The sequence below is a fragment of the Allobosea thiooxidans genome, from assembly GCF_900168195.1.
Classification (GTDB): Bacteria; Pseudomonadota; Alphaproteobacteria; order Rhizobiales; family Beijerinckiaceae; genus Allobosea; species Allobosea thiooxidans.
Map to the genome: position 1 here is coordinate 65172 of NZ_FUYX01000002.1, position 55207 is coordinate 120378.

Annotated in this window: 55 protein-coding genes (2 of these 55 only partly in view); 31 read left to right on the top strand and 24 right to left on the bottom strand. The window is 67.6% G+C overall.

Annotated features, from left to right (window positions below; all coding sequences use genetic code 11):
• The 4 genes in view from B5Y19_RS03400 to B5Y19_RS03415 are tightly spaced (at most 24 nt apart) and all read left to right on the top strand, a layout consistent with a single transcriptional unit that may run on beyond the window.
• Positions 1–932, top strand: the 3' portion of a protein-coding gene (locus tag B5Y19_RS03400) for an ABC transporter substrate-binding protein (protein WP_055730971.1). 619 nt of this gene lie to the left of the window's left edge; only the last 932 of its 1551 coding nucleotides appear in the window; its start codon lies off the left edge, out of view; it ends in the stop codon at positions 930–932.
• Between the two features lie 24 nt (positions 933–956).
• Positions 957–1889 (top strand): ABC transporter permease, encoded by a 933-nt coding sequence (locus B5Y19_RS03405; RefSeq protein ID WP_079591108.1) that lies wholly within the window; start codon positions 957–959, stop codon positions 1887–1889.
• Between the two features lie 12 nt (positions 1890–1901).
• A complete protein-coding gene (locus B5Y19_RS03410; RefSeq protein WP_055730970.1) occupies positions 1902–2810 on the top strand; it encodes an ABC transporter permease in 909 nt (302 codons plus the stop codon).
• Complete coding sequence (locus tag B5Y19_RS03415; protein WP_079591109.1) at positions 2810–4561, top strand: dipeptide ABC transporter ATP-binding protein; 1752 nt, start codon at positions 2810–2812, stop codon at positions 4559–4561. Before B5Y19_RS03410 ends, B5Y19_RS03415 begins: the two co-directional genes overlap by 1 nt.
• Here B5Y19_RS03415 and B5Y19_RS03420 read toward each other — a convergent pair.
• On the bottom strand, positions 4487–6193 hold the full coding sequence (locus B5Y19_RS03420) for an SMP-30/gluconolactonase/LRE family protein (protein ID WP_055730969.1): 1707 nt from the start codon (positions 6191–6193) through the stop codon (positions 4487–4489). The two genes, B5Y19_RS03415 and B5Y19_RS03420, sit on opposite strands and share 75 nt — an antisense overlap.
• Positions 6194–6278: 85 nt before the next feature.
• Between B5Y19_RS03420 and B5Y19_RS03425 the strand changes: the two genes are divergently transcribed.
• The 9 genes from B5Y19_RS03425 to B5Y19_RS03465 all read left to right on the top strand — a co-directional run bounded on the left by B5Y19_RS03425 (position 6279) and on the right by B5Y19_RS03465 (position 16807).
• On the top strand, positions 6279–7538 hold the full coding sequence (locus B5Y19_RS03425; protein WP_055730968.1) for an ABC transporter substrate-binding protein: 1260 nt from the start codon (positions 6279–6281) through the stop codon (positions 7536–7538).
• A gap of 32 nt (positions 7539–7570) precedes the next feature.
• Positions 7571–8464, top strand: a complete 894-nt coding sequence (locus B5Y19_RS03430) for a carbohydrate ABC transporter permease (protein ID WP_176168556.1) — start codon at positions 7571–7573, stop codon at positions 8462–8464.
• Positions 8461–9300, top strand: a complete 840-nt coding sequence (locus B5Y19_RS03435; RefSeq protein ID WP_055730966.1) for a carbohydrate ABC transporter permease — start codon at positions 8461–8463, stop codon at positions 9298–9300. The genes B5Y19_RS03430 and B5Y19_RS03435 overlap by 4 nt, the downstream gene beginning before the upstream one ends.
• A gap of 18 nt (positions 9301–9318) precedes the next feature.
• Positions 9319–10059, top strand: a complete 741-nt coding sequence (locus B5Y19_RS03440; RefSeq protein WP_055730965.1) for an SDR family NAD(P)-dependent oxidoreductase — start codon at positions 9319–9321, stop codon at positions 10057–10059.
• An 8-nt stretch (positions 10060–10067) separates the two neighbouring features.
• Entirely contained in the window at positions 10068–11240 is a 1173-nt protein-coding gene (locus B5Y19_RS03445) for a mandelate racemase/muconate lactonizing enzyme family protein (protein WP_055730964.1), read from the top strand.
• Between the two features lie 10 nt (positions 11241–11250).
• Positions 11251–11976: an SDR family NAD(P)-dependent oxidoreductase gene (locus tag B5Y19_RS03450; RefSeq protein WP_210190114.1), complete on the top strand. Its 726-nt coding sequence runs from the start codon at positions 11251–11253 to the stop codon at positions 11974–11976.
• 323 nt (positions 11977–12299) lie between these two features.
• Positions 12300–13481, top strand: a complete 1182-nt coding sequence (locus B5Y19_RS03455; RefSeq protein WP_055730962.1) for an MFS transporter — start codon at positions 12300–12302, stop codon at positions 13479–13481.
• A 329-nt stretch (positions 13482–13810) separates the two neighbouring features.
• Positions 13811–14758 (top strand): TAXI family TRAP transporter solute-binding subunit, encoded by a 948-nt coding sequence (locus B5Y19_RS03460; RefSeq protein WP_079591113.1) that lies wholly within the window; start codon positions 13811–13813, stop codon positions 14756–14758.
• 144 nt (positions 14759–14902) lie between these two features.
• Positions 14903–16807, top strand: a complete 1905-nt coding sequence (locus tag B5Y19_RS03465) for a TRAP transporter permease (RefSeq protein ID WP_244555467.1) — start codon at positions 14903–14905, stop codon at positions 16805–16807.
• 150 nt (positions 16808–16957) lie between these two features.
• On the opposite strand, the gene B5Y19_RS03470 is transcribed toward B5Y19_RS03465, so the two are convergent.
• The 7 genes from B5Y19_RS03470 to B5Y19_RS03500 form a co-directional block, all read right to left on the bottom strand.
• Positions 16958–17647, bottom strand: coding sequence for a GntR family transcriptional regulator (locus B5Y19_RS03470; RefSeq protein ID WP_244555468.1), 690 nt, complete (start codon positions 17645–17647; stop codon positions 16958–16960).
• Positions 17648–17723: 76 nt separating this feature from the next.
• Positions 17724–18470, bottom strand: a complete 747-nt coding sequence (locus B5Y19_RS03475; protein ID WP_055730959.1) for an aspartate/glutamate racemase family protein — start codon at positions 18468–18470, stop codon at positions 17724–17726.
• 24 nt (positions 18471–18494) lie between these two features.
• Positions 18495–19769, bottom strand: coding sequence for an NAD(P)/FAD-dependent oxidoreductase (locus B5Y19_RS03480; RefSeq protein ID WP_055730958.1), 1275 nt, complete (start codon positions 19767–19769; stop codon positions 18495–18497).
• Complete coding sequence (locus B5Y19_RS03485) at positions 19766–21433, bottom strand: thiamine pyrophosphate-binding protein (protein ID WP_079591114.1); 1668 nt, start codon at positions 21431–21433, stop codon at positions 19766–19768. Before B5Y19_RS03485 ends, B5Y19_RS03480 begins: the two co-directional genes overlap by 4 nt.
• The gene (locus tag B5Y19_RS03490) at positions 21430–22653 is read right to left on the bottom strand and encodes a pyridoxal phosphate-dependent aminotransferase (RefSeq protein WP_055730956.1); all 1224 of its coding nucleotides are present in this window, start codon (positions 22651–22653) and stop codon (positions 21430–21432) included. The genes B5Y19_RS03485 and B5Y19_RS03490 overlap by 4 nt, the downstream gene beginning before the upstream one ends.
• Before the next feature lie 29 nt (positions 22654–22682).
• Positions 22683–23033 carry a RidA family protein gene (locus tag B5Y19_RS03495; protein ID WP_055730955.1) on the bottom strand — a complete coding sequence of 117 codons (351 nt, stop codon included), beginning with the start codon at positions 23031–23033 and terminating at the stop codon, positions 22683–22685.
• A gap of 23 nt (positions 23034–23056) precedes the next feature.
• Positions 23057–23974, bottom strand: coding sequence for an NAD(P)-dependent oxidoreductase (locus tag B5Y19_RS03500; protein ID WP_055730954.1), 918 nt, complete (start codon positions 23972–23974; stop codon positions 23057–23059).
• 216 nt (positions 23975–24190) lie between these two features.
• Here B5Y19_RS03500 and B5Y19_RS03505 point away from each other — a divergent pair, with 216 nt between their 5' ends.
• The 3 genes from B5Y19_RS03505 to B5Y19_RS03515 are packed head-to-tail and all read left to right on the top strand — an operon-like array spanning position 24191 to position 26476.
• Positions 24191–25030, top strand: a complete 840-nt coding sequence (locus B5Y19_RS03505) for a transporter substrate-binding domain-containing protein (protein WP_055730953.1) — start codon at positions 24191–24193, stop codon at positions 25028–25030.
• Between the two features lie 13 nt (positions 25031–25043).
• Complete coding sequence (locus B5Y19_RS03510) at positions 25044–25706, top strand: amino acid ABC transporter permease (protein ID WP_055730952.1); 663 nt, start codon at positions 25044–25046, stop codon at positions 25704–25706.
• Positions 25703–26476: an amino acid ABC transporter ATP-binding protein gene (locus B5Y19_RS03515; protein ID WP_079591115.1), complete on the top strand. Its 774-nt coding sequence runs from the start codon at positions 25703–25705 to the stop codon at positions 26474–26476. The genes B5Y19_RS03510 and B5Y19_RS03515 overlap by 4 nt, the downstream gene beginning before the upstream one ends.
• 70 nt (positions 26477–26546) lie before the next feature.
• On the opposite strand, the gene B5Y19_RS25995 is transcribed toward B5Y19_RS03515, so the two are convergent.
• Positions 26547–26711 carry a hypothetical protein gene (locus tag B5Y19_RS25995; protein WP_156367158.1) on the bottom strand — a complete coding sequence of 55 codons (165 nt, stop codon included), beginning with the start codon at positions 26709–26711 and terminating at the stop codon, positions 26547–26549.
• Between the two features lie 130 nt (positions 26712–26841).
• On the opposite strand from B5Y19_RS25995, the gene phhA reads away from it, so the two are divergent.
• Positions 26842–27717 carry a phenylalanine 4-monooxygenase gene (phhA, locus tag B5Y19_RS03520; protein ID WP_055730950.1) on the top strand — a complete coding sequence of 292 codons (876 nt, stop codon included), beginning with the start codon at positions 26842–26844 and terminating at the stop codon, positions 27715–27717.
• A gap of 35 nt (positions 27718–27752) precedes the next feature.
• On the opposite strand, the gene B5Y19_RS03525 is transcribed toward phhA, so the two are convergent.
• The 8 genes from B5Y19_RS03525 to B5Y19_RS03560 form a co-directional block, all read right to left on the bottom strand.
• On the bottom strand, positions 27753–28646 hold the full coding sequence (locus B5Y19_RS03525) for a ribokinase (RefSeq protein WP_055730949.1): 894 nt from the start codon (positions 28644–28646) through the stop codon (positions 27753–27755).
• An 18-nt stretch (positions 28647–28664) separates the two neighbouring features.
• Positions 28665–29111, bottom strand: coding sequence for a ribose 5-phosphate isomerase B (gene rpiB, locus B5Y19_RS03530; RefSeq protein ID WP_055730948.1), 447 nt, complete (start codon positions 29109–29111; stop codon positions 28665–28667).
• A gap of 66 nt (positions 29112–29177) precedes the next feature.
• A complete protein-coding gene (locus B5Y19_RS03535) occupies positions 29178–29966 on the bottom strand; it encodes a transporter substrate-binding domain-containing protein (protein ID WP_079591116.1) in 789 nt (262 codons plus the stop codon).
• Between the two features lie 27 nt (positions 29967–29993).
• On the bottom strand, positions 29994–30743 hold the full coding sequence (locus B5Y19_RS03540; protein WP_055730947.1) for an amino acid ABC transporter ATP-binding protein: 750 nt from the start codon (positions 30741–30743) through the stop codon (positions 29994–29996).
• Between the two features lie 15 nt (positions 30744–30758).
• The gene (locus B5Y19_RS03545) at positions 30759–31427 is read right to left on the bottom strand and encodes an amino acid ABC transporter permease (RefSeq protein ID WP_055730946.1); all 669 of its coding nucleotides are present in this window, start codon (positions 31425–31427) and stop codon (positions 30759–30761) included.
• 9 nt (positions 31428–31436) lie between these two features.
• Positions 31437–32120, bottom strand: coding sequence for an amino acid ABC transporter permease (locus B5Y19_RS03550; RefSeq protein ID WP_055730945.1), 684 nt, complete (start codon positions 32118–32120; stop codon positions 31437–31439).
• An 8-nt stretch (positions 32121–32128) separates the two neighbouring features.
• On the bottom strand, positions 32129–33022 hold the full coding sequence (locus B5Y19_RS03555; RefSeq protein WP_055730944.1) for an NAD(P)-dependent oxidoreductase: 894 nt from the start codon (positions 33020–33022) through the stop codon (positions 32129–32131).
• A 37-nt stretch (positions 33023–33059) separates the two neighbouring features.
• A complete protein-coding gene (locus B5Y19_RS03560; RefSeq protein WP_055730943.1) occupies positions 33060–33809 on the bottom strand; it encodes a FadR/GntR family transcriptional regulator in 750 nt (249 codons plus the stop codon).
• Between the two features lie 220 nt (positions 33810–34029).
• On the opposite strand from B5Y19_RS03560, the gene B5Y19_RS03565 reads away from it, so the two are divergent.
• The 4 genes from B5Y19_RS03565 (at position 34030) to B5Y19_RS03580 (ending at position 37268) form a co-directional block, all read left to right on the top strand.
• Positions 34030–35502, top strand: coding sequence for a protein adenylyltransferase SelO (locus tag B5Y19_RS03565; RefSeq protein WP_055730942.1), 1473 nt, complete (start codon positions 34030–34032; stop codon positions 35500–35502).
• A 63-nt stretch (positions 35503–35565) separates the two neighbouring features.
• The gene (locus tag B5Y19_RS03570; protein ID WP_244555469.1) at positions 35566–36039 is read left to right on the top strand and encodes a GNAT family N-acetyltransferase; all 474 of its coding nucleotides are present in this window, start codon (positions 35566–35568) and stop codon (positions 36037–36039) included.
• An 86-nt stretch (positions 36040–36125) separates the two neighbouring features.
• Positions 36126–36719, top strand: coding sequence for a hypothetical protein (locus B5Y19_RS03575; protein ID WP_139384252.1), 594 nt, complete (start codon positions 36126–36128; stop codon positions 36717–36719).
• A 102-nt stretch (positions 36720–36821) separates the two neighbouring features.
• Positions 36822–37268, top strand: coding sequence for a VOC family protein (locus B5Y19_RS03580; protein WP_055730940.1), 447 nt, complete (start codon positions 36822–36824; stop codon positions 37266–37268).
• A 28-nt stretch (positions 37269–37296) separates the two neighbouring features.
• Here B5Y19_RS03580 and B5Y19_RS03585 read toward each other — a convergent pair whose 3' ends face one another.
• Positions 37297–38190: a LysR substrate-binding domain-containing protein gene (locus tag B5Y19_RS03585; RefSeq protein WP_055730939.1), complete on the bottom strand. Its 894-nt coding sequence runs from the start codon at positions 38188–38190 to the stop codon at positions 37297–37299.
• Between the two features lie 109 nt (positions 38191–38299).
• On the opposite strand from B5Y19_RS03585, the gene psrA reads away from it, so the two are divergent.
• The 4 genes from psrA (at position 38300) to phnE (ending at position 42013) form a co-directional block, all read left to right on the top strand.
• Complete coding sequence (gene psrA / locus B5Y19_RS03590; protein WP_055730938.1) at positions 38300–39391, top strand: iron-containing alcohol dehydrogenase PsrA; 1092 nt, start codon at positions 38300–38302, stop codon at positions 39389–39391.
• Between the two features lie 77 nt (positions 39392–39468).
• Entirely contained in the window at positions 39469–40347 is an 879-nt protein-coding gene (phnD, locus tag B5Y19_RS03595) for a phosphonate ABC transporter substrate-binding protein (protein ID WP_055730937.1), read from the top strand.
• A gap of 28 nt (positions 40348–40375) precedes the next feature.
• Complete coding sequence (gene phnC, locus B5Y19_RS03600; RefSeq protein WP_055730936.1) at positions 40376–41191, top strand: phosphonate ABC transporter ATP-binding protein; 816 nt, start codon at positions 40376–40378, stop codon at positions 41189–41191.
• 18 nt (positions 41192–41209) lie between these two features.
• Positions 41210–42013 carry a phosphonate ABC transporter, permease protein PhnE gene (gene phnE, locus B5Y19_RS03605; RefSeq protein ID WP_055730935.1) on the top strand — a complete coding sequence of 268 codons (804 nt, stop codon included), beginning with the start codon at positions 41210–41212 and terminating at the stop codon, positions 42011–42013.
• Positions 42014–42086: 73 nt separating this feature from the next.
• On the opposite strand, the gene B5Y19_RS03610 is transcribed toward phnE, so the two are convergent.
• The gene (locus tag B5Y19_RS03610; RefSeq protein WP_055731018.1) at positions 42087–42989 is read right to left on the bottom strand and encodes a dihydrodipicolinate synthase family protein; all 903 of its coding nucleotides are present in this window, start codon (positions 42987–42989) and stop codon (positions 42087–42089) included.
• 103 nt (positions 42990–43092) lie between these two features.
• Between B5Y19_RS03610 and B5Y19_RS03615 the strand changes: the two genes are divergently transcribed.
• From B5Y19_RS03615 to B5Y19_RS03630, 4 genes are all read left to right on the top strand, one after another.
• Complete coding sequence (locus B5Y19_RS03615) at positions 43093–43839, top strand: FadR/GntR family transcriptional regulator (protein ID WP_055730934.1); 747 nt, start codon at positions 43093–43095, stop codon at positions 43837–43839.
• Positions 43836–44804 carry a tripartite tricarboxylate transporter substrate binding protein gene (locus B5Y19_RS03620; protein WP_055730933.1) on the top strand — a complete coding sequence of 323 codons (969 nt, stop codon included), beginning with the start codon at positions 43836–43838 and terminating at the stop codon, positions 44802–44804. The genes B5Y19_RS03615 and B5Y19_RS03620 overlap by 4 nt, the downstream gene beginning before the upstream one ends.
• A 75-nt stretch (positions 44805–44879) precedes the next feature.
• Positions 44880–45377, top strand: a complete 498-nt coding sequence (locus B5Y19_RS03625; protein WP_079591118.1) for a tripartite tricarboxylate transporter TctB family protein — start codon at positions 44880–44882, stop codon at positions 45375–45377.
• Positions 45359–46864, top strand: a complete 1506-nt coding sequence (locus B5Y19_RS03630; protein WP_079591119.1) for a tripartite tricarboxylate transporter permease — start codon at positions 45359–45361, stop codon at positions 46862–46864. Before B5Y19_RS03625 ends, B5Y19_RS03630 begins: the two co-directional genes overlap by 19 nt.
• Before the next feature lie 91 nt (positions 46865–46955).
• On the opposite strand, the gene B5Y19_RS03635 is transcribed toward B5Y19_RS03630, so the two are convergent.
• The 5 genes from B5Y19_RS03635 to B5Y19_RS03655 form a co-directional block, all read right to left on the bottom strand.
• Positions 46956–47525 (bottom strand): peroxidase-related enzyme, encoded by a 570-nt coding sequence (locus tag B5Y19_RS03635; protein WP_055731017.1) that lies wholly within the window; start codon positions 47523–47525, stop codon positions 46956–46958.
• Positions 47526–47603: 78 nt separating this feature from the next.
• A complete protein-coding gene (locus tag B5Y19_RS03640; RefSeq protein WP_055730930.1) occupies positions 47604–49916 on the bottom strand; it encodes a molybdopterin-dependent oxidoreductase in 2313 nt (770 codons plus the stop codon).
• Positions 49913–51154 (bottom strand): CaiB/BaiF CoA transferase family protein, encoded by a 1242-nt coding sequence (locus B5Y19_RS03645; RefSeq protein ID WP_079591120.1) that lies wholly within the window; start codon positions 51152–51154, stop codon positions 49913–49915. The genes B5Y19_RS03640 and B5Y19_RS03645 overlap by 4 nt, the downstream gene beginning before the upstream one ends.
• A 37-nt stretch (positions 51155–51191) precedes the next feature.
• Positions 51192–51941: a CoA transferase gene (locus tag B5Y19_RS03650; RefSeq protein ID WP_055730929.1), complete on the bottom strand. Its 750-nt coding sequence runs from the start codon at positions 51939–51941 to the stop codon at positions 51192–51194.
• Entirely contained in the window at positions 51938–52753 is an 816-nt protein-coding gene (locus B5Y19_RS03655; protein WP_055730928.1) for a CoA transferase subunit A, read from the bottom strand. Before B5Y19_RS03655 ends, B5Y19_RS03650 begins: the two co-directional genes overlap by 4 nt.
• A 256-nt stretch (positions 52754–53009) precedes the next feature.
• On the opposite strand from B5Y19_RS03655, the gene B5Y19_RS03660 reads away from it, so the two are divergent.
• Together B5Y19_RS03660 and B5Y19_RS03665 are read left to right on the top strand one after the other, a co-directional pair.
• Positions 53010–54152 (top strand): ABC transporter ATP-binding protein, encoded by a 1143-nt coding sequence (locus B5Y19_RS03660; RefSeq protein ID WP_079591121.1) that lies wholly within the window; start codon positions 53010–53012, stop codon positions 54150–54152.
• Positions 54149–55207, top strand: the 5' portion of a protein-coding gene (locus tag B5Y19_RS03665; protein ID WP_079591122.1) for an ABC transporter permease subunit. The gene runs 732 nt beyond the window's last position; only the first 1059 of its 1791 coding nucleotides appear in the window; its start codon is at positions 54149–54151; its stop codon lies off the right edge, out of view. The genes B5Y19_RS03660 and B5Y19_RS03665 overlap by 4 nt, the downstream gene beginning before the upstream one ends.

The window sequence follows — 55207 nt, forward strand, 5'->3', positions numbered from 1 at the left end:
CGCCGGCCTTCGCCGACTATTGGAAGAGCGGTGCGCCCAAGCTCGAAGCGGTCGAGTTCGACTTGCGCGACGGCATCGACAAGAGCCTCGCCTTGCGCGCCGGCGACGTCCACATCATCAGCGCCGAACGTGAAGCCGCCGAAGGCTTGGAGAAGGCAGGCACCGCGACCATCTCGGGCCTGAAGGATACGAGCTGGTACTTCGTCGCCTTCAACAACCGCAAGCCGCGCAAGCCCTTCGACGACGAGCGCGTCCGCCGCGCCCTCGCGCTCGCCGTGGACAAGGCCGCCTTCATGCGCTTCGTCGGCGGCGAGAAGGGCATCGTCACCAACCAGGTCGTGGCGCCGGGCCATCTCTATTTCGACCAGGCCGGCCATGACGCCGACGTCTTCCGCAAGCCGAACCTCGAGCAGGCGAAGAAACTGCTCGCCGAGGCGGGCGTGAAGCCCGCGGAGCATACGATCGAGTTCGTTTCCTGGCAGGAAGCCTATGCGCAGGTCGCCGTCCAGATGGTGCGCAAGCTCGGTTTCAAGGTGAACCATGTCGCGCTCGACGATATCGGCGCGCAGAAGCGCCTCGGCCAGTACGACTGGGACATGAACGCCATGGCCTCGGGCCCGCGCTCCGACATCTTCCTGCGCTATGTCCGGCTGATGAGCGACGGCCCCAACCCCGTCCTCTGGGGCGGTATCCAGGACCCGGAGCTCGACAAGCTGATCGACGAGGCGGTGAAGGAACCCGACGCTACCGAACGCAAGGCGACCTATCTCAAGGCTTCGCAACGCATCATCGAGAAGGGCTACTTCTACGTGCTCGGCCACGCGCCGAGCCTGATCGCCATCGGCAAGGGCGTGAAGGGCTATGACCCCGGCTTCACCTGGGCCTGCCATTGGGCGAGCGGCGGTGTCGCCTACGCCACGATCGACGCCTGATCGGGCAAGGGGAGGGCCGCAGCCATGGCGATCCGGGTCTCAGCGGAGGAGGCCGGCCTCGGGCGGGAGCGGTCCGGCGGGCGCCGGCCGGCCGGCCTCGTCCTCGCCTGCGCGATCGTGCTGCTCGCGGTCGCGGCCGGCCTGGCGGCGCCGTGGCTGACGCCGAACTCGCCGCTCGATCAGGATCTGCTCGCGATCAATCAGGGACCGAGCACGGATTTCCCGCTTGGCACCGACCATCTCGGCCGCGATGTCTTCGCGCGGCTGCTCTACGGTGCGCGCTCGACGCTGGGCATCTCCGTCGCCGGCACCGCGATCGCCTTCGCCATCGGCGCCGGGCTCGCCCTGCTCGCCCTCGCCTTCGGGCGCTGGCCGGCAATGCTGCTGTTCGCGGCGATCGATCTGGTGCGCGCGCTTCCCGGCACCTTGCTCGCCTTGCTGCTGATCGTCGGTCTTGGCAGCGGCCCGGGCCCCCTGATCGTGGCGCTCGGCGTCTCCTTCACGCCGCTCGTCGCCTATGTGACGCGCGCGACCTATCTGCGCGAGACGGCGCGGGACTATGTCCAGGCGGCCACGAGCTTCTGCGGCGGTCGGCTGCACATCCTGCGGCGCCATATCCTGCCCAACATCGCCGGCGCGCTGGTGACCCAGGCCGCGATCATCCTGCCGCGCTGCATCGTCACGGAATCGGTACTGAGCTTTCTCGGCGTCGGCTCCTCGCCGGACGCGCCGACCTGGGGGCGGATGATCGCGGATTCGAGCCGCTTCGTCGAACGTGCACCGCACGCCATCCTTGTGCCGCTCGTGGCGTTGGTGCTGCTGACGCTGAGCCTCTCGGCGATCGGCAATCATCTGCGGCGCCGTCTCGATCCCGTCCGCGACGGGGCTGGTGATCCCGCCGGGATGGACGAGGCGGAGCCGGCCGAGCCTGCCCGATCGCCGCTTGCGACCGCCTAGGAGGGGAGCGTCATGACGCGCATCGTCGCCGTTCTGGCTAGCCTGCTGCGCGGCCTGCTGCAGGCCGCCCTCATCGTGATGCTGACCTTTTTCCTCTGCCGCGTGATGCCGGGGGACGTCGTCGACGTGCTCGGCCTCGAAGGCGGCCTCACCGCCGAGCAGCAGGCCGCGATGCGGCATAGCCTTGGGCTCGACCGGCCCTTGCCGCTGCAATTCGCGGACTGGGTCGGCCATGCGCTGACCGGCGATTTCGGGCGTTCGATCCGCTTCGACCGCCCGGTCGGCGAGATGCTCGGGGCGGCTCTGCCGGTGACGGCCAAGCTCGCCGCGCTCAGCTTCTGCCTCGGCGTGGCGCTCGCCCTCCTGCTCGCGATCGCCGCCACAGCGCGGCCTTCGCGCTGGCTCGATGCCGCGATCGATCTCGTCAACACCTGGTCGATCGCCGTCCCGACCTTCTGCGCGGGCGTCGCGGCGATCCTGGTCTTCTCGATCTGGCTGGGGTGGCTCCCGGTCATCGGCGGGCTGCTGGTCCCCGTGTTGGTGGTCGGGCTCGACAATGCCGGCCAGATCGTCAAGCCGCTGGGCGAGGAACTGCGCGAGGCGGTGCTGCTGCCGCATGTGCGCACCGCCCGCGCCAAGGGCCTATCGCCCTGGCGCACCGCCTTCGCCCACGTCCTCCCGGCGGCGATGCCGGTCGTGCTCGCCCTGTCGGGCCTGGTTCTGGGTGGGCTCGTCGCCGGCTCGCTCACCATGGAGGTGCTGTTCGCGCTGCCTGGCCTCGGCAGTCTGACGCTCAACGCCATCCATGGCCGCGACTATCCGATCATCCTCGCCGCCGTAACGCTGATCGCCGTCGCGCTCGTCGCCATCAACACGATCGTCGACATGCTCCACCGCCTGATCGACCCGAGGGTCTCCTGATGCGACCGATCCTCGAAATCGCCGATCTCGACATCGCCATCGCCGGTCGGCGCGTGGTGCGTGATCTCTCTCTCTCGATCGCGCCCGGCGAAACCATGGCGCTGATCGGGGAATCGGGCTCCGGCAAATCCATGACGGCTGCCGCGGTCATGGGGCTGCTGCCGCGCGGCGCGCGCATCGCCGAGCACTCGCGCCTGCGCTTCGACGGCGTGCCGCTGAGTCCCGAGGACGAGGTGGCTATGCGCCCGCTGCGCGGCCGCGCCATGAGCATGGTCTTCCAGGACCCGATGAGCTGCCTCAACCCGTTCATGGTGGTCGCCGGACAGATTGACGAGGCCCTGCAGCGTCTCGGGGCCGGCAATGGCGGGCAGCGGCGCGCACGCATGCTCGAGCTGCTCGGCCTGGTCGAGCTGCCGGATCCCGCAGTCCTCGCCCGCCGCTATCCGCATGAATTGTCCGGCGGCCAGCAGCAGCGCGTCATGCTGGCCATGGCGCTCGCCGCCGAGCCGCGCCTGCTGATCGCCGACGAGCCGACGAGCGCGCTCGACGCCACGGTTCAGGCCGAGATCCTCGGGCTCTTGAAGAGCCTCCAGCGCAAGCTTGGCAATGCGCTGCTGTTCATCACCCATGATCTCGCTGCGGCCGCCCAGCTCGCGCATCGCATCGTCGTGATGCGGGCCGGCCGGGTGGTCGAATACGGCCCTGCCGCGGTCGTCCTGGGCGATCCGCGCGAGGAGTACACGCGCAAGCTCGTCTCGACGCGCCGCATGCTCGCCGCACCGCCGCCGGGCCGGCCGGAGGCGCGCGCGGTCGACCCCGCGCTGCGCATCGAGGGGCTCGTCCACGACTATCCCGCCAGGCGCCTCTTCGGCCGCCCGTTCCGGTCGCTGCACGGGGTCTCGCTCACGATCGCGCCGGGCGAGACACTGGGCATCCTCGGCGAATCCGGCTCGGGCAAGTCGACCCTGGCGCGCCTGGCCATCGGCCTGGCTCGTTCCGGCGCCGGCGAGATCGCGCTGTTCGGAACGTCGATCGCGCAGAGGGCCCGGCTCGACCGCGCCCTGCGCCGCCGCTGCCAGATCATCTTCCAGAACCCTTATGGTGCGCTCAATCCCAGGCTCACCATCGAGGCCGCCATGCGCGAGCCGCTGGAACTGCTCGGCCTCTCAGGCCGCGACGACCGGGTCCGGATCGAGGCTGCGCTGGTCGATGTCGGGCTCGGCGGCGAGCATCTCGCCCGCTATCCGCACCAATTGTCCGGGGGGCAGCGCCAGCGCGTCTGCATCGCCCGGGCGCTCCTGTCCGACCCGGAGCTCCTGATCTGCGACGAGATCGTCTCGGCGCTCGACGCGACGGTGCAGATGCAGGTCATCGCCATGCTGAAGGCGCTTCAGGCAAAGCGGGGCTTTGCGATGATGTTCGTCGGCCACGACATTGAGATCGTGCGTTGGGTCTCGGACCGCATTGCCGTGATGCATCGCGGCCGCATCGTCGAACAGGGGCCGGCCGCCGCGATCGTCACTGCGCCGCAGGCTCCCTATACGCAGATGCTGATGGCGGCGACGCTCGGTTCGGTGGCCTGGCCGGTTCCGGCTGGCACCAGCAAGGGGTGCGATTTCGAATGCCCCATTCCCGGCATCGAGCCAATGTCTGGAGGTGGCGCAAACGCTCGGTCCTTACGGCCCATCAAAGACGAAGACGTTCTCAGCCATGCCACGGCCGCAGCCGTCGATGGCGAAGACGCCGCCTGAAAGCGGCGCCTCCGCCAGTTGCTGGGCCGAGAGACGGATGCGTGCCGATGTCACATAGAGTGTTTCGCGGTTCGGGCCGCCGAAGGTGCAACTCGTTGGGCGCGGCACCGGCAGGCTGATCGTCTGGTCGATCCGCCCGTCCGGGTCGAAGCGGATCAGCTGCCAGCCGTCCCATTGCGCGCTCCAGACATGACCTTCGCTGTCGACGGCCAGCCCGTCGGGAACACCCATGTGGTCGAGGGTCTGGGCGAAGACGCGCCGGTTCGCGATCGTCCCGCTCTCGGCGTCGAAATCGTAGACGAAGATCGTCCGGGCCAGCGAGTCGGTGAAATACATGCGCCGGTCATCGGGGCTCCAGCCCAATCCGTTGGAAATGCCGATACCGCGCTCGAGGCAATGCACCGAGCCGTCGCGATCGAGCCGGTAGAGGCTGCCGGCCCCCGGAGCGACGCCCATATCCATGGTGCCGGCCCAGAAACGCCCGCGCGAGTCGCATTTGCCGTCGTTGAAGCGGTTGTTCGGCTTATCGACTTCGGGGTCTACCAGCTGCGTGGTCTGGCGCGTCTCGGGATGGAACAGGGCGAAGCCGGATTGGGTGGCGAGCACCAGGCCGCCGGTCGAGCAGGGCGCGAAGGCTCCGACGAGCTCTCCAAGCTCGACGACGTGGTCCGTCCCTTCTGCCGGGTCGGAGCGATGCAGGGCAGGCGCGAGGATGTCCACCCAGTCGAGCCGCTCCTGCGCCTCGTTCCAGACCGGTCCCTCGCCGAGGAAAGCCTGGGTTTGGATCACGCAGCGGGCTCTCGTCGTCGTCATGGCAGAGCGTCTCGTTTCCGGTTGTGAGAAGGCCGCCTGGCCGGTGATGCGCGCCGCCGCCTTCAGGAGGTCGGCGCCGATCTCGTGGAGGCGATCGGCCGTCAGGCGAAAGGCGGGCGCGACGACCGCCAGCGCCCCGATCGCGCGCCCGCCATGATCGAGGATCGGCGCGGCGACGGAGCGCTGCCCCATGGCGAATTCCTCGTCCTCGATGGCATAGCGGCGCGCCTTGGCGATATCGAGCTGGGCGTCGAGCAGGGGCAGTTCGGTCAGGCTGCGCGCAGTGTGCGGGACGAGCTTGAGCCGGGCCAACATGGCAGGTCGCAGCGCGCGTTCGGCGAAGGCGAGGATCGCCTTGCCGGCGGCGGTGCAGTAGCCGGGCAGGATGCTCCCTTCCGCAAGGGCGATGCCCCCGACCGCGCGCGTCTCCAGCACTTTCGAGCAGACGATGTCGGGGCCGTGCGGCAGAGCGACGAAGACCGTCTCGCCGGTCTGGACCTGCAGGCGGACGAGTTCGGGCTCGATCAGGGTCGGCAGGTCGAGGTCGGCCTGGGCGAAGCGCGCGAACTCGATCAGCTTCCAGCCGAAGCGATAGCGGTCGTCGCGCCGTTCGAAGCGGATCAGTCCGCGCTCCAGCAGGGCGGCAAGGATGCGGTGCACGGTCGCCTTCGGCAGGGCGGATGCACGCACGAGCTCGCTGAAGCTGGCGCTGCCGCCCGCCTCCGACAAGGCTTCCAGCAGCCCGATGCCCTTCTGCAGCGCCGCTGTGCCGCGCGCCGGGTCGCCGTCCCGCGATGCCTCTCCGGCCGTCTCGATCATCGCTTCTTGACCTCCGCAAGCCCCGACCCTACGATGTTCTACATTATAAAACAAGTTCTACGATGTAGAACTAAGGGAGGGCGAGATGACGATGTTCGATCGACGCGCCGTTCTGGCGGGGATGGCCGCCACGGCTGCGATGCCGGCAGGCGGGAGTGCGCAAGCCCGCACCAAGATCACCTACTGGGCCTGGACCGAGCATGTTGCCGCCGCCAATGCGGTGAAGGGCGAGTTCGAGAAGCAGAACCCCGGCATCACAGTCGAGGTTGCCAACCTCAACCCCTTCGATCTGCAGGACAAGTTCCTGGTCGCGCTCGCGGCGGGCGCCGGTGGCCCCGATGTCGCGCTGATCCTGCAGCGCCGCTTCGACGGCTACCTGCCGACGGGCGGCCTGCTCGACACCACGGCTGCGATGGCACCGCTCAAGGACAGCTTCCCGGCCAGCGTCTACGCCTCGCTCGGTACCGGCGGAAAGACCTTCGCCGTTCCGTACGACCAAAATCCAGCCCTCTACTTCTACCGGGCGGACATCTTCGAAGCGAACGGCATCAAGGCGCCGCTCGAAACCTGGGAGGACGTGGTCGCTGCCGGCCGAGTCCTGGCGGCGAAGGGCATCTTCATCGGCCACGTCTCGAGCCCGAGCGGGGTGCCGGGCGTCGCCAATTTCGTGCAGTACCTGCAGTCGCGCAATGCGCAGATCTTTGCGGCGGATGGCAAGGTGATCCGCGACAACAAGCTCGCGCGCGAGACGCTGCAGTTCTATTTCGACCTCGCCCGCAAGGAGAAGGTCGCCTTCGAGTCGCGCAACAATGCGCCCGAGTTCTTCCAGGCGATCAAGGACAGCAGGATTGCCGGCTACGCCGTGCCCGCCTGGGCGGTCTTCCGCCTGCAGAAGGAGGCGCCGGAGCACGCTGGCAAGTGGCGCGTCATGCCCTGGCCGAAATGGAGCAAGGATCAGCCGGCGACGACCGGGGCCTGGGGCGGCAACGTGCTCGCCATTCCGAAATCCTCCCGCAACAAGGAGGCGGCGCTGAAATGGGCGATGTTCATCGGGGCCAATGAGCTGACGCAGGTGAAGATCTGGCAGGAGGGCCATCTCGTTCCGGCCTTCGCGCCGGCGCTGCGCTCGCCCGAACTGCTCAAGGGCGAGGCCTATCTCGGCGGCCAGTCGATCTACGAGGCCGGCCTCAAGGACCGCACGCTCAACGGCTTCAACTATTTCGACTGGGCCAAGGCCGAGGTGATCATCGGCAACGAGCTCGACCTGATGTTCGGCGGCAAGAAGTCGCCTGCCGACGCCTGGGCCGAGGTCGAGAAGCAGCTCGCCGGCCAGCTCGGCCGCTGACCGGTGAGCCGCCGATGAGCACGACGACGGCCATGAAAACGGGAAGGGCAGCGTTCGGGCCGCGGCTGCGCCGCGGGCTGGTCCCCTATCTCTTCCTCGCGCCCTTCTTCCTGACCTTCATCGCCTTCTGGCTCGGGCCGATCATCGCCTCGCTGGTCTATTCCTTCACCGACTGGCGGGGCTTCGCCTCGCCGCGCTTCATCGGGCTCGGCAACTACACCAAGCTGTTCGCCGACCCGCGCTTCTGGGTGGCGCTGAAGAACACGCTGTTCTACGGGCTCGCCTATGTCACGATCCTGAATGTCTCGGCCCTGGCGCTGGCGCTCTGCCTCGACAGCGCGTGGCTGCGCTTCAAGAACGCGGTCAAGGTCGGCTTCTTCCTGCCGGTGACGATCAGCCTCGTCGTCGCGGCGGTGATCTTCGAGATGATCTTCGCCAAGGGCGTCGGCCTCCTGAACATCGTGCAGAAGGGCCTCGGTCTCGGCGAGATCGACTGGCTCGGCGACCCGCGTTTCGCGATCTGGGCGATCATCATCCTGCGGGTCTGGCGGGCGCTCGGCTACTACGCCGTGATCTATTTCGCTGGGCTCCAGGGCATTCCGAACGACGTCAAGGAAGCGGCGCGCCTCGACGGCTGCAGCCCCTGGCAGGTGACGCGCTACGTCACCTTGCCGCTGCTCAAGCCGGTCATCCTCTTCGGCGTGATCATGTCGACGATCTGGGCCCTGGAGCTCTTCGACGAACCCTGGGTGCTGACCAAGGGGGGGCCCGCCGACAGCACGTTGACCATCGTGATCTATCTCTACCAGGCCGGCTTCCAATACGTCGAACTCGGCTATGCGGCGGCGGTCTCCTATGTGCTGACCCTGATGATCGTGGCGATCGCGATCGTCCAGAAGCTCCTCTCCGGGCGGGAGGTCGCATGAGCGAACCATCTCGGGACGACGCGCCCACACCGGGCCTTGCCGCCTATCTCGGCACACTGCTCGTGCTGGCCTTGCTCGCGCTCGTGCTGACGCCGGTGCTGTGGGCGGTGCTCTCCGCCTTCAAGTCTCGCGCCGATATCTTCGCCGGCGATGTCTGGCCGCGGCGCTGGTCGCTGGAGAATTTCGACGATCTTCTGGCGAAGACGCTCTATCTGCGCTGGATGCTGAACAGCCTGGTGGTGGCGCTCGCCAGTACGGCGCTCGGGCTGCTGTTCTGCTCGCTCGGGGGCTATGCCTTCGCCAAGTTCGACTTCCCGGGCAAGACGGTCATGTTCTGGATCGTGATCGCTTCGGTCTCGATCCCGGCCTTCACCACCGTTATCCCGCTTTTCGGCTGGCTCGCCCGGCTCGGACTGCTCGACACTTATATTGTCCTGATCCTGCCCTTCGCCGCCAATGCCTTCGGCATCTTCCTGATGCGGCAATATGCGGTCGCGATCCCCACCGAGCTGCTCGATGCCGGGAGGATCGACGGCGCCGGCGAGTTCCGCCTGTACTGGAGCGTCGTGCTGCCCCTGCTGCGCCCGGCGCTCGGCACCGTCGGCGTGCTGATCTTCATCGCCTCCTGGAACAGCTACATCTGGCCGCTGGTGATGATGCGCACCGACGAGATGCTGACCTTGCCGGTCGGCGTCGCGACGCTGAAGGGCGACCAGCTGCCCGAATACGGGATGCTGATGGCGGCGTCGGTGCTGTCGAGCGTGCCGATCATCATCGCCTTCCTGATCATGCAGCGCCAGTTCATCGCGGGCCTGACCCAGGGCGCGGTCAAGTAGTCATCGGAGCACAGGTTCATGGACCTCGAACTGAATGGGAAGGTCGTGATGGTGACGGGCGCGGCGCGCGGCATCGGGCTGACCAGCGCGCGCCGCTTCGCCGCCGAGGGCGCGCTGGTCATGCTCGCCGACCGCGACGCCGGCACGCTGACCGAGGCGGCCGCTACCGTGCCGGGCTCGCGGACGGTCGCGGCCGATCTCACCGCGGACGGCGCCGCCGATCGGGTGCTGGACGCGACACTTTCCGCCTTCGGTCGCCTCGACGTGCTCGTCAACAATGCCGGCATCAGCGAACCGGCACCGATCGCCACGACCACCCCGGAATCCTGGCGCCGGGTGCTCGCGGTCAATCTCGACGCCGTCTACCTGCTGTCGCGGGCGGCGATGCCGGCTCTCGCGCAGAGCAAGGGTGCGATCGTCTCGCTCGCCTCCTTCGCCGGCAAGCGCGGCACGCTGTTCGGCGACAACACCTCCTATTCGACCTCCAAGGCCGGCGTCATCGGCTTTACCCGCGCGCTCGCCATCGAGGCGGCCAAGGTCGGCGTGCGCGTCAATGCCGTTGCGCCCGGCCCGGTCGCGACCGAACTGATCAAGGCACTGACGCCCGAACAGCTCAAGCGCGTCACCGATTTTGTGCCGCTCGGCCGCATGGCCGAGACCGACGAAATTGCCGATCTCCTGCTTTTCCTGTCGTCGTCGCGTTCGAGCTACATCACCGGCGAGGTGGTGAACGTGAACGGCGGGCTCTACATGGATTGAAGGCCGCCATGGCACTCCCCGACGACCCGCTCACCATCATCGCGACCCGGCACTGGCTGGTCTACATCCCCTTCGACAGTCCGATCGTCTGGGGCTCCGGCAAGCGTGCCGGCTCGACCCGTCTGGTCGTCGAGGTGACGACCGCCTCCGGCATCAAGGGCTATGGCGAGACGATCGCGCTGCTCGATTTCGTCCCGGTCGTTCTGGAGAAGGTCGTGCTGCCGCTCGCGCTTGGCCGCAGTGTCGCCGATGTCGAGCGGCTCCACCGGCACGTACTCGGCGCCGGCTATTACCATCATGAGCGGGCCGCGGTGATGGCGCTCGCCGCGGTCGAGATGGCGATGTGGGATGCGCTCGGCAAAAATGCCCGCCTGCCGCTGCATGCCCTGCTCGGCGGCGCCTATCGCCGCGAGATCGAGCTCGCGGCCTATCTGTTCGTCGCCGATCCCAAACCCTGTGCCGAGACGGCCCTCCGCTTCCGCGACGAGGGTTACACCACCTTCAAGGTCAAGATCGGCCATGACGAGAAGAGCGACATCGCCTTGATGGAAGCCGTGCGCCGGGTCGTCGGCGACGCGCCGCTGCGGGCCGACGTGAATGGTGCCTGGTCGCCAGGCACAGCACGGCGCCAGCTGGAGAAGCTGAAGGGGCTGGATCTCGCCTATGTCGAGCAGCCGCTCGTCCTGCACGACATTGCCGGTCATGCCGAGCTGCGGCAGGCCCAGACGGTGCCGATCGCGATCGACGAAGGCGCCTATACGCTCGGCGATGTCGGCAATGTCGTGCGCGCCGCCGCTGCCGACGTGATCCTGCTCGATCCGCATGAGGAGGGGGGCATCTGGCAATGCGTCAAGGCTGCGGGCGTGGCGGAGGCGGCGGGTATTCCCGTGACGCTGCATTCCGGCGGCGAGCTCGGCCTGTCGCAGGCGGCCTATCTGCATCTCGCGGCCTCGATCCCGAATATGAACATCGCGATCGACACCGAATATTACTATCACAGCGTCGACATCATCACCGAAGCCTTCGTGATCCGTGACGGGCGTCTCGACGCTCCGCAGGAGCCCGGTCTCGGCGTGTTGCCCGATCTCGACGCGCTCGAACGCTTCCGCTCCAGCAAGGTGATCGGGGCCTATCTCGACCCTGACCGGCCCGGCTGGTTCGCCGAGAAGCCGAAATACTGAGGACATCGCCATGCGCTTCCACGATCGTGAAGTGGTCGTCACCGGCGCCGGGCGCGGCATCGGACGGGCGGTGGTGGCGCGCTTCCTCGTCGAGGGCGCCCGCGTCGCTGCAATCGATCTGGAGCCGCCGGCTGACGCGAGCGATACCGAACAGCTGTCCTGGCACGGTTTCGACATTACGGATGAAGGCGCCGTGGCGGCCTTCTTCGCGGGACGCAATCGCTGTGACGTGCTCGTCAACAATGCCGGCATTCCGGGCGAGGGCGCGCTTGCTGCGCTGACCACGGCCCATTGGAACCGCGTCTTCGCCGTCAATGTCACGGCCCAGATGCTGATGGCGCAGGCGGCCTTGCCGCTGATGCGGGCTGGGGCCAGCATCGTCAATCTCGCCTCGGTCGCGGCCCATATCGGCTTTGCCGAGCGAGCCGCCTATTGCGCCTCGAAATCGGCCGTTCTCGGACTGACGCGTGCGCTCGCCATCGAATTCGCGGGCAGGGTGCGGATCAACTGCATCTGCCCCGGTACCGTCGATACGCCCTGGATCGCCCGCCTCGTCGGTGACGGCGCCGACCGTGACGAACGCATGGCGGCGATGGCGGGCCGTCAGGCAATCGGCCGCCTCGGTGCACCCGGTGAGATCGCCGCGGCAGTGGCCTTCCTGGCATCCGAGGACGCAAGTTTCATCACCGGGGCGATCCTCACCGCCGATGGCGGCATGACCATCGCCCCGACGTGATGCGATAGGAATTTCTGTCTTTGAATGCGTCCGCTTTTGGCGCGACGCGGTTTCAGTCACCGCAACCAAACAATAGCCCATCTTCCCACGAGACGGGCTTTCTGCGTTCAGAACGGATCGCCAGAAGCCGCCCCATCTCGCCGTGCAGCGCCGTCACGCCCTTGCGCAGTCGCGGATGCGCCAGCCATCGGGCGCCCCCGGGCCGTGCGCCTTGCCTTCGACCAGCTGTGCACGATATTTGATCTGCCGACCGCCGCCGGCCCGGCGCCGTTGCGATGGGCCATGATCGTTGGCGGTGTCATCGCGCTCAAGCCGGCAAATCAATGACCTCTCATGACGTGATCGAGCCGATCGATGCCGGCGCCCGTGGCAGGCGCTGGCCCCTGCTGCGCTGGTTCGCCTCCTCAGCCACTCTGAGCGTTCCACAAGCGGCCGGACCGGTGGCGTTTTCCCTGCTCGCATTGGGCCTCACGGGTGATCCCAGCCAGGGGGCCGCCATCATGGTGGCGATGACGCTAGCCCAGGTGCTGGGCGCGATCCCGATCACGCGCGTCGGAAAGAACCTGCCGACCACGCGTTTCCTGCGATTGCTGATCGGCATCCGCACCGTCGCGCTGGTCGTCGTCGCGCTTCTCGCGGCCTATGGGGCCTCGATGGCATGGCTGATCGCCTTCGCGGCGATCGCCGGCTCGGTGAATGGCGCTGCGTTCGGCTATCTGCGTTCGCTGCTGAACGCTCTGACGCCCATTTCGCAATTGCCGCGTGCGCTCGGGATCTCGGCCACGCTGGGCGAGGTCACCTTCGTCCTGGCTCCGGTGCTGGCGTCCGGCCTCGGCGTGATCTCGCCGGTCTTCGCCATCCTCGTGGTCGCGGTCCTTGGAGCCTTCCCCGCATTGCTGGTGCCGGATGTCGGCGCGTCTCATCTCCCAGATGCTCCCCAGGCCTCCGGGTCTGTCCTGAGCCCTGCGATTGCCCTCTGGCTCGCCTGTGCGGCGGCCGGCGGCGCGACGGTCGCGGCGGTCGAGATCGGTTCGGTCGCTCTGGCGCTCAGCTTCGGCTACCAGCCCGCATTGGCGATCATCTTTACGGTCCCTCTGTGCCTGGCGTCGGTCGCAGGCGGGGTCTGGGTCAGCTTCCGGAACAGGAGCTCATCGCGAAGGGCCGTCGTGATCCAACTCGCCGTCATGGCAGGCGGCGCCGCTCTGGCGGCATGCGAGATATCCGTCACGACGACGGTGGCCGGCGCCGTGCTCATCGGCGGTGTCCTGGCCCCTCTGAGCACCCATTACTCGCTGGTTCTGGACAGCCTCGCGCCCCCGCACCACAGGGCGGAGGTCTTCGCGCTCCTGCGAACTGCGAACGCGGTTGGCGTCATCCTGGCGGGCATCTCGCTGACGGCCCTGTCGCTGACAACGGCATTGGCGACCGTCACCGGGCTGATGCTCGCGGCAACCCTCGCCGTTGCCGTGGCGCGCTGGTCGGGCGGCTCCGCAAAGGGTGGGTGAAGCGCCGGCGGGTGTTTGCCGCCAAAGGGGCGATCGCAGCCAGGTCGGTGGTCTCGGCCCGCCGGACGCCAGAGGCGGCGCCGTGAATCGGCGCGCCATCCGAAACCGGCATGAGCAAACGGTGTCTTGCGACGTCCATCGGCAGCCGGACTCTCGCCGAGCTGCAGGCCGGGGGCGCGCGCGTCTGCGACAGGCCGCGCATTCCAGACTTGTCAGCGCGCCCTCAATCGCTAGCTTTGATCCGATGGTTGTCACTCCGGCCGTGCCGGCGTTGCCCGACCGCCCATAAGAGGCGGCGAGGTTCAATCGTTTCAAAGGGAGGAAAACCGATGACGAGACTGAGCAGTGCAACCTTGTGTCTTGCAGTCGCGACGGCATTTTCCGCGCCGGTCGCCGCTGCCGAGATCCGCCTGATGACGGGCCCCCAGGGCGGCATCTGGGTGCCCTTGGGCGGACAGCTCAAGGACATGTGGGAGAAGGCGGTTCCGGGGCTTGCCGTGCAGTCGCTGCCAGGCGCCGGCATCGCCAATGTGCGCGCCATCGAGGACGGCAAGGCCGAGGTCGGCTTCGGCAACTCGATTTCCACGGTCGACGGGCTGGCCGGCAACGCGCCGTTCCCGAAGAAGCACGAGAACATCTGCAACATCGCCTCGCTCTACCCGCAATACTTCCAGATGCTGGTGCCGGCGGATTCCGGGATCAAGACCGTCAAGGACCTGAAGGGCAAGGCGATCACCACCCAGCCGCGCGGCAATACCGGCGAGCTCATCACCGGCCAGCTGCTGAAGGTGCATGGGATGAGCTACGGCGACGTCAAGGTCTCGTTCGTCTCCTATACGGACTCGGTCGAACAGGTGAAGGACGGCCATGCCCAGGCCTTCTCGCTCGGCACGGCCATTCCCTCGGGCGCGGTGATGGACCTCGCCTCGGCGCGGGACATCAAGCTGCTCGACCTCTCGGCCGACCTCGACGGCATGAAGAAGCTCAATCCCGGCTACACGCTGGTGACCGTGCCGAAGGGCACCTATCCGAAGCAGGCCGAGGACGTGAAGGTGATCGGCTATGCCACCCACATCGTCGCCTCCTGCAAGCTGCCGGCGGACCAAGTCTATGCGATGACCAAGGCTATCGCGGAGAATGTCCCGGCGCTGGCGGCGACCAGCAAGACGATGGCCAGCCTCACGCCGCAGATCATGGCGGAGGATGTCGGCGTGCCGTTCCATCCCGGTGCGGCGCGATTCTACAAGGAAAAGGGCATCGCCGTCGCCGCGAAGTGAGCGGCCGATGGCTCCCCTGAGATCCGATTGATCCCTGGCGCGCCGGGCATCCCCGGCGCGCGCTCCAGAAGCCTCCGGTCCGCCTGCGAGGCGCGCGAGCGCGCCGTGCCAGCCGACGATCGGTTCCAGCGCCGGGACATTCCAGTGGATATCAGCGTTCCAAAGCCCGAATTCAGGTTCGATTTCAGCCATGCCGGGGTTGTCCGGCTCGTCACCGCCGTGATCGCGGTCGCGATGGCGCTCTACCATATGTGGGTGATCCTGCCGCCGGCCCTGGGCGGGCAGGGCACGCCGGAAGCGATCATCTTCCGTGGCACGCATCTTCTGTTCGCGTTGACGCTGACCTTCCTGATCTATCGGCGGGCCGGGAGCGATGCGGCCCCTTCGTTGCTGGACTATGCGCTGCTCGCACTCGCGATGGCGCCGATCATCTACCTGTTCTGGAACTACGACTACATCGTCAACCGTATCTACTACGTCGACGACATGACGCCGACCGACATGGCGATGGCGGTCATCCTCATCGTTCTGCTGCTCGAGGCGACGCGGCGACTGATCGGCTGGGCGCTGCCGCTCACCGCGATCGCCTTCCTCGCCTATGGACTCCTGTTCGCGCGGGTCGAGCCGATGCGGCTGCTCGACCAATTGTTCATGACGACGGAAGGCATCTTCGGCGCGCCGCTCGGCGTCTCCGCTGCCTATGTGATGATCTTCGTCCTGTTCGGCTCCTTCATGGAGCGGACCGGCACGGGCCAGCTCTTCATGGATTTCGCGCTGTCGCTGACCGGGCATACGGCCGGCGGGCCGGGCAAGGTCTCGGTGGTGTCGTCGAGCCTGTTCGGCACGATCTCCGGCAGCGCCGTCGCCAATGTCATGGTCGACGGGCCGATCTCGATCCCGCTGATGAAACGGACGGGATTCAAGCCGCATTTCGCCGCCGGCGTCGAGGCGGTGGCCTCGACAGGCGGCCAGATCATGCCGCCGATCATGGGGGCCGCCGCCTTCGTCATGGCCGAGTTCCTGTCGGTGTCCTACGGCCAGGTGGTGGTCTGGGCGCTGATCCCGGCGGTCCTCTATTACGTCGCCTGCTTCGCTGCGGTGCATTTCGAAGCCAAGCGCCACGGCATCCTGGGCGTGCCGCGCAGCGAATTGCCGAGGCTCGGCACGACCCTGCGCGAGCGTGGCCATCTCTTCCTGCCGGTGCTGACCATCCTGACCGTATTGTATTCCGGCTACAGCGCCCCGCTTGCGGCGCTGGCGGGAACGCTGCTCTGCTTTCCGGTCGCGGCGCTACGGGCTTCGACGCGCGGCAATGTCCGCATCCCGATCATCATCGACGCGATGATCGACGGTGCCCGCAACGCGCTCGCGGTGGCGCTCGCCTGCGCCTGCGCCGGCATCGTCATCGGCGTGGTGGCCCTGACCGGCGCGGGCATCGTCTTCACCCAGGCCGTGATCGGACTGTCGCAGAACTATCTGCTGCTGGCGCTGCTGCTGACCGGCATTGCCGGCATCGTGCTCGGCATGGGCATGCCGACGACACCGGCCTACATCGTCATGACCTCGCTGCTCGTGCCGGCGCTGGTCAAGCTCGGGGTGATGATGCCGGCAGCGCACATGTTCGCCTTCTACTTCGCCATCCTGTCGGCGATCACGCCGCCGGTCGCGCTCGCCGTCTATGCCGCGGCGGGGTTGGCGAAGGCGGATCTCTGGACCAGCGGCTGGGCGGCGATGAAGATCGGCGCCGCCGGCTTCATCGTGCCCTTCATGTTCGTCTACGAGCCCGCGCTGCTGATGATCGGCGACTGGCCGACGATCATCTGGCGCTTCGTCGCCTCCTGTGTCGGCATCACGCTGCTCGCCGCCGGGCTGCACGGCTATCTCCTGCGCCGGATGGTGCCCTGGGAGCGCGCGCTGCTGATCGCGGCGGCGTTCTGCCTGGTGAAGCCGGACTGGCTGACGGATATGCTCGGGCTCGGGTTGGCGGCAGCGATGCTCGCACTGCAGTGGCGCGTCACGCGGCTGGCCGCTTCCGGCGAAGGGCGCTGAGGCGATGACGGGACGAGCCTGACGCAGCAAGGCAGGCGCGATGCCCGGTGCGGCGACAGGCGCCGCCTTCGGAGATGTCGAGCCGAGTCGGCGCCGGCCGGGGCAACATGGTGGCAGACTACCGGTCCATATCCCTGGAAGCTCCAGGTTTCAGACCGCGAGGGGACGCTTCGCGAGCATGTAAATCTGGGCGTAGCCTTCCTTGATCGCCGCCGTGATCTGGTCGAGGCGGCGGTCGATGTGCTTTTCGAGCAGCTCGATGCAGGCCGCTTCGTCGCGGGCCTTGAGGCTCGTCAGCACCGCGCGGTGTTCGGCCTGGGTCTTCGAGCGGTTGATGCGGTCCATGTCGATCCAGCGCACGAAACGGATGCGCGCATTGACGTTGCGCAGCACGCGCAGCATCTCGGCATTGTCGGACATCGCCATGAGTCCCTCATGGAAGGCCTCGTCGAGCTCGACGAGCTCGACCGCGCTGCGTTCGCCGGGGTCGGGGCCGGTCCGGTCGAGGAAGGCGATCAGCGCGTCGATGTCGGCGTCCTTGGCGCGGCCGATGGCCAGCCGCGCCGCCGACACCTCGAGCGCCTTGCGCAGCTCGTAGAGGTCGAAGATCTCGTGCGCGTCGAGTTCGCGGCAGAAGAAGCCCTTCCCCGGCGCGAAGCGCAGGAAGCCCTCGGTCTTCAGCCGGTTCAGCGCCTCGCGCAGCGGCGTCCGGCTGACGCCGAGGCGCTTGGCGATGTCGCCCTCGTTGAGGCGTTCGCCCGGCTTGAACTCGTAGCTCACGGCCATCGCCTTGAGCTGTTCGTAGACGCGGTCGACGACGCTATCGGAACTGCTCTCCACGACCACTCCCGTCGATGCATGCAAGCCGGAACACATCTCCCTATACGGCCAGGGAGAACCCTCTGGCAACGCGCCGTCAGCCGAAGCTGCGCGGGCGCAGGCCGGCATGAAACCAGGTGATCATCGAATAGATGTCGTAGACCGGCAGCCCCACCGCGGCCTGCAGCGCGGCGGCGTAGGGCGGCATGTTCGTGCATTCGAGCACGATCGCGTCGATGTCCGGGTTGCTGGCGACCAGGGCCTTGCCGGCTTCGACGACGTCCTGCTCGGCGAGCGCCACGTCCATGTCGTCCTTCTCGGCCTTGATCAGCACGCGGAAGAACTCGCGGCCGTTCTCGGTGCCGATGGTCGGGGTATCCAGCGGCACGCCGGCGCCTTCGAGATGGGCCGGCGTCAGCGTCGAGCCCGACACGGTGACGAGCCCGACGCGCTTGCCCGGCGGCAGCGTGGCCTGCACCCACGGCACCTGCATCAGCGAGGAGGTCGCGACCGGCACGCCGACCGCTGCGGCGATCTCCTTCTGGAAGATCGACAGGAAGCCGCAATTGGTGGTGATCGCCTCGGCACCGAAGCGCACGAGTTCCTTCGCGGCGTCGATGAAATCAGGCAGCAGGCCGGCCGCCCCCTTGAGGACGACCTTCTCCGGGCTCGCTCCGGTCACGACCTTGTAGAGGACCGGGAAGGGCCAGGTTCCGGCATTGCCCATGTCGCCATGGATGCGGGGAAAGCGGGCTTCCAGCATCAGGATGCCGAGCGGGGCGCCGTAAAGGGCCTTGCCGCCCTTGGCGATCCGGGCTGCGGGCGCTGCGATATGGGCTGTCATGGCGATCTCCTGGAGCAAGCGGTTTTAGAGATAGCGGCGCGGGTCGAAGGGCGCGAGGTCGATCTCGGGCTCGCGGCGCGCAAGCAGCTGGGCGACGAGGCGGCCGGTCCGGGCGGACCCGACCAGGCCGACATGGCCATGCCCGAAGGCATAGATCACATCGCCCGTGGCACGCGCCGTGCCGATGCAGGGCCGTCCGTCCGGCATGCTCGGCCGGTGGCCGAGCCAGACCTTGATCCGCTCCGGCGCGATGGAGCGGGGCAGCTCGGGGAACAGGCCGATGAGATGATCGCGCAGGATCTCGGCCCGCCGCCAGTCCGGAGCGGCCTCGAGCCCGGCGATCTCGACCTGCCCGGCGGCGCGCAGGCCGCCATCCATCGGGTTGACCACCATCTTGACGTCGGAGGCGAGGAAGCTGCCACGCGGCGCAACCTCGGGATCCTCGATGACGACGTGATAGCCGCGCTCGGTTTCGAGTGGCAGCCGGTCGCCGATCGTGGCGCAGAGCGCGGCCGAATGAGCGCCGGCCGCGACCACGGCCCGGTCGCAGGCGATGTCTCCGGCGGCGGTGCGCACGGCCTTCAGGCGACCGCCCTCGACGACGAAGGCGCGGGCCGGCGTTGCGACGAAGCGCGCTCCGCACGCCGCCGCATGGGCCGCCAGCGCGGTGACATAGGCACCCGGGTCGCGGCAGCGGCCGGCTTCCTCGACCAGTATCCCGAAGCCGTAGCGCGGATGGAGATGCGGCTCGCGTTGGCGCAGCTCTTCGGCCGACAGCTCCAGCCAGTCGATGCCGACGCGCCGGCGGATGGCCCAGGCGAGGCTGTCGGCCTCGAAGACGGCGCGCGAGGTGTAGACCTGGAGCAGCCCCTGGCGCTCGATCAGTTGCGGGCAGCCGGCTTCGGCGGCGAGCCGCGCATGCAGGGCGGGAGCATTCTCGAGCAGGCTGCGGAGCGCGATGGCCGTCCGCTCCAGCTTGGCCGGTGTCCATCCCGACCAGAGATAGCGCAGCAGCCATGACCATACGCGCGGCAGATAGCGCCAGCGCAGGGCCAGAGGTCCGAGCGGGTCGCGCAGATAGCCCGGCACCTTCCGCCATGCGCCCGGCTCCGCCGGCGGAATGACCGAATGCGACGACAGCCAGCCGGCGTTGCCGTAGCTTGCGGCCTGCTTGCCGCCGCTCGGCTCGGGGTCGATCACAGTGACCCCATGGCCGTCGCGCAGCGCTTCGAGCGCACAGGCGATGCCGACGGCGCCACCGCCGATGACGGCGACGTGCAGGGGGGAGACCCCGCTCATTCCGCCGCGACCGCTGCGGGCAGGAAATCCCGGGCATGCGACTGGGCGCGCGGATCGAGCAGGCAGTGCAGGATCGCGGGCTTGCCCGAGGCGACGGCGCGCTCGAAGGCCGGCGCGAACTCCTCGGTGCGCTCGACGCGCTCGCCGTGGCCGCCGAAGGCGCGGGCATAGAGCGCGAAATCCGGATTGACGAGCTGCGTGCCGACGACGCGGCCCGGATAATCGCGTTCCTGATGCATGCGGATCGTGCCGTACTGGCCGTTGTCGAGGACGATCACCACGATCGCCGCGCCGTATTGGACGGCGGTGGCGAATTCCTGCCCGTTCATCAGGAAGCAGCCGTCGCCGGCGAAGGCGAGGACCGTCCGGCCGGGGTGCTGGCGCTTGGCCAGGACGGCCGCCGGAATGCCGTAGCCCATCGAGCCCGAAGTCGGGGCGAGCTGCGCGGCGAAGGCGTGGAAGCGATGGTGGCGATGCAGCCAGCCGGCGTAATTGCCGGCGCCGTTGCAGATGATCGCGTCCTGCGGGAGCCGGTCGCGCAGCCAGGCGATGAGCTGGCCGTACTGGAAATCGCCGGGCAGCTGCCGCGGATCCTGCGTCCAGGCGAGATAGTCGCGATGCGCCTGCGCGGCTGCGCCCTGCCATGCGATCGCGGGGGGCGTGGCGAGGCTCTCCAGCGCCGCGACGAAGGCTGAGGGGGCGGCCTGGATGGCGAGCGTCGGCTGATAGACCCGCCCGAGCTCTTCGGAACCCGGATGGACATGGATCAGCTTCTGACGCGGCACCGGAATGTCGAGCAGCGTGTAGGAGCTGGACGGAATCTCGGACAGGCGCCCGCCCAGCAGAAGCACGAGGTCGGCCTCGGCAATGCGGGCCTTGAGCCTGGGATCCGGCCCGATCCCGAGATCGCCGGCATAGTTGGGATGGTCGGCATCGAACAGGGCGGCGCGCCGGAAGGAGGTCGCGACCGGCAGGTCGAAGCGCTCTGCGAAGCGCGCGAAGGAGGCCGTCGCCGCCGCGTCCCAGCCAGAGCCGCCGATGATCGCGACGGGCCGCTTCGCGTCGGCGAGCAGCATCGAGAGCCGCTCCATGTCGGCAGGTGCGGGCCAGGCCCGCGCCGGCTCCACGCGCGGCGCGTCGGCCACCGCTGCCGTCTCCGTCAGCATGTTTTCCGGCAGCGCGATCACCACCGGCCCCGGTCGACCTTGCATGGCGACACGGAAGGCGCGCGCGACGAGCTCGGGAATACGGGCGGGGTCGTCGATCTCGACCGTCCATTTGGTGATCGAACCGAAAACGGCGCGATAATCGAGCTCCTGAAAGGCCTCGCGCTCGCGCATGGCGGTGTCGACCTGCCCGACGAAGAGGATCATCGGTGTCGAATCCTGCATGGCGATGTGGACGCCATGCGCCGCGTTGGTGGCGCCGGGGCCGCGCGTCACGAAGCAGATGCCGGGCCGGCCGGTCAGCTTGCCATAGGCCTCGGCCATCATCGCAGCGCCGCCCTCGGCCCGGCAGATGACGACGTCGATCGCCGCATCGTGCAGGGCGTCGAGCGCCGCGAGATAGCTCTCGCCGGGGACGCAGGTGATGCGCTCGACCCCCTGGCGCAGGAGCTGGTCGACGAGGATCTGGCCGCCGGTGCGGCTGTTCTGAAGGGTCATGACAGAATCTCGCAGGCGCGGGTGATGTGCGCGCAGGCCTCGCGCAGGCTGTCCTCGGAGGCGGCATAGGAAATGCGGAAATAGGGCGCGAGGCCGAAGCAGCTGCCGGGAACGACGGCAACGTCGTGCTGCTCCAGCAGATAGCGGCAGAAGGCGGCGTCGCTATCGATCAGCGTGCCATCCGGAGCCCTGCGGCCGATCAGCCCGGCGCAGCTCGCGAAGGTGTAGAAAGCCCCTTCCGGCTTGCGGCAGGTGATGCCGTCGATCGCGTTCAGGGCGTCGACGACAAGGTCGCGGCGGGCCTGAAAGGCGAGGCGGCGCTCGGCCAGGATTTCCTGGGGGCCGTTGAGGGCCTCTACGGCTGCAGCCTGGCTGACGGAGCAGGCCATGGAGATCTGGCTCTGGACCACGGCCATCGCGGCGATCAGCGATTTCGGGCCGCCGGCATAGCCGATGCGCCAGCCCGTCATCGCGTAAGCCTTGGAAACGCCGTTGACGGTGAGGGTGCGCGCCTTGAGCGAGGGCTCGATCTGCGCCGCCGTGACGAAAGCCAGCCCGTCATAGACGAGGTGTTCGTAGATGTCGTCCGACATCAGCCAGACATGCGGGTGGCGCAGCAGAACCTCGGTGATCGGCCGCAGATTCGCCTCCGAATAGGCGGCGCCGGAGGGGTTCGACGGCGAGTTCAGCAGCAGCCAGCGCGTGCGCGGCGTGATGGCGCGCTCCAGATCCTCCGCTGCGAGGCGGAAACCGTTCTCCTCCCGGCAGACCACGTCCACGGGCGTCCCGCCGGCGATGCGGACGATGTCGGCATAGGTCGTCCAGTAGGGCGCGGCGAGGATGACCTCGTCGCCCGGGTCGAGGCTCGCCATGAAGGCGTTGTAGAGAATGGCCTTGGCGCCGGAGCTGACCGTGACCTCGTCCGGCGCGTAGGAAAGCCCGTTCTCGCGGCGGAATTTCTCGACGATCGCGGCCTTCAGCTCGGGCGTGCCTTCGAGTGGCGGATACTTCGTCTTGCCAGCGCGGATCGCCTGCTCGGCGGCCTGCTTGACGTTGTCGGGGGTGTCGAAATCGGGCTCGCCGGCGCCGAGCACGATGACGGGCCGGCCCTCGCGCTTCAGCCGCGCCGCCGCGGCCCCGATCTTCAGGATCTCGGAAACGCCGATCGATCCGAGCCGCCCGGCGGGGCGAAAATCGCTCTGCTGCGTGGTTCCGTCCATGAAAGCCTCCCCTGCGAATGCGCCCGCCGCTAGGCCAGCGCGACCGCGATCACCTCGATGCGATGTGCCGGATCGGCGAGCTCGACCTTGCCGCAGGCGCGGGCCGGCGTCTGGCCAGGGACGACCCAGGCGTCGTAGACGCGGTTCATCGCATCGAAATCCTCCATGGATTTCAGCCAGATCTGGACGCTGACCAGCCGGGATTTGTCGGTCCCGGCCCGGCTAAGCATGTCGTCGACCTTCGCCAGGGCCTCGCGGGTCTGCTGGGCGATGTCGCCGGCCTTGTCGTCGGCGACCTGGCCGGCCAGGAAGACGAGCCCGCCGGCGGCGACGGCGCGGCTGCGGCGGGCGTTCTGATCGATGCGGGTGATGGCGGTCATGGCAGTTTCGTCTCCAGGGCGGGTCAGCGGCCGGTCGCCGCGATGCGGCGGCAGTGATCGAGTGCGGCGCCGATCAGATTGTCGCTCGCCTCGGGCGTCCGGAACGCGGAATGGGCGGAAAGCGTGACGTTCTCCAGCGTGGTCAGCACATGGCCTTCCGGCATGGGCTCGATCGCGTAGACGTCGAGGCCGGCGTGCCGGATCTGGCCGGACCGCAGCGCCTCGACCATGGCATCCTCGTCGACGAGGGCGCCGCGCGCCGTGTTGACGAGGATCGCTCCGGGCTTCATCGCCGCAATCCGTTCGCGCGTGATCAGGCCGCGGGTCTCATCCGTCAGCAGGAGATGCAGCGAGACGACGTCGCTCTCCGCCAGCACGGTCTCGAGCGACACGAACGAGACGCCGTCATGGCTGCGCGGCGTCCGGTTCCAGGCGATGACCTTCATCCCCGCCCCGCGCGCCAGCCGCGCCACCTCGGCCGCGATGCCGCCGAAGCCGACGAGGCCGAGCGTCTTGCCGGTGAGCTGCACGCCGTCGGTGCGCAGCCACTGCCCGGCGCGCATGCCCCGGTCCATCCGCGCAAATCCCTTGGCGGCGGCCCACATCAGAGCGAAGGCGCATTCGGCGACGGCCGTGTCGCCATAGCCCTTGACGATATGCACGGTGATGCCGTGCTCCGCGAGCTCGTCCGGGTTCATGTAGCTGCGCGGACCGGTACCCAGGAAGACGACGTGCTTGAGGCTGCGGCACTGCCTCGCAATCTCCGTCGGGAGATGGGTGTGGTCGATGATCGCGAGCTCCGCGTCGCCGAGCAGGCCGGGCAGCTCCTGCGAGGTGACTGACGGGTTGCGGTTGATCGTGAGATCGGGATCGCCAGCCCGGCTGAGCTTCTCGGTGACGGCGCTCAGCGTCTCGTTCGCATCGACAAAGACCGCACGCAAATTGGTTCTCCCTCAAAAATGACAACCGCGCCGCCATACGGGCGCAGGATAGAGTGCAGATTTGTATTCAGGTTTGAATTTGCGGCGCAAGCCGAGGCGGGCGCGGGGCGGTCATGCTAAAATGCGGCCTTGCATGTCGATCTGAATACAGAAATAGTCCCCGAGCGTGCCGGTCAGCGTGCCGGCCGAAAACCGGAAAAAAGCAGGGGATTGGCCATGAATCGCAGGGATGCCTTCGTCGTCGCATTCGCAGGTGCCGCGCTCGCCGCGAATGCAGCGCCCGCGCAGGCCCAGGCGCAACCGTCCGAATCGACGCTCGACAGGATCAAGCGCAGCGGGGTGATCCGCGTCGCCGTGATCGTCGGCCAGGAGCCCTACTTCCATAAGGATCTCGCCAGCGGCAGCTGGTCCGGCGCCTGCATCGACATGGCCAACGACATCGCCGCCAAGCTTTCCGCCAAGGTCGAATATGTCGAATCGACCTGGGGCAACCAGATCCTCGACCTGCAGGGCGGCAAGGTCGATCTCGCCTTCGCGGTGAACCCGACGCCGGAGCGGGCGCTCGTGATCGACTTCTCGACGCCGATCCTGGTGCATTCGTTCACGGTCATCACCAAGAAGGGCTTCGCGAAGCCGGAAAGCTGGGCCGAGCTCGACAAGCCGGAGGTCAAGATCGCGGTCGATATCGGCTCGACGCATGAGCTGATCGCACGGCGCTACTGCCCGAAGGCCACCATCCTCGGCTTCAAGAGCCGCGACGAGGCGATCCTCGCCGTGGCGACCGGGCGCGCCGATTGCAACGTCTCGCTTGCCGTGCTCGCGGTCTCGACGCTGAAGAAGAACCCCAATCTCGGCGCGCTCGCGATCCCGCGGCCGCTGCTGACGCTGCCGACGAATATGGGCATCCGGGCCGAGGCGGACCGGCGCTACCGGGACTTTCTCAGCGCCTGGGCCGACTACAACCGCGCCATGGGGCAGACGCGCGAATGGATGCTCGCCGGCTTCAAGCCGCTCGGGCTGACGGCCGAGGATATTCCCGCCGAAGTGCAGTTCTGAGCGGTTCCCGGCGATGTATGTTTGGGATTTCTCGGCGCTCGGCCCCTATTGGGGGCTGATCGGCCAGGGACTCGGCATCACGGTGCTCTACACCGTGACCACCGTGGTGGCGGGGCTCGTCGTCGGGCTGGTTATCGGCATCGCGCGGACGGCAGGGCCGCGCTGGCTGTCGCCGCCCTTGCGGGCCTTCATCGAGATCTTCCGCTGCACGCCGCTGCTCGTCCAGCTGGTCTGGATGTACTACGCCCTGCCGGTCCTGATCGGGGTCGACATGTCGGCCTCGATGGCCTGCTTCATCACGCTGTCGCTCTATGCCGGCTCGTTCTACGCGGAGATCTTCCGCGGCGGCATCGAGGCGGTGGATCGCGGGCAGTGGGAGGCGGGCCGGGCGATCGGCATGCGGCAAGGGCGGATCTTCCGCCGCATCGTCCTGCCGCAGGCGATCCAGGTGATGATCCCGTCCTTCATCAACCAGACGATCCTCCAGCTCAAGAACACCTCGCTGGTCTCGGTCGTCGCGGTCGGCGACCTGCTCTATCAGGGTACCGTCATCACCGCGGCGAGCTATCGCCCGCTCGAGGTCTACACGGTCATCGCCCTGGTCTATTTCGTGGTTCTTTTCCCGCTGACCCTGGTCGCCGACCGGGTCGAGCAGAAGATGGGGGCGCATCGATGAACGCTCGACCCGCTACCCTTTCCGCGACCGGGATCCATAAATCATACGGCTCGTTCCAGGTGCTCAAGGGCGCTTCGCTCACTGTCGAGCGCGGCGACGTGGTGACGCTGATCGGTGCGTCCGGCTCCGGCAAGTCGACCTTCCTGCGCTGCATGAACCTGCTCGAGTTGCCCCAGGAGGGGACGCTCGTGGCAGGCCGCCACAGCTTCGCCTTCGGCAAGGGGCAGAAGGCGCCGAACGATGCCGCGCTCGCGCCCCTGCGCCGCGACGTCGGCATGGTCTTCCAGCACTTCAACCTGTTCCCGCACATGACGGCGCTGCGGAACATCATGGAAGGCCCGCTGCAGGTGAACGGCATGACGCCGGCCGAGGCCGCCGAACTCGGCCGCGACCTGCTCGCCAAGGTCGGGCTCGCCGACAAGGCGGACGCCTTTCCCGCCAAGCTGTCCGGCGGCCAGAAGCAGCGCGTCGCCATTGCCCGCGCGCTGGCGATGAAGCCCGATGTGATGCTCTTCGACGAGGTCACCTCGGCGCTCGATCCGGAGCTCGTCGGGGAGGTGCTGAACGTGGTGCGCAACCTGGCGGTCGAAGGCATGACGATGATCCTCGTCACCCATGAGATGGCCTTCGCCGCGGATGTATCGCATCGCGTCGGCTTCATGAACGACGGCGTTCTGGCGGAGATCGGCCCGGCGGAAGAGATCTTCCGCCGGCCGCAACATCCGCGCCTCGTCAGCTTCCTCGAACGCTTCAACAGGCCGGCGGGCTGACGCTTCGCCTAGCGCTACCGAACCGTCGCCTCGTCCTTCCGGCGGCGACGGCGATTTCGAACGCTGGCCGTCACACCCAGGCGGCCAGCAGGCCCTTGAAGGCGTGGTCCCGGGCGGTCTCGGCGATCAGCCTCGCCGTATCGTCGCGGAACGAGAAACAGCATCGCGGGCTCGGGACGTCCGCATTCGGGCCGAGGACCAGAGCCTTGCTGCCGGACGGAAGCGAACCGCTCATTCGCTCCGCAGCCGAAACGCGCTATTCTGACTTCGCTCGCGGCGCTGCCGGACCTGCGAGGCCCTGTCGCGCGTTGTCGTGATGCGGACCGCGCAGCCGGAGTTAGGGCCGGCTCTCAGGAGCGAAAGCGATGCCCGGACATGCTCTTTTGACCGCGCAGACGGTCGAGGACTGCATCATCGACCAGGGCTGGGAGCGTTATACAGCCGAGGATCACGCCATCTGGCGTGTGCTGTTCGAGCGCCAGCAGCGGACCCTGAGGGGCCATGTCTGCCAGGAATATCTCGACGGCCTTGCGGCGCTGGGCATCGGCCCCGAAGGCGTGCCGGATTTCGCAGGGATGAACGCGCGGCTGCGGCGGCTGACCGGCTGGGAGGTGGTGGCGGTGCCGGGGCTCATCCCGTCACGCCCCTTCTTCCAGATGCTGGCCAACCGCCAGTTTCCGGCCGGCACCTTCATCCGCAGCCGCGAGCAGCTCGACTATCTCGAGGAGCCTGACATCTTCCACGATGTCTTCGGCCATGTGCCGCTGCTGACCAACCCCGCCTATGCCGATTACATGAACGAATATGGCCGGATCGGGCTGGTCGCCGTCGAGACCAGGGGCGTGAAGTTCCTCGCCCGCCTCAACTGGTACACCATCGAATTCGGTCTGATCCGCAAGCCCGAGGGCATCCGCATCTACGGCGCCGGCATCGTCTCGTCCTTCGGCGAGGCAAGCTATGTGGTGCAGGATCCTTCCGCCCACCACCTGGCCTTCGATCTCGAGCGCGTGCTGCGCACCGGCTATTACATCGACGATTTCCAGGCGAGCTATTTCGTCATCGACCGCTTCGAGGACCTGTTCGACCTGCTCAGGGGCACCGATTTCACCACCCGTTTCGACGAACTGCGCGCCCTGCCGGGCCACACGCCCTTCGAGATCCTGCCGCAGGACGTGGTCATCCGGAAAGGCACCGGCCATTACTGGCGTGACTTGCCGGCAGCGAAGACGAAACTGAAGTGAGGCCCATCCGGCGCCGGCGGCTTCCCGCGGGCCCCTTACATCTTCTCCCGGTGCGGCATGCCGGTCTGCGCGCCCGGTGCAAGGCAGGCCAGAGCGGCTGCGCGGCAACCGAGATCGAGCGCCTGGGCAAGAGAGAGCCCCTCGTCCAATGCAACTGCGAGGGCGCCCACGAAGGTGTCGCCGGCGCCGGTCGTATCGACCGGCTCGATGCGCGGCGCGGCGACGTGGAAGGTCTCGCCGGCGGGCGTGTAGGCGAAGGCGCCCTCGGCCCCGGCCGTGACGACGCAACTCGTGGTGGTGCCCCTGATCAGACCGGCGATACCGGCCTCTGGCTGCCCGAGGATGGCGGCGATATCGGCCGCCTCGTGCTCGTTGACAATGAGGACGTCGCTGGCGCCGAGCAGCGCGGAAGCGTCGGCTGCGCCGAACCCGTCCGGTACCGGCGCGCAGTTCCAGACGACGCGGCCGCCCGCCTGCCGGACGCGTTGCGCCAGCGCCAGCGACTGCGCGAAGGGTACCTCCATCTGCAGCACCAGCGTCGTGCCGGAGGTCAGCAGCGCTTCCGGGACGTCGGCGGCTTTCGGTTCGAGATTGGCACCGCTGGCGACCGTGATCGCGTTCTCCGCCTGCGCATCGACCGTGATGAAGGCGCAGCCGGTCGGGGTCGTGCCGAAGCGGATCAGATCGGCTGCGGCGCCGTTGGCGACGAGGTTGTCGATCGATTCCCGGCCGAAACCGTCATCGCCGACGCAGGCCGCCATGGCGACCCGGCCGGGTGCTGCGAGGCGTGCGGCGGCCACGGCCTGGTTCGCGCCCTTGCCGCCGAAATGGCGGTCATAGGACGGCGCGAGCACCGTCTTGCCCGGCCCCGGAATGGTCGCGACCCGCGCGACCAGATCGACATTGATCGATCCGAAGACCAGGATCATCGGTGCTCTAGCTCCGCTTCAGCCTTCGGCGTCCATCTGGTGCAGCTTCTCGACCCGGCGACGGAAATCCTCGTCGGTCGAGAACTCGGCCGAGAGATAGGACGAAATCAGGTCGCTGGCGAGCCAGGGGCCGACGATCTTGGCGCCGATACACATCACGTTGACGTCGTCATGCTCGACGCTCTGATGGGCGGAGTGGATGTCGTGGCAGACGGCGGCGCGGATGCCCTTCATCTTGTTGGCGGCGATCGAGGCGCCGACGCCGGTGCCGCAGACCATGATGCCGCGCTCGGCCTCGCCTGACGTCACCTTGCGGGCGACCTCGCGGGCGATGTCGGGGAAGTCGACCGGCTTGTCGTCATGGGAGCCGACATCGATGACCTCGTGGCCCAGCGATCTAATGTGGTCGATGACGTGCTGCTTCAGGGACCAGCCGGCATGGTCGGAGCCGATGACGAGGCGCATGGGTTTTCCTATGTGCAATTGGAACGAGGGGCCGGCGCCCTTGGCGAGCGCCGGCTTTGGGAGGGATCAGCCGCGCATCTCCGCGGGCAGTTCGGTGCCGTGGAACTTCTTGTAGATCGCGTTGAGCTTGCCGTTCTTCAGGTTCTGCCCGATCCAGGCATCGAGCTTCTCGAGCAGCTTGGGTTCGCCCTTCTTCACGCCGATGGCGAGGTCGAAATTGGTGATCGTGACCTTGGGCTCGAAGGGGCGCGACGGCGCCTTGACGCCGATCTGCGAGACGATCGTCGCCGAGGTCGCGACGCAGTCCGCCTGGCCGGAGACAGCGGCGGTGACCATCGTCGCGTCATCCTCGTAGCGGGCGAGCTTGAGGTCGCGCTCCTTCATGTTGGTCAGCGTCGTGTCTTGGGTGGTGCCGCGCGAGACGGCGATCGTCTTGCCCTTCAGATCCTCCCAGCTCTTCGCCTCGACCGACTTCAGGCAGCCCACGACCGACTGCAGCGCGGCATAGGGCTTGGAGAAGTCGATGACCTTGGCGCGCTCGGGCGTGACCGACAGCGTCGAGATGATGATGTCGGCCTTGTTGGTCTGGACGTTGGGGATGCGGGTCGCACCGGTGGTCTGGACGAATTCGAGCTGCAGGCCCCAGTCCTTGGCGAGCAGCTCGGCCGTCTCGACATCCGAGCCGGTCGGCTTCATGGCGCTGTCGATCATGCCCGAGGGCGGGATCGCGAGATCGGTCGCGATGCGGATCTTGCCGGCCTTCGTGATGTCGTCGAGCATGTCGGCGCGGGCGGCCTGGCCGGCGCAGGCGAGCGCCGTCGTGCCGAGCAGGGCAAGCGTGAGAAAGCGTTTCATCCTTGGGTCTCCTTCCCGTTTTGGTCGTTAGAGCCCGGTTCCGACGAACTGGGCGAGTTCCGGCGTGGCCGGGTTCGACAGGATCGAGGCACTTCCGGCCTCGTGGACCCTGCCGGCGTGCATGAACACCACCTGATCGGCGATGCCCCGTGCGAACCCCATCTCATGGGTGACCATGACCATGGTCATGCCGTCGGCGGCGAGCTGCTCGATGACCTTGAGCACCTCGCCCGTCAGCTCCGGGTCGAGCGCGGAGGTGACCTCGTCGAACAGCATCACCTTGGGCTGCATGGCGAGCGAGCGGGCGATCGCCGCGCGCTGCTGCTGGCCGCCGGAGAGCTGTTCCGGATAGGCGTCGAGCTTCTCGGACAGGCCGACCTTGGCCAGCATCGCCTTGGCGAGCTCGCGGGCCTCGGCCTTCCTCACGCCCTTCACCGAGACCGGCGCCAGCGTGATGTTCTGCTCGATGGTGAGATGCGGGAACAGGTTGTAGCTCTGGAAGACGATGCCGACATCCTGGCGCAGGGCCCGCAGGTCGATATCAGCGGCGTCGACGCGGTGTTCGCAGACGCGGATCTCGCCTGAATCGATCCTCTCGAAGCGGTCGATGCAGCGCAGCGCCGTGCTCTTGCCTGAGCCGGAGCGCCCGATCAGCGCCAGCACCTCGCCGCGCGCGACGGTGAAGCTGACGCCGTCGAGCACCTTCAGCGGGCCGAAGCTCTTATGGACCTTGTCGAGGGCGACGATGGGGCGTTGGTTGAGGCGTTCCTGGCTCATGGGTTTCACATCTCGTCAGGCCGGCATCAGCTTCGCGCGGCCGACGCCCATGCGGCGCTCGAGGCGCCGGCTGAGGAGCGAGATCGGGAAGCAGAGCGCGAAATAGATCAAGGCGATGATCGCGTAGATCAGGAAGGGCTCGAACAGCGAGTTGTTGATGATCTGGCCGGAGCGGGCGAGCTCGACGAAGCCGACCACCGAGGCCAGCGAGGTGTTCTTGATGATCTGCACCATGAAGCCGACGGTCGGCGGCGTGGCGATGCGCACGGCCTGGGGCAGGATGACCTTGATCATGCGCTGGGTGCGGCTGAGCCCCAGCCCTTCGGCCGCCTCCCATTGCGGGCGCGGCACGGCCTGGATGCAGCCGCGCCAGATTTCGCCGAAATAGGCGCCGACATAGATCGTCAGCGAGGCGCCGGCCGCCCAGAGCGGCGTGATCGCGAGGCCGAGCGCCGAGAGTCCGAAATAGCCGAGGAACATGATCACCAGCAGCGGCGTGCCCTGCACGAGCTGGACATAGGCACCGCTGGCGAGCCGCACGGCCTTGTTCGGCGAGACGCGGGCGAGCGCGATCAGGAAGCCGACGATCCCGCCGCCGATCAGGGCGATGGTCGAGAGCCCGATGGTCCAGAGCGCGCCCTGGCCGAGGAAGAAGAGATGGTTCGCGTTGAGTGAGCCGCCCATGACCGACCTCTAGAGCGGCGTGCCGAGGCGCCGGCGGCGCGGGAAGAGGACGAGCCCCAGCGCCCAGAAGGCGGCGCGCAGGACGAGCGAGAGCGCGATGTAGCCGAGTGCGACGAGGATATAGGTCTCGAAGGCGCGGTAGGTGTCGGACTGGACGTAGTTGGCGACCGCGGTGAGCTCCTCCGCCGAGATTTGCGAGGTGATGGAGGAGGCGAGCATCAGCAGCACGAACTGGCTGGTCAGCGACGGATAGACCTTCTCGATCGCCGGCAGCAGGATGACGTGCCAGTAGATCTGGAAGCGCGACAGCGCGAGGCCTTCCGCCGCCTCGATCTGGCCGGGCGGGATCGACTCGAAGCCGGCCCTCATGATCTCCGCGGTATAGGCGCCGACATTGATGGCGAGTGCTGCCGCGGCCACCGAGAAGGCCGAGAATTTGAAGCCGATGCTCGCCAGCCCGAAATAGACCAGGAAGATCTGGACGAGCAGCGGCGTGTTGCGGATCGTCTCGACGTAAGCAGCGCAGAGCCCGGCGATGAGGCGGTTGCGGCTGCCGCGGCCGACCGCGCAGAGCGTGCCGACCGCACCGCCGACCAGGATCGCCAGGAAGGCGAGCTCCAGCGTCATCACTGCGCCGTCGAGGAAGAGCGGCCAGCGCTCGAGAACGACGGAGAAGTCGAGGTCGAGACCCATCGCCGCCGTCAGGCCCGGTTCGTCATGCGGTCATAGACGCGGAAGAGCGCCTGGTTGCCGTTGCCGCCCTCGCCATGGGCGCGCGCCTCGATGTACTGGCTGGTGACCAGCGCAGTGCCCGGCAGCGGCACCGAGAGCGCCTGCGCCTGCTCCTGCACGAGCCGAAGGTCCTTGAGCATCAGGTCGATGCGGAAGCCTGCGTCGGCGTCGCCGGCGATCATCGCCGGGCCGAGCTTGTCGAGCATCCAGGACGCGGCCGAGCCGCCGAGCAGCACGCTGCGCATCTGCTCCAGATCGACGCCGGAGGCGCGGCCGAGCGCGATCGCCTCGCAGACAGCCTGGATATTGATGCCGCAGATCAGCTGGTTGCAGAGCTTGACCGCCTGGCCTGCACCCGGCGCGCCGACATGAGTGATGGTCGTGCCCATGCCGCGGAAGAACGGCTCGGCCCTGGCGAAGGCAGCGGCCTCGCCGCCGGCCATGATCGTCAGCGTCGCGTTCTTGGCGCCGATCGGCCCGCCGGAGACGGGAGCGTCGATGAAGTCGGTGCCGGCTGCCTTGAGATCGGCATGCATCCTGCGGACGGCGACCGGCGAGATCGTGCTCATGTCGACGATGAGGCGGCCGCGCGGCGGCGAGGCCAGCAGGCCGCCTTCGCCATAGATCACCTCCTCGACCTGCGGCGTGTCGGGCAGCATGGTGATCGCGATATCGGCGTTGGCCGCCGCTTCGGCCGGGCTCTTTGCCGGCTTGGCTCCCGCGGCGACCGCTGCGGCAACAGCATCGCCGACGATGTCGAAGGCGGTCACCGTGTGCCCGGCCTCGATCAGGTTGCGCGCCATTTCCCGGCCCATCGTGCCGAGGCCGATGAAGCCGACGCTGCCCGTCTGGTTCTGTCCCATGTTCCGTTCTTTCGGCATTGTCTCTGGAATCGGAGCCTCAGGCCCCCTGCGCGCTGCGTGTCTCGGGCCTGTCGCCTTCGCCGGTGACGGCGCGGCGTCGATACTCGTCGCCGATCGCGAAATGTCGCCGCAGCGTCACCTCGGCGCGGTCGGGATCACGGGCGACGATGGTGTCGAAGACGCGCTTGTGATCGTCGATCAGGTAGCTCTTCATCGAGCTGAACTGCTGGACGAGCTCGCGGCGGCTACGATGCGAGCGCGCGAGCAGCGTCGACATGGATTCATGCAGTACCGCGAGCGTCGGCGAGCGCGATGCCAGCACGATGGCGCGGTGGAAATCGAAGTCGGCCGCGCCGCCCGCATCCGCATCGTCGATCGTCTCGCCGATGCGGATGAGCGCGCGCTGCAGCCGCTCGAAATCGGCGATCGTGGCGCGCTCGCAAGCCAGGCGCACGGCCTGGCACTCGATCGCGATGCGCGCCTCCATCACGTCGTCGATGAGGTCGGCCTGCTGGGCGAGCGCGAGCGTGAAGAAGTCCTTCAGCATCGAGGCGTCGGGCCGCTTCACGATGGTGCCGACGCGCTCGCGGATCTCGACGATGCCGAGCACGTGCAACGCCCGCAGCGCCTCGCGCACGATCGGCCGGCTCACGCCGAGCTGGGCGGCCAATTCACGTTCGGCCATGAGCCGCTCGCCTTGCTTCAGCGTGCCGTCGAGCAGCCGCTCCTGCAGATAGGCGAAGACGCGCTCGAACCCCGACGCGCTGTCGGCATCTTGAGCATCCATCCCTGAAACCACTTCTTTTTCGTTCTGGTAAGACCAGTAGGATGACCAGAGATAAAGATCAAGTGCACCATCCCTCGCGCCTGCCGGGTCGGCGGTTGTCAGGGGTGTGGAGGATCGCCGAAGCCCGGCGCCTTCGGCGGCAGGCCGGTGGCTGGCACTTTTCCTGTCTGGGAGGCGCGATGCCGGACAAGTCGTGGCTTTCCGCGTATAGCTAGGAGCGATGATCGCGATCGACTTCGACAATTCCTATGCGCGCTTGCCGCAGCGCTTCTACGCAGAGGTCGCCCCGACTCCTGTTCCTGCGCCCCGGCTGATCCGGCTGAACACCCCACTTGCAACGCAGCTCGGGCTGGACCCCGACTGGCTGGAGGGTCCGGAAGGCGTGGCGATGCTGTCCGGCAATGGCGTGCCGGTCGGCGCAGCGCCGATCGCGACCGCCTATGCCGGCCATCAGTTTGGCGGCTTCAGCCCCCAGCTCGGTGACGGTCGCGCCATCCTGCTCGGCGAGCTCGTCGACCGACGCGGCCGGCGTCATGATCTCCAGCTCAAAGGTGCGGGCCCGACCCCGTTCTCGCGCCGTGGCGATGGCCGGGCCGCCCTGGGGCCGGTCCTGCGCGAATACCTCCTCAGCGAGGCGATGGCGGCTCTGGGCATCCCGACGACGCGCGCCCTCGCTGCAGTCCTGACGGGCGAAGCGGTCAGGCGTGAGACGTTGCTGCCCGGCGCCGTGCTGACCCGCGTCGCCTCCAGCCATATCCGGATCGGCACCTTCCAGTTCTTCGCTGCGCGCGGCGATGTCGAGGCCTTGCGCCTGCTCGCCGACCACGTCATCGCGCGCCATTACCCGGCCTGCGCCGGCGAGGGGCGCTACCTCGCCCTGCTCGAGGCCGTGATCGCCGCGCAGGCCGCTCTCGTCGCGCAATGGATGGCGATCGGCTTCATCCACGGCGTGATGAACACGGACAATATGTCGGTCGCCGGCGAAACCATCGATTATGGGCCCTGCGCCTTCATGGACGCCTACCATCCGACGACCGTGTTCAGCTCGATCGACGAGCATGGGCGCTATGCCTTCGGCAACCAGCCCCCGATCGCGCGCTGGAATCTCGCCCGCTTCGCCGAGGCGCTGCTGCCGCTGCTGGAAGACGACCGGGACAGGGCCGTGTCGATCGCGCAGGAGGCCCTCGGCCAGTTCGACCCGCAATTTCAAGCAGGATTGGTCGCGGGGTTCCGCCGCAAGCTCGGCCTCGCCACGGAGGAAGCGGAAGATGTCGTGCTCATCGGCTCGCTGCTCGAGACGATGCAACACGGCGAAGCCGATTTCACCCTGGTCTTCAGGCGCCTGAGCGAGGCGGCCGGGCCGCCGGAAGGCGCGGGAGACTGCCGCAGCCTTTTCGGCAACCCGGCCGAGTTCGACGCCTGGGAGTTCCGCTGGCGCCAGCGCCTTGCGCGCGAGCCCGTATCGGCAGAGGCGCGCCAGGATGCGATGCTGCGCGTCAACCCGCTGTTCATCCCGCGAAACCACCTGGTCGAGGCGGTGATCCAGGCTGCCGTCGAAGGTGATGATCTTGCCCCGTTCGAGGTTCTCCTCGGCGTCCTCGCCAGGCCCTTCGACGCACAGCCGGGCCATGAGGACTATGCGCGGCCACCGGCTGCGCATGAGCGAGTGTTGGCGACGTTCTGCGGGACCTAGCTCCCCGGATCGAAGAACCGGCACGGGGTCGGCGGCGGACGTCGTGACCGGCGAAAGAGGGTCATGCGTCAGGGAATGACAGATCTCACCATTCGGGCTGCGGGGCAGGCTGATCTGCCGGCGCTGCTCGATTTGTACCGCCACCTCGATGCTGGGGACATGCGTTGCCCGGCCGACAAGGCCGCGACTATCCTGGAGCGCTTTCTCAGCTATGCGGGCAGCGCCATCCTTGTCGGGCACATCGGTGCCGATGTGGTGGCGAGCTGCACCGTCGTCGTGATACCAAACCTGACCCGCGGGGGCACGCCCTACGCGCTGATCGAAAACGTCGTCACCGACGCCGGCTATCGAAACCGGGGATTGGGCAAGGCGATCTTGAGGGCGGCCGTCGAGCACGCCTGGAGTGCTGGCTGCTACAAGGCGATGCTGATTACGGGGTCGAAGAAGCCCTCGACGCTGGCGTTCTACGAAGCCGCCGGTTTCGAGCAATCCAAGACAGGCTTTCAGATCAGGCGGCTTCCGGTCCGGGCCGAGTAAGAACATCGCCCTGCCGCCTGCGTTTGCCGTTGCAACGGCCCCGTCGGAGCGCCATCGATCAGCGGGCCGATACCGGTCCCTTTTCCTTGGCCGACAAAAAATGTCTCGCCGCCCGGCGATCCATACGCGGCATGCCGCGTTGTGCCGGAAAAGGAGGGTTGATCGTGAGGCATCCTTTCCTTCCGACGACGCTGACCGCGATGCTCGCCATCGCGGGACCGGCGCTGGCTCAGAAGACTGGCGACGACGACGTGCGTTTTCTCGAGAATTTCGACGGCCGCTTCACCGGCACCGGGCGACTGCAGAAGGCCGGCGGAACGAGCCATAATCTGAACTGCCGGTTCGACGGTGAGCGGCAAGGAACGCGGATCAGCCTCACCGGGCGGTGTTCGACGGCTCTCGTCTTCAGCACGACGGTGAGCATCGTTCTCGCCTTCAACCCCGCGACACAGCGCTATGGCGGCTCGTTCCGCGACGGGCGGGGCACGGTGGCGGAGCTTTCCGGCGCGCGGCGCGGCGACAGCCTGTCGCTCACCTACACGGAAACAGCGGAAAGCACTCGCCCAGGCCCGCCCGCGACCCTGACGATCAGACGCAGCGATAACGGGCTGGCCCTGAGCCTGCGCAGCAGCCACCCTGCCCGCGGACAGAATATCGATCTCGCCTTGAACGAGGTTTGAAGCGGCTTCAGCGAGGCGTTTGGGGGGACGACAGCTTCGGCGTATCGTGGCGGCTCAGCCCCCTAGATGCGCGTCAAATCCATGAGCAGAAGGGAGACGGACATGAAGATCGTGACCAGCCTTAGCTTCCGGGGCCAGTGCCGCGAGGCGTTCGAGTTCTACGCCAAGGTCCTGGGTGGAAGGATCACCGCGGCGATACCCTATGGCGATGCGCCGCCCGGCATGCCGATCACCGACGAGAAATACAAGAGCTGGCTGATGCATTGCTGGCTCGAGGCCGGCGATCAGGCGCTGATGGGCGCCGACATGGACGTCGGCTGGGCGGCAAACATCGACAAGCCGAAGAACGGCTTCGACGTGACCCTGCATACCAATGACAAGGCGCAGGGCCAGCGCTGGTTCGAACAGCTGGCCGAAGGCGGCAGGACGGTCATGCCGTTCAGCGAAACCTTCTGGTCGCCCGGCTTCGGCTCGCTGGTGGACAGGTTCGGCGTGCCGTGGATGGTCAACGTCATTCCGTCGGCCGATTGGAAGCCGCCGCAGGGGTGACACCGGCTACCGGCCGTCGGGATCCGCTTCAGCTGTCCGGCGGCTCGGCCTCGAACGCCTCCCTCATGCGGCGCACGACTGTGAGGAAGGCGGCGATCACGCGGCTGGCTTCGCGCTGCCTCAGCACGACCACATGGGCGTAGGTGTAGACCTCTGCGCCCGCGATCGGGATCAGCCGCAGCTCCTCGTCCGGGACGAATTCCGCGTCCGACACATAGCTGATCCCGAGGCCGCGGATGACCGCCTCGCGAATGGCTTCGCGGCTGCCGATCTCCATGACGGTGCGCGGCCGGGTGCCGGTTCTCGCCAGCGCCTCCTCGAAAGCGCGGCGCGTCGTCGAGCCCTGTTCGCGCACGATCATCGGCTCTCCTTCGAGTTCCGGCAGCCCAACGCTCTCGCGGCCGGCGAAGCGATGATCGCGACGCACGAAGATCGCGACGGGATGGCGCCGGTAGGGAACGGTCAGTAGCCGGTCGTCCTGGTCGATATAGGCGAGGACAGCGACGTCGGACCGGTAGCTGGCGAGATCATCGAGAACCTCGGTGGAGTTGCCGAGTTTCACGGCGAGCTCGATGCCGGGATAGGCCTGGTTGAAGGCCGCCAGCATCTCCGTGACGTGGAACGGCCCGACGGCGCTGATCGAAAGGCGGCCGGTCCGTAATTCCCGCGTTTCCGACAGGAAGGCGAGCGCTTCCGCCTCCTCGGCGAAGAGTCGGGTGGTGATGGCGAGGAGCTGTCGGCCGGTATCGCTCAGCTCGCGTCGCCGCCCGCGCTTGATGAAGAGCTCGACGCCGAATTCCTGCTCCAGGGATCCGATCTGCGCCGTCAATGTCGGCTGGCTGATGTTGAAGGTCTCCGCCGCGGCATTGAAGCCGCCGGCGAGCGCGACATTGTGAAACGATCGGAGCTGGGTATATCGCATAGGAAAAAACTATCTATCTGGATCAAAAAATCAATTTGTTTGAGGTTTGATCCTCTGTGAGCATCCTCGCAACGATGCCGGCAAGGCGCGCGCAGCGAGGATGGAACGCATGAACTGGGCGTACTGGAATCCCGTCAAAGTCCGTTTCGGCACGGGGTTGTTCAACGAGCTCGCGGGCATGATCGACGGGCGGCGCTGGGCGCTTGTGACCTATGACCAGCCGATCTTCAGGGAACTGGCCGCCCGCCTCACGGAGGCCGCAGGCGCGCCCCTCGTCACGATCAGCAATATCGAGACGAATCCGGATTGCGCCGACCTGTCCGAGTCCTGCCGGCAGTTCGGAGCGGCGGCCGAGCGGCCGGAGGTGATCGTCGCGCTCGGCGGCGGCTCGATGATCGATGCCGCGAAGGTGCTGGCGGCGAGCGGCGGCGACTTCGAGACGGTGCGGCGCCACCTCGTCGAGAAGCGGCCGCTCGATGCGGCCGCGATCATCCCGATCATCGCCGTGCCGACCACGGCGGGCACCGGCAGCGAGGTCACCTCCTGGGCGACGGTCTGGGATTCGGCCAATGGCAGCAAGTACTCGCTGGCCCATCCGAGGCTCTATCCGGAGACGGCGGTGCTCGATCCGGCGCTGACGGTCGGCGCACCCCGCGGCCTGACGCTGGCGACCGGGCTCGACGCGCTGTCGCACGCGCTCGAGAGCATCTGGAACGTCAACGGCAACCCGGTCTCCGCCAATTACGCGATCGAGGCGGCGCGCGAGATCATCGATACCTTGCCGCGGTTGCTCGAACGGCTCGACGACGAGGAGCTGCGCGCCCGCCAGATGCGCGCGAGCCTGCTCGCGGGCCTCGCCTTCTCGAACACCAAGACGGCGCTGGCCCACAACATCTCCTACGACATCACGTTGAAGAGCGGCACGATCCACGGCATCGCCTGCTCCTTCTCGCTGCCGATCGTGATGCGCTGGGCGATGGGCGTGAAACCCCAATGCGATGCGGCGCTGCGCCGGGTTTTCGGCCCCGACCTCGAGGCCGGCGCCGAACGGCTCGAGACCTTCCTGCAGAATCTCGGCGTCAAGACCGACCCGGCCGCCTATGGCGTCTCGCCGGTCGAATGGGACCGCCTGGTCGACAAGGCCATGCAGGGCGAGCGCGGGCGCAACTTCATCGGGAGGCTGCCGGCCAAAGCAGCCTAATATCTCGCGAATCCGGGCAATTCCGCCCTTCGTTCACCGGCAAGGTCAAAGACCACCGGATCATCTGGGAGGATGACATGAACCTATCGCGTCGGAAGATCATCACCGGGGCTCTCGCCGGGGCGGGCGCGGCGCTTGCCCTGCCGCAGATCGGGCGTGCTCAGACCAAGCTGGTCAAGGTCGGGCTGATCCCGTCCGAGGATTCGCGCGCGATGCTCGAATCCAGCCAGCAACTGCTCGATGCGTTGGAGAAGAACCTCGGCATCAAGGTCCAGGGCTTCGTCGCGGCGGACTATAACGGCGTGATCGAGGCGATGCGCTCGGGCCATGTCGACGTCGCCTATCTCGGCCCGTTCTCCTATGTGCTGGGCACGACGGTGGCGCCGATCGAGGCCTTCGCCACGGCCGAGACGGCGAAATCCGGACGGACCTTCTACCACAGCCAGATCATCGCCCGGAAAGACAGCGGCATCAAAGAGGTCAAGGACCTCAAGGGCCGCACCTTCGCCTTCGTCGATCCGTCCTCGACCTCCGGTCATCTTTTCCCGAAGGCGGGGTTGATGAAGCTGGGCTTCGATCCGGAGAAGGATTTCAGCCGCGTGCTCTTCACCGGCTCGCATGACGCGAACGCGCTCGCCGTCGCCAACAAGCGCGTCGACGCGGCGACGATCGCGGACCGGATCTTCGATGCCGCCGTGCAGAAGAAGCTGGTCGACCCGGCCGACATCCAGGTGGTCTGGCGTTCCGACCCGATCCCGGAATCCCCGACCTGCTGGCGCAAGAACCTGCCCGACGAGCTGAAGAAGCAGATCAAGAGCGCCTTCCTCAACATCAGGGACATCACCTGGGCCGATCAGGGCAAGCTCAATCGCTTCGTCGAGACCAACGACCAAGCCTACGACATCATCCGCGAGACGGCGAAGACGCTCAATCTCGACCTCGGCAAGATGAAGTAGCCGTCGACGCTGCGACGGAGACATCGAGATGATCACGATCGAAGGCTTGAAGAAGTCGTATGCCGGCCGTCCCGTCCTCCAGGGCATCGACCTCACCGTGAAGGCCGGTGAGTTCCTGGTCGTGCTCGGGCCGAGCGGCGCCGGCAAGTCGACGCTGCTGCGCTGCATCAACGGTCTCGCACAGCCCGATGCCGGGCGCACGGTGATCGACGGCACCGTGTTCGACGCGAAGCGCAGCACGCGCGGCCCCCGGCCGGTCGCGATGATCTTCCAGCACCATAATCTGGTGAAGCGCCTGTCGGTGCTCAAGAACGTCCTGGTCGGCCGCATGGCCGGCCTGTCCTCCTTCCTCTCGATGCTCCAGCTCTTCCCCGCGCGCGACGTCGCGATCGCGATGGAGGCGCTGGCGCGGGTGGAACTGCCGCACAAGGCGAATTCGCGCGGCGACCAGCTCTCGGGCGGCGAGCAGCAGCGCGTCGGCATCGCCCGCGCGCTGGCGCAGCAGCCGGCCGTGATCCTCTGCGACGAACCCGTCGCGAGCCTCGATCCGAAGACCTCGCGCGTGGTGCTCGGCTATCTCAAGGCGATCTGCAAGGAGGAGGGGATCGCGGTGATCTGCAACCTCCACCAGGTCGACTATGCCGTCGAGTTCGGCGAGCGCATCGTCGGCCTGAGCGGCGGCAAGGTGATCTTCGACGATACGCCGGACCATCTGACGGCGGAGATCGTCCACAAGATCTATCCGGGCCTCGAGGATCCCGGCATCGCGCGCGTGCTGAAGCCGCGGCCGGCCGGCCAGCCTGTCCCCGCCGCCGCTCCCATGATCGCCGTTGCGACGGCCTGAACGAGACTGGATCCGGACATGTCATTCGGTCACTTGCAACTCGTCATCCGTCCGCCGCAGGGCCGCTTCGGCTGGTGGGGCGTCGCGGGCATCTCGCTGGCGCTCGCGGTCTTCCTCTGGTGGGCCGCGCTCGGCTCGCAGATCAACGCAGCCAATCTCTGGAACGGCATCCCCTATATGTGGGACTTCCTGGTCCGGATGATGCCACCCAATCCGGAGTTCCTCGACCGGCTGTGGAAGCCGGCCCTGGAAAGCCTGCAGGTCGCGGTCTGGGGGACGCTGCTGGGCGTCGTCATCGCGCTGCCGATCTGCTTCTTCGCGGCGCGCAACCTGAGTCCGAGCCCGGTCGTCTTCCATGCGACGCGGCAACTGCTCAACTGCATGCGCGGCATCAACGAGATCATCCTGGCGCTGATCTTCGTCGCTGCCATCGGGCTCGGCCCCTTCGCCGGCGTGCTGGCGCTCGCGATCCATGGGGCCGGCATGCTCGGCAAGTTCTTCGCCGAGGCGATGGAGGACATCGACGAGGGGCCGCTGGAAGCCTTCCGTTCGGCCGGGGTCGGGCCGTTCAAGACCTTCTTCTTCGGCGTCCTGCCGCAGGTCCTGCCGACCTGGCTGGGGACGATCTTCTACCGGCTGGAGACCAATGTCCGGCAGTCGACGGTGCTCGGCATGGTCGGTGCCGGCGGCATCGGCTTCGAGCTCGTCTCCTCGATGAAGCTCTTCAAGTACCAGGACACGGCGACCTGCATCCTGGTGATCCTCGCCATGGTCCTGATCGCCGATCTGGTCTCGTCCCGCGTCAGGGCGCTGATCCGCTGACCGGCCCGGCCCGAGCCGGTGAAACGACCCCGCGGCGGCGCCGTCGCCTGCGGGGTCGTTTCGCTGTTTCCGACTAGCTCGCGCGGGAAGAGAAGCGGCCGAGCCTGGTGACGTGATCCGCGACGAGCTTCTCGCCGAAGGCGGTCGGGCGCATGGCGGGCGCGCGATCGTGGATCGTGATACCCGCGCGGGCGCCGAAGACGCGCTTGCCGTAGCAGATCAGGCTTTCCAGCGACTGCATGATGAAGACGATGGCGGGCAGCGCGTCGCGATAGGCGCGTTCCGCCGCCGGCTCGTCGCCGGCGATGAAGTTCTCATAGGCGCGGAGCATGAGGTCGATGACGTCCGGCGCCAGGATCATGCCGCCGCAGCCGGCCCGCAGATTGTCGATCAGCTCGAGGCCGCCGCGGCCGTTCATCACCGGCAGCCGGTTCTCGGTGATCTCGATCAACTGCCGGATCTCGGTGGCGGGCCCTTCGCCCTTGACCAGGACGATGTTGGGATGCTGCGCGACGAGGCTGCGGATGTCCTCGGCCGACAGGCCGCGCCCCATATAGGCCGGTGCGTTCTGGATCGCGACCGGCAGGCTCGTCGCCGCCGCGACGCGCCCGAAGAAGCGGATATACTCGGCCGCCCCGAAGCTGCCGGCCATCGGCGGCTGCAGGATGACCCAGTCGGCCTTCACGTTCTCCGCCGCCCGGACCAGCTCGATCTGCTCGCCGACCGAGGCGCCATAGATGGTGAAGGCGAGGGGCTTTCGACCTGCGACATCCTCGGAGGTCCATTCCATCACGGCCCGGCGCTCCGCCACGGTCAGCTTGGCGACTTCCGTGGCGAGACCGAGCGCGGCGATGCCGTGAACGCCGAGATCCAGACAGGTCTCGACCTGCCGCCGCATGGCCTGACGGTCGAGGCGCTCATCGGCGTCGAACAGCGCGTAGAGGATGGCATGGATGCCTGAAATCGCGGTCTGCATGGTCGTCGGCCTCGCCTTCAATGGTCTGATGTTAAACATCGGATGAATGCTTGCCTGCAAGCCCCGGACATGAGAATGTCCGCGCCAAGGAAGGGCGTTGGGCATGCAGCGGGGCAGCAAGCCAGGAAAGATCGGCGCGATGGTCTCGGCTCTCGGGGCCGCGATCGTGCGTGGCGAGATCGCCTCCGGCACCGTGCTGCCGCCCGAGCCGGATCTGGCCGAACGCTATGGCGCGGGGCGCAGCGTCGTCCGCGAGGCCGTGAAGATCCTCGTGGCGAAGGGGTTGCTCAGCGTGAGGCCGCGCCATGGCACCCAGGTCCGCCCCCTGCATGAATGGACCCTGCTCGACCGCGACGTGCTCGGCTGGATGCGCCGCGAGGATGGGCTCGACCGCAGCCTGCTGCTCGCGCTGGAGGAAACGCGTTCCGTCATCGAGCCGGAAGCGGCGGCGTTGGCCGCCGCGCGCGCGACGCCCGAAGAACTCGGGCGCATTCGCGATGCGCTGAAGGCCATGGAGGCCGGCCAGAACGATCCGGACGCGGCCATAGAGGCTGACAAGCGCTTCCATCTCGCGATCCTGGACGCCACGAACAATCCGATCCTGCGCAGCTTTCGTGGCGCCATCGATACGATCCTGAGCGCGATGTTCGATTTCACCGTCGATGTCTTCGCCGGAAACCTCGCCAACCATGTCGCGGTCGTCGATGCGATCGCCGCCGGCGACGCCGATGGCGCGCGGGAGGCGATGCGGCAGGTGCTCGGCTACACGCGCGGCCACATGCTTTCGAACCCGGCCGTTGCCGGCGAAGCTCTTCCAAAAAGACAAGCAGGACTGGGAGAAACGCCATGAAAATCAAGATGATGCTTCTTGCCGCCGCGGCCGTCGTGGCCGCAGTCCCGGCCTTCGCCGCCTGGCCCGAGCGCCCGATCACGCTGGTCGTGCCCTGGGCCGCCGGCGGCGGCACCGACGCGGTCGCGCGCATCCTTGCGGCGGGGCTGGAGAAGGAGCTGGGCAAGCCGGTGAACGTCGTCAACCGCACCGGCGGCGGCGGCGTGGTCGGCCATACCGAGATCGCCAACGGCAAGCCGGACGGCTACACGATCGGCCTCGCGACCGCGGAGGTGACCACCTATTACTGGTCCAATACTGCGCCCTTCACCTACGAGAAGCTGACGCCGCTCGCGCTGGTGAACTTCGACTCGGCCGCGTTCAACGTCGCCGCGAATTCGCCCTGGGCCGATCTGCGGGCCGCGCTGGACGACATCAAGAAGCAGCCGGTCGGGCACTACAAGCTCTCGGGCATGGCTGCCGGCGCCGCCTATCACCTCGCCTTCGCCGGGCTGCTCCAGCTCGAAGGCATCAACCCCAAGAGCGTCGCCGTGGTGCCGAGCCAGGGTGCCGCTCCCGGTTTCCAGGAACTGGCTTCGGGCGGCGTGCAGATCGTCCCGTCGTCGCTGCCGGAGGGCAAGCCGATGTTCGATGCCGGGCGCGTCAAGTCGCTCGCGGTGATGTCGAAGGAGAAGATCTCGGCCTTCCCGAGCGTGCCGACGGTGAAGGATGCCATCGGCAAGGACTATGAGGGCGGCACCTGGCGCGGCCTCGCCGCTCCGGCCGGCCTGCCGCCGGATGTCGCGGCGCGCCTCGTCGAGGCGACGGAGAAGGTCGCGACCTCGGAAGCCTACAAGGCCTTCCTGGCCGAGCGCGGCTTCGGCTACGCCTTCGCCAAGGGGCCGGCCTTCGGCACCTTCCTGGCGACGCAGCACAAGAACAACGGCGAGATCATGGAAGCGCTCGGCCTGCGCCTGCGCAAATAACCGGGCTCCCTTCCGAACCGGAAGCGCGGCGGTGGTTCCGCCGCGCCCTCAGCCCTTCGCAGCACCGGGCGAAACATGAAATTCAACGATCTTTTCGCCGGGCTCGTCGTCCTCGCCCTGTCGGGGCTGGTGGCGTCGGCGTCCTGGAACCTGCCGAACCCCTCCGAGCAGCCGCTCGGCCCCTCGGCCTTTCCGCTCATCCTCGCGGGGCTGCTCGGCTTCTGCGCGCTGATCCTGGCCGTGAACGGCGCCCGCGCGACCGATGCCGGCCCGCTGGTCGGCCTCGCCGACTGGACGCGCAATCGCGGCGCGGTGCTGCGCCTGCTGCTCGTGCCGGCGGCGGTAATCTTCTACATGCTCTTCGCCGAGACGCTCGGCTTCCTGATTTGCGCGACGGCGATCCTCGTCGTCCTGTTCCTGGTCGGTGGCACCAGGTCGCTGCACGCCGTCGCCATGGCCCTCGCCGCCGCGCTCGTCATCCATTCGATCTTCTATCTCGGCCTCGGCGTGCAATTGCCCTGGGGCCGCTCGAACCCTTGCGCTGGTAAGCCGCCATGCTCGACGCCTATGTGACCGCGCTGGGGATGGTGCTCGATCCCTATGTGCTCTTCGTCATCACCGCCTCGGCGATCTACGGCCTCGTCGTCGGCTGCATCCCGGGCCTGTCCGCGACGATGGCGACGGCCCTGCTCGTGCCGCTGACCTTCTTCATGCCGCCGGTCCCGCCGATCGCCGCGATCGTGACGACCAGCACGATGGCGATCTTCTCCGGCGACATCCCGGGCTGCCTGCTGCGCATTCCCGGCACGCCGGCCTCGGCCGCCTATGTCGACGATTCCTACCGGATGACGCAGCAGGGCAAGCCGGAGCTGGCGCTGGGCATCGGCCTCTGGTTCTCGGTGCTGGGCGGGCTCTTCGGCACTGCGGTGATGATGGTGGCCTCGCCGGCGATCGCCGATTTCGCGCTCGGCTTCGGCTCGGTCGAATTCTTCTGGATCGTCATGCTGGGCCTCGGCGGGGCCGTCTTCATCGGCTCGTCGACGCCGCTCAAGGCCTGCATCTCGCTGCTGATCGGCCTGATGATCGCGATGATCGGCATGAACAATCCAGCCGGCCAGCCGCGCTTCACCTTCGACTCGACCGAGATGCTCGGTGGCGTCTCGCTGATCCCGATGATGGTCGGCATGTTCGCCTGCTCGGAGGTCATGCGCCACATGATCTCGGACGGTGGCGCGCCCCAGGTTGTGGTCAAGAAAATCGGCCCGATCTTCGCCAATATGTGGCGGCTGACCAAGCAGTATCCCTGGCAGCTGATCCGCGGCAGCGCGATGGGCACCGTCATCGGCATCCAGCCTGGCAGCGGCGCCGACATGGCCGCCTGGATGTCCTATGCGATGAGCAAGCGCTTCTCGAAGGAGCCGGAGAAGTTCGGCACCGGTCACCCCGAGGGCCTGATCGAGGCCGGCGCTTCCAACAACTCCTCGCTGGCCGGCGCCTGGATCCCGGCGCTCGTCTTCGGCATCCCCGGCGACTCGATCACGGCGATCGCGATCGGCGTGCTGATGATGAAGAACATGTCGCCGGGGCCGACGATCTTCGTGAACAACCCGGAGAACGTCTACGCGCTCTTCCTCGTCTTCGTGATCGCCAACCTGCTGATGCTGCCGCTGGGCTGGGCGATCATCAAGATCGCCACGCGGGTGCTGTCGGTGCCGCGGCGGATCCTGATGCCGATCATCCTGCTCTTCGCCATCGTCGGCTCCTACGCGATCAACAACTCACTCTTCGATGTCGGCGTCATGCTCGCCTTCGGCGTGCTGGCTTTCGTGCTCGAGGAAAACGACTTCCCGGTCGCGCCGGTGATCCTCGGCGTCGTGCTCGGGCCGCTGCTCGAGGAGTATTTCATCAATTCGATGATCAAGTCGGATGGCAGCCTGATCGGGCTGGTCAACCGGCCGATCGCCGCCGTCCTGGCCGCCATCACGGTCGGCATCATCGGCTGGACCATCTTGGTCTCGATCAGGGGCTCCAAGGCGGGCAAGCCGGCGGCGCAGGAGTGATTCAGGCCGGAGAAATCCGGCCTGAATTCAATGCGTTATGATGGTCACCCGGCAAAGCTAAGCCGGCGAATGATGCCTCGGGCGCGGGCGCTCAGCGCCCCATCGCGTAGAACTCGTCGTTCGGGCGCATGCTCGTCACATTGGCGAGGCGGTTCGACATGCCGAAGAAGGCCGCGATCGCGGCGATGTCCCAGATGTCGTCCTCGCTGAACCCGTGCTCCTGCAAGGCGGCGACGTCCTCATCCCCGACCTCGTAGGCGCGCGCCGAGACCTTCATGGCGAAGTCGAGCATCGCCTTCTGCCGGGGCGTGATGTCGGCCTTGCGGTAGTTGACCGCCACCTGGTCGGCGATCAGCGGGTTCTTGGCCCGCACGCGCAGGATCGCGCCATGGGCGACGACGCAATACTGGCACTGGTTGGCGTTGCTCGTCGCGACCACGATCATCTCGCGCTCGGCCTTGGTCAGCCCCTCCGCCTTGTTCATCAGGGCATCGTGATAGGCGAAGAAGGCGCGGAATTCGTCAGGGCGGTGCGCGAGCGTCAGGAAGACGTTCGGCACGAAGCCGGATTTTTCCTGCACGGCGAGGATGCGTTCGCGGATGTCGTCTGGCAACGCGTCGATCGCGGGGATCGGAAAGCGGCTGATGGCGGGCTGCGTCATGTCATCGGTTCCTTCTTGCGCGGACTTGGGGAAGGCCATCAGGGAGTGCGGCTCTTCCCTGCCTGGCGAAGGGCGGAGCTAGACGGCAACCAGCCGCTCCATCTGCTCGCGATAGTGTTCGATCGCATCGCCGGCCTCGCCTTCATAGGGCTCGATCCTGACCAGGCAGGTATGGGCCGAGCAGCCCTGGCCGAAGCGGGAGGTGCCGATGTCGACCGTCAGGACGTTCGGGTTGCCGGCGATGTCGAGGCCGCTATTGCCGGTTGGCGTGAACCAGGCGCCGGTCGGCAGGACGACGACCCTGCGCCGGACATCGTCGGTGAGCCGGGCGGTGGCCAGGCAGGCGCCACGCTCGTTCCAGAGCCGGATCGTCTGGCCGTCTGCGATGCCGAGCACGGCGGCGTCCTGCGGATGCAGGCGCGCCTGCTCGCGGCCGCCGCGTTTGGCGGCCAGGCTGGCGGGGCTCGTCTCGAGCTGGCTGTGCAGCCGGCCCTCCGGCTGATGCGAGATCAGGTGAAACTGATCGATCGCATCGGCCGCACCGAGCCATTCGACCGGCTCGATCCAGGCCGGGTGAGCCGGGCAGTCGTCGTAGCCGAGCGCGTCGAGGGTCTGGCTGCCGAGGACGATGCGCCCGCTCTCGGTGCCCAGTGCATTGTCCTCGGGCCGCTCGCGGAACTCCGACAGATAGGTGTGTTCGGCCTCTGTCGGGCAACGGGCATAGCCCTGGGTCCAGAAGGTGTCGAAATCCGGCATCGCGAAGCCGAGGCGCGCGGCGGCGTCCGCCCGGGTCGCCTCGTAGAGATGGCGCAGCCAGCCCATTTCGTCGCGGCCCTCGTCGAAGGCCGGCCCGACGCCGAGCTTCTCGGCGATGGCGCGGAAGATCGCGAAATCGGAACGGGAATCGCCGACGGGCCCGATCGCCTTGTGCATGGCGATGACGCAGTCCGAGCGCTTGTTGCCGGCGATGTCGTTGCGCTCGATCGAGGTGTTGGCCGGCAGCACGATGTCGGCGCGCTGCGCGGTCGCCGTGAACATCGGGTCCTGGACGATGATCGTCTCGGGCCGCGTCCAGGCCTCGGCGAGACGGTTGAGGTCCTGATGATGATGATAGGGGTTGCCGCCGGCCCAGTAGACCAGCCGCGCATCCGGATAGGTCCGGGTTTCGCCCTCGTAGCTGTATTCGCCGCCGGGGTTGAGCAGCATGTCGCTGATCCGGGCGACGGGGATGAAGCTCTCCAGCGGCTTGCGCAGCTGCGGGAGCGCCGGCGATTTCGCGAGGTTGATCGGGGCCCCGACCCCGCCGAGCGAGGCATAGCCATAGCCGACGCCGCCGCCGGGAAGGCCGATCTGGCCGGTCATCGCCGCCAGCGCCAGCGCCGCCCAGAAGGGCTGCTCGCCATGATGGGCCCGCTGCAGGCTCCAGCTCACCGTCAGCATGGAGCGGGTCTCGACCAGCCGCTGCGCCAGATCGGCGATCCATGCGGCATCGAGCCCGGTGATGCCGGCCGCCCAGGCTGCATCCTTGACCGCTCCGTCCCGGCTGCCGTCGAGATAGCAGATCAGCCGCTCGGAGCCGCTGGTGCAGCGTTCGAGGAAGGAGCGGTCATGCCGGCCCCGCTTCAGGATTTCGCCGGCGAGCCCGAGCATCAGGGCGGTGTCGGTGTTCGGCCGGATCGGCCACCATTCGGCAGCGACCCAGTCCGGGATGTCGTCGCGCAGCGGCGAAACCAGGATGACCTTCACGCCGCGCGCCGCGATCCTGTGCAGATGGGTCTCGAGCGCGTGGCTCGCGATGCCGCCGGCCTCGTTCTGCGCGGTCCGCGGCGAGAGCGCGCCGAAGACGACCAGCGTCTCGGTATGCTCGGCGACGGTGTCGAGGGTGTTGGCCTGGCCGCCGCAGGCGCCGTCATCGCCCAGCGTGTGGCGCAGGATCACCGGGCCGGCCGCGATCGAATAGGTGTCGACATGGCCGGTATAGCCGCCGACCAGGTTCAGCATGCGCTTCAACTGCGAGGGGGCGTGGTGGAAGCGCCCGCAGCTCGTCCAGCCATAGGAGCCGGCGAAGATCGAGGCGTTGCCGAAGCTTTCCGAGACGCGCCGGATCTCGCCGGCGACGAGCGAGGTGGCCTCGTCCCAGCTCACCGGCACGAAACGGTCGCTTCCCCGGCCGCGGCGGTCGCTGTTCTCGCGGTTTTCCAGCCAGCCCGAGCGAACCAGCGGCGTCAGGACGCGGCGCTCCGTGCTCGCCCAGTCGCGCACCGACTGGTTGATCGGCGACGGCGAGGGATCGTGCTCGAAGGGCTCGATCCCGACGATCCGGCCGTCCTCGACCAGGATCGTGTAGGCGCCCCAGTGACTGCAATGCGGGAAGCGCCGGACCTTGCTCATCCGTGCACCTTCTGTCGGTCGGCCGCCTTCGCGTCCGTTTCGGGGTCTTGCGCCTCGTCTGCCGGCGCGAAGCCCGGCAAGGCATCGGCGAAGAGATCGCCCTGCACGCCGGCCTCGGCGAGGATCGCGGCGGTGTGCTCGCCGAAGCGCGGCGGCGCCATGCGGTAGCTGGCCGGAGTCCGCGACAGCTTGATCGGGCTGCCGGTGCCGCGATAGGCCCCGATATCGACCACCATCCCGCGGTGATGCGTATGCGGATCGGCCATCACCTGGTCGATGTTGCGGACGGCGCCGCAGGGCACGCCGGACTTGATCAGGCGCTCGGCCAGCGGGGCGCAATCGAAGCCCGCCATCGCGGTCTCGAGATCGAGCTTGAGCGCATCGCGGTTGATGTTGCGGTCCTTGTTGGTGGCGTAGCGTGGGTCCTCCGCCAGTTCCGGCCGGCCGATGACCTTGCAGAGCGTGGCGAATTGCCGGTTGTTGCCGACGGCCAGGAAGAGCGGCGCATCGCGCGTGGCGAAGACGTCGTAGGGGGTGATGTTGGGATGGGCGTTGCCGGAACGCCCGGCGACCTTCCCCGACAGATAGTAGTTCGGCAGGTGCGGATGCAGCAGGGAGACCCCGCAATCATAGAGCGTCGTCTCGACGAACTGCCCCTTGCCGCTCGTAGCCCGTTCCTGCAGCGCCATCAGGATGCCGATCACGGCATTGAGGCCCGTCACCATGTCGACGACGGGCAGCCCCACCCGCAGCGGCTCGCCGCCGAGCTCGCCATTGACGCTCATGATGCCGGCGGACGCCTGGATCGCGGCGTCGTAGCCGGGCAGGCCGCCGAGCGGGCCGTCCGCGCCGAAGCCCGAGACGCGGCAATGGACGAGGCGCGGGAAGCGTCGTTCCAGCTCCTCGCGCCCGAGGCCCCAGCGCTCGAGCGTGCCGGTCTTGAAGTTCTCGATGAAGACGTCGGCGCTCTCCAGCAGGCGCAGCAGCAGCTCGCGGCCGGCCTCCTGCGTCAGGTCGAGCGCCATGCCGCGCTTGTTGCGGTTGAGGCCGAGGAAATAGCTCGCCGCGCCGTCGAGGAAGGGCGGGCCCCAGCCGCGCGTCTCGTCGCCCGCGGGCGGCTCGATCTTGATGACGTCGGCGCCATGGTCGCCGAGGATCTGGCCGGCATAGGGGCCGCCGAGAACGCGGCTGGCATCGATCACCTTGATGTCGGCGAGGGAGCCGGTGCGAGAAGTCATGTCCTGTCCTGCTGGCTGTCTCGGGCGGATCGGCGCGTCACGCATGGATCTCGCGCCGCATCTGGCTTGCGAATTCGGGATAGGTTTCCGAGAGCTCGTGCATGACCTGTCCGCGCAGGAGGTCAAGCGTCGCCCGGTCGGGCAGCTCGGTCTGCGGCGGCCGGTCGGCATGCTCGAATCTGAAGCCCGTCGCCTCCCGGACCTCGTCGAGCCCATGGCCGGGGTGGAGGCTCTCCAGCGTGAAGCCGGGGCGGGCCTTGTCGAAGCTGAACAACGCCTTGCCGGTCAGCAGCGCCATCGGCCCGCCGGTCCGGTAGATGCCGGGCTCGCTGATGCCGGGCGCGCTGGTGAAGTCGACCTTTTCGACGAAGACGCGCGGGCTGTGCTCCTCGCGGAAGAGGATGACGCGGGGCACGACGAAATAGAGATAGGCCGAGCCGAAGGAGCCGGGCCAGCGTGGCGCCGATACCGGATAGTCGCCGATGCCGACGAGGTTGATGTTGCCGTGTCCGTCGATCTGACCGCCGCCGAGGAAGAAGGCGTCGATCCGCCCCTGGCCGGCACAGTCGAACAGTTCGACCGAGCCGTTCGTGAAGAAATTGTGCTCGACGGAGCCGAGGATCGAGATCCGGACCGGCGGTGCGCCGGCGCGCTGCTTCAGGGCGCGCAGCAGCATGGCGCCGGCGGCCGGAATCGGCGAGGAGGCGCCGACCGCGACATGCCGGACGCCGTCGAGCAGGCGCGCGATCGTCGTGATCAGAATCTCGCGGGGATGGATGTCCGTCATCGACCGGATTCCTGCAACTGCCCGGCCGGTGCCGCGGCCATGTACTCGGCGAAACCCTCCGCCGTGCGCGCGGCCTTGGCGTAGCGCAGGATCTCGGCGGTATCGGTCGCATACTCGCCCCAGAGACCATAGGGCCAGGCGCCGCGGGGGGCGACCGCGACTTCCGTCACATAGAGCGCGGGCAGGGTTCCGGCGGCGCTCATCTCGTTGCCGAGCAGGTTCTCCTCGACGATGCGCTCGACCGTGACCAGGGTCTGCTGCGCGGCATAGGCCATCGCGGCGAGCTCGCGCCGCCGCCCGATCCAGACATTGCCGTGGCGATCCGCCATCGGCGCATGGAAGATCGCGATGTCCGGCCTTGCGGCGGGGATCAGCACGATCGGGTCGCTATCCTCGGCGAAGGGATTGTCGATGACCCGCCAATCCGGCCGGAAGCGGAGGATGTCGCTGCCGATGATGCCGCGCAGGGGCTGGAAGGGATTGCCCTTCTGCGCGGCCATGAGCGCGGCATGGATCGCCGGGCAGGTCGCGTCCCTGACGACGATGCAGCCTTCCGCGATCGCCTGGTTGAAGCGCGGCGCGCCGCCGGCTTCGCCGAGCGAGACCGCGCTGGTCTCGACCGACCGGACGAGCCCGGCGCCGACCAGCTGGTCGACCTGCAGGCCGCCGGTGGGGACGCAGAAAAGGTCGAGGTCGCCGGCGCCATGCGCGATCAGGGCCTGGGTCATCGCCATCGAGACTCCGGCGTAATCGACCGGCAAAGCCAGCTGCATCCCCGCCTCGACACGGCGCGCCATGCCCTGCAGGTCCATCGCGTCCCTCCGTTTCCGCCCTGACGCCGTCAGCGAACCGTGGCGTCGTCATGTTCTAAATTATAGAACGATATTCTGAAAAATAACGTAGCGGCCTGCCAATCGCGCTGTCAATACGGCCATGGGCGGGCTCATTCGATGTCGCTCGTCATCCATCTCCGGCCCTGATGAGACAGCTTGACAGCGTCGCGATCAAGCTGATTATTGAAAGAAAACAGAATAGCGTTCTACATTTCAGAACACTGGGAGAAACGCGATGGCGACTGAACGGGCGTCTCTCGCCGAGCCGTCGGCGGAGGCGCGGATGTCGGGTGCGGCGCGCGCACAGGGCTCGATCGGCGCGGGCATCGTCCTGCGCGACGTGGTCAAGAACTACGGCGATTTCCGCGCGGCCGACTGCATCTCCCTCGACATCCGGCCGGGCGAGTTCATCACCCTGCTCGGCCCGTCCGGCAGCGGGAAGACGACCTTGCTCAACCTCATCGCCGGCTTCCAGAAGCTCGACAGCGGCGAAATGCATGTCGACGGCGCGCCGATCGATCATGTCCCGACGCATAAGCGCGGCTTCGGCATGGTCTTCCAGAGCTACGCGCTCTTTCCCACCATGACAGTCGCGCAGAACGTGGCGTTCCCGCTGCGCATGGCCGGCGTCGACCGCGCCACCGCGGAACGCCGCGTCGCCGAGACGCTCGAGATCATGCGGCTTTCCGAGCATGCGCAGAAGACGCCCTCGCAGATGTCCGGCGGCCAGCAGCAGCGCGTGGCCATCGCCCGCGCTATCGTCCGGCGCCCGCGGATCGTCCTGATGGACGAGCCCCTGAGCGCGCTCGACCGGCGGCTGCGGGAATCCATCCAGATCGAGATCCGCGAGCTGCACCGCGCCATCGGCAGCACCATCCTGTTCGTCACCCATGACCAGGGCGAGGCGCTGACGATGAGCGACCGCATCGCGGTGATGGATGCCGGGCGGATCGTGCAGATCGGCACGCCGGTCGACATCTACCGGCATCCGCAGAACCGCTTCGTCGCCTCCTTCGTTGGCGAGAGCAACCTGATCGAGGCCGAGATCGTCCAGCGTCGCGGCGCGACGATGGCGCTGCGCAACCGTGCCGGATACGTCTTCGAGGCCGATGCCGGGCACGGCATCGAGGTCGGGCGCGCGACGGTGCTCGTGCGACCGGAGCGGATCGCCATCGCCGACGGCCCCGGGCCGCACGCGATGCCGGTCACGGTGACCTCGGCGCTGTTCCTCGGAGAGGTCCTGCGGATCGAGGCGCGGACGGATAGCGGCGAGACGCTGCTGATCCGCTGCATGGATGCGGCCGGGCGGAGCCTGCCGGCCGCCGGGGAGCGCCTGCATGTGAGCTGGGGCGCGGCGGATTGCTGGGTGCTCGCGTGAGCGCCGCCGCGACCAGCTTCGCCGACCAGAGACACGGCAGCCTCCGCGGCAGGCTTTCGAACCCCGCGCTGCTCCTGCTGCCGGCCGGGCTCTTCCTCGGCTTCATCTACCTGCTGCCGGTCATCGACCTCGTCCGCCTCAGCGTCGGCGGGCCGACATGGTCGACCTTCTTCGAGCGGGTTTTCTCGGTGCCGCTCTACTGGGATTCGCTCGTTCGGACGATGCAGATATCCCTGACGGTCGCGACCCTGTGCCTGCTGCTGGGCTATCCGACGGCGCTCCTTATCCGGCGCACCTCCGGCATCACCCAGATCTTGATCACCGCGGCGGTGATCCTGCCCTATTTCATCGCGATTCTGATCCGCACCTATGCCTGGATGGTGCTGCTTGGCCGGAACGGCCCAGTGAACAAGCTTCTGGTCGGGCTCGGCCTCCTCAGCGAGCCGGCCCAGCTGCTGTTCAATCGCGGCACGGTCCTGCTCGGCATGACGGCGGTGCTGCTGCCGATCATGGTGCTCAGCATCTATTCCAGCGTGTCGCGCCTCGATGCGGCCCTGCCACGCGCCGCCCAGGCTTCCGGCGCCGGGCCGATCGCCACCTTCTGGCGCATCATGCTGCCGCTCACCCTGCCAGGGATGGGGGCGGGCTTCCTGCTCGTCTTCGTGGCCGCGCTCGGCTTCTTCATCACGCCGACCCTGCTGGGCGGGCCGGGCGACCAGATGTTCGCCATGCACATCGTCCAGCAGGCCGATTTCATCAACAGCGAGGGCTTCCTTCAGGCGCTTGCCGTCGTGCTGCTGGTCATCACCCTGCTCTTCGTCGGCGTCGCCGGCCACTTCCTCGGCTTCGAATTCATCTGGGGCGGCAGCAGGGCCGCCGGCGCGGCGGGGCAGGCGAGCGCCGCCGACGCCGGCGAGGGCGGCGCGCCGCGGCGCAGCCTCCTGAGCGGCCTCGCCGACCGGGTCGGCTGGCCCGTCCTGCGGCTGCTCGGCCGGCTCAGCCCCGCCTGGGGCAGCTGGACCGTCTTCATCCTGGCCGGGGCGGTGATCGCGACG

Excerpts from the sequence above, each read along its gene's own strand:
- B5Y19_RS03405 (WP_079591108.1), top strand. The coding sequence starts at position 957 with ATGGCGATCCGGGTCTCAGCGGAGGAGGCCGGCCTCGGGCGGGAGCGG.
- B5Y19_RS03410 (WP_055730970.1), top strand. The coding sequence starts at position 1,902 with ATGACGCGCATCGTCGCCGTTCTGGCTAGCCTGCTGCGCGGCCTGCTG.
- B5Y19_RS03415 (WP_079591109.1), top strand. The coding sequence starts at position 2,810 with ATGCGACCGATCCTCGAAATCGCCGATCTCGACATCGCCATCGCCGGT.
- B5Y19_RS03420 (WP_055730969.1), bottom strand. The coding sequence starts at position 6,193 with ATGATCGAGACGGCCGGAGAGGCATCGCGGGACGGCGACCCGGCGCGC.
- B5Y19_RS03425 (WP_055730968.1), top strand. The coding sequence starts at position 6,279 with ATGACGATGTTCGATCGACGCGCCGTTCTGGCGGGGATGGCCGCCACG.
- B5Y19_RS03430 (WP_176168556.1), top strand. The coding sequence starts at position 7,571 with ATGAAAACGGGAAGGGCAGCGTTCGGGCCGCGGCTGCGCCGCGGGCTG.
- B5Y19_RS03435 (WP_055730966.1), top strand. The coding sequence starts at position 8,461 with ATGAGCGAACCATCTCGGGACGACGCGCCCACACCGGGCCTTGCCGCC.
- B5Y19_RS03440 (WP_055730965.1), top strand. The coding sequence starts at position 9,319 with ATGGACCTCGAACTGAATGGGAAGGTCGTGATGGTGACGGGCGCGGCG.
- B5Y19_RS03445 (WP_055730964.1), top strand. The coding sequence starts at position 10,068 with ATGGCACTCCCCGACGACCCGCTCACCATCATCGCGACCCGGCACTGG.
- B5Y19_RS03450 (WP_210190114.1), top strand. The coding sequence starts at position 11,251 with ATGCGCTTCCACGATCGTGAAGTGGTCGTCACCGGCGCCGGGCGCGGC.
- B5Y19_RS03455 (WP_055730962.1), top strand. The coding sequence starts at position 12,300 with ATGACCTCTCATGACGTGATCGAGCCGATCGATGCCGGCGCCCGTGGC.
- B5Y19_RS03460 (WP_079591113.1), top strand. The coding sequence starts at position 13,811 with ATGACGAGACTGAGCAGTGCAACCTTGTGTCTTGCAGTCGCGACGGCA.
- B5Y19_RS03475 (WP_055730959.1), bottom strand. The coding sequence starts at position 18,470 with ATGACAGCCCATATCGCAGCGCCCGCAGCCCGGATCGCCAAGGGCGGC.
- B5Y19_RS03480 (WP_055730958.1), bottom strand. The coding sequence starts at position 19,769 with ATGAGCGGGGTCTCCCCCCTGCACGTCGCCGTCATCGGCGGTGGCGCC.
- B5Y19_RS03485 (WP_079591114.1), bottom strand. The coding sequence starts at position 21,433 with ATGACCCTTCAGAACAGCCGCACCGGCGGCCAGATCCTCGTCGACCAG.
- B5Y19_RS03490 (WP_055730956.1), bottom strand. The coding sequence starts at position 22,653 with ATGGACGGAACCACGCAGCAGAGCGATTTTCGCCCCGCCGGGCGGCTC.
- B5Y19_RS03495 (WP_055730955.1), bottom strand. The coding sequence starts at position 23,033 with ATGACCGCCATCACCCGCATCGATCAGAACGCCCGCCGCAGCCGCGCC.
- B5Y19_RS03505 (WP_055730953.1), top strand. The coding sequence starts at position 24,191 with ATGAATCGCAGGGATGCCTTCGTCGTCGCATTCGCAGGTGCCGCGCTC.
- B5Y19_RS03510 (WP_055730952.1), top strand. The coding sequence starts at position 25,044 with ATGTATGTTTGGGATTTCTCGGCGCTCGGCCCCTATTGGGGGCTGATC.
- B5Y19_RS03515 (WP_079591115.1), top strand. The coding sequence starts at position 25,703 with ATGAACGCTCGACCCGCTACCCTTTCCGCGACCGGGATCCATAAATCA.
- B5Y19_RS25995 (WP_156367158.1), bottom strand. The coding sequence starts at position 26,711 with ATGAGCGGTTCGCTTCCGTCCGGCAGCAAGGCTCTGGTCCTCGGCCCG.
- phhA (WP_055730950.1), top strand. The coding sequence starts at position 26,842 with ATGCCCGGACATGCTCTTTTGACCGCGCAGACGGTCGAGGACTGCATC.
- B5Y19_RS03525 (WP_055730949.1), bottom strand. The coding sequence starts at position 28,646 with ATGATCCTGGTCTTCGGATCGATCAATGTCGATCTGGTCGCGCGGGTC.
- rpiB (WP_055730948.1), bottom strand. The coding sequence starts at position 29,111 with ATGCGCCTCGTCATCGGCTCCGACCATGCCGGCTGGTCCCTGAAGCAG.
- B5Y19_RS03535 (WP_079591116.1), bottom strand. The coding sequence starts at position 29,966 with ATGAAACGCTTTCTCACGCTTGCCCTGCTCGGCACGACGGCGCTCGCC.
- B5Y19_RS03540 (WP_055730947.1), bottom strand. The coding sequence starts at position 30,743 with ATGAGCCAGGAACGCCTCAACCAACGCCCCATCGTCGCCCTCGACAAG.
- B5Y19_RS03545 (WP_055730946.1), bottom strand. The coding sequence starts at position 31,427 with ATGGGCGGCTCACTCAACGCGAACCATCTCTTCTTCCTCGGCCAGGGC.
- B5Y19_RS03550 (WP_055730945.1), bottom strand. The coding sequence starts at position 32,120 with ATGGGTCTCGACCTCGACTTCTCCGTCGTTCTCGAGCGCTGGCCGCTC.
- B5Y19_RS03555 (WP_055730944.1), bottom strand. The coding sequence starts at position 33,022 with ATGGGACAGAACCAGACGGGCAGCGTCGGCTTCATCGGCCTCGGCACG.
- B5Y19_RS03560 (WP_055730943.1), bottom strand. The coding sequence starts at position 33,809 with ATGGATGCTCAAGATGCCGACAGCGCGTCGGGGTTCGAGCGCGTCTTC.
- B5Y19_RS03565 (WP_055730942.1), top strand. The coding sequence starts at position 34,030 with ATGATCGCGATCGACTTCGACAATTCCTATGCGCGCTTGCCGCAGCGC.
- B5Y19_RS03570 (WP_244555469.1), top strand. The coding sequence starts at position 35,566 with ATGCGTCAGGGAATGACAGATCTCACCATTCGGGCTGCGGGGCAGGCT.
- B5Y19_RS03580 (WP_055730940.1), top strand. The coding sequence starts at position 36,822 with ATGAAGATCGTGACCAGCCTTAGCTTCCGGGGCCAGTGCCGCGAGGCG.
- B5Y19_RS03585 (WP_055730939.1), bottom strand. The coding sequence starts at position 38,190 with ATGCGATATACCCAGCTCCGATCGTTTCACAATGTCGCGCTCGCCGGC.
- psrA (WP_055730938.1), top strand. The coding sequence starts at position 38,300 with ATGAACTGGGCGTACTGGAATCCCGTCAAAGTCCGTTTCGGCACGGGG.
- phnD (WP_055730937.1), top strand. The coding sequence starts at position 39,469 with ATGAACCTATCGCGTCGGAAGATCATCACCGGGGCTCTCGCCGGGGCG.
- phnC (WP_055730936.1), top strand. The coding sequence starts at position 40,376 with ATGATCACGATCGAAGGCTTGAAGAAGTCGTATGCCGGCCGTCCCGTC.
- phnE (WP_055730935.1), top strand. The coding sequence starts at position 41,210 with ATGTCATTCGGTCACTTGCAACTCGTCATCCGTCCGCCGCAGGGCCGC.
- B5Y19_RS03610 (WP_055731018.1), bottom strand. The coding sequence starts at position 42,989 with ATGCAGACCGCGATTTCAGGCATCCATGCCATCCTCTACGCGCTGTTC.
- B5Y19_RS03615 (WP_055730934.1), top strand. The coding sequence starts at position 43,093 with ATGCAGCGGGGCAGCAAGCCAGGAAAGATCGGCGCGATGGTCTCGGCT.
- B5Y19_RS03620 (WP_055730933.1), top strand. The coding sequence starts at position 43,836 with ATGAAAATCAAGATGATGCTTCTTGCCGCCGCGGCCGTCGTGGCCGCA.
- B5Y19_RS03625 (WP_079591118.1), top strand. The coding sequence starts at position 44,880 with ATGAAATTCAACGATCTTTTCGCCGGGCTCGTCGTCCTCGCCCTGTCG.
- B5Y19_RS03630 (WP_079591119.1), top strand. The coding sequence starts at position 45,359 with ATGCTCGACGCCTATGTGACCGCGCTGGGGATGGTGCTCGATCCCTAT.
- B5Y19_RS03635 (WP_055731017.1), bottom strand. The coding sequence starts at position 47,525 with ATGACGCAGCCCGCCATCAGCCGCTTTCCGATCCCCGCGATCGACGCG.
- B5Y19_RS03640 (WP_055730930.1), bottom strand. The coding sequence starts at position 49,916 with ATGAGCAAGGTCCGGCGCTTCCCGCATTGCAGTCACTGGGGCGCCTAC.
- B5Y19_RS03645 (WP_079591120.1), bottom strand. The coding sequence starts at position 51,154 with ATGACTTCTCGCACCGGCTCCCTCGCCGACATCAAGGTGATCGATGCC.
- B5Y19_RS03650 (WP_055730929.1), bottom strand. The coding sequence starts at position 51,941 with ATGACGGACATCCATCCCCGCGAGATTCTGATCACGACGATCGCGCGC.
- B5Y19_RS03655 (WP_055730928.1), bottom strand. The coding sequence starts at position 52,753 with ATGGACCTGCAGGGCATGGCGCGCCGTGTCGAGGCGGGGATGCAGCTG.
- B5Y19_RS03660 (WP_079591121.1), top strand. The coding sequence starts at position 53,010 with ATGGCGACTGAACGGGCGTCTCTCGCCGAGCCGTCGGCGGAGGCGCGG.